At 52.7% G+C, this 57,671-nt stretch carries 49 protein-coding genes, 1 tRNA gene and 1 pseudogene (2 of these 51 running past the window's edge); 24 read left to right on the top strand and 27 right to left on the bottom strand.

Annotated elements, in window-relative coordinates; all coding sequences use genetic code 11:
* A protein-coding gene (gene trpS, locus KRAC_RS07340) for a tryptophan--tRNA ligase (RefSeq protein WP_007905679.1) crosses the window boundary here: on the bottom strand, positions 1–347 show its 5' portion. It extends 691 nt beyond the left edge of the window; the window shows 347 of its 1,038 coding nt (coding positions 1–347); the start codon lies at positions 345–347; the stop codon falls past the left edge of the window.
* 508 nt (positions 348–855) lie between these two features.
* Complete coding sequence (locus tag KRAC_RS61025) at positions 856–1,599, bottom strand: lytic transglycosylase (protein WP_007905677.1); 744 nt, start codon at positions 1,597–1,599, stop codon at positions 856–858.
* Positions 1,600–1,886: 287 nt separating this feature from the next.
* Between KRAC_RS61025 and KRAC_RS07330 the strand changes: the two genes are divergently transcribed.
* The 3 genes from KRAC_RS07330 (at position 1,887) to KRAC_RS07320 (ending at position 4,895) form a co-directional block, all read left to right on the top strand.
* A complete protein-coding gene (locus tag KRAC_RS07330) occupies positions 1,887–2,606 on the top strand; it encodes a metal-dependent transcriptional regulator (RefSeq protein ID WP_007905676.1) in 720 nt (239 codons plus the stop codon).
* Positions 2,607–2,907: 301 nt separating this feature from the next.
* Complete coding sequence (locus KRAC_RS07325) at positions 2,908–4,482, top strand: O-antigen ligase family protein (protein WP_040442084.1); 1,575 nt, start codon at positions 2,908–2,910, stop codon at positions 4,480–4,482.
* Between the two features lie 98 nt (positions 4,483–4,580).
* Positions 4,581–4,895 (top strand): DUF3307 domain-containing protein, encoded by a 315-nt coding sequence (locus tag KRAC_RS07320; RefSeq protein ID WP_007905674.1) that lies wholly within the window; start codon positions 4,581–4,583, stop codon positions 4,893–4,895.
* A 93-nt stretch (positions 4,896–4,988) separates the two neighbouring features.
* Here the strand turns inward: KRAC_RS07320 and KRAC_RS61020 are convergent, their stop codons facing one another.
* A complete protein-coding gene (locus KRAC_RS61020; protein WP_007905673.1) occupies positions 4,989–5,840 on the bottom strand; it encodes a PadR family transcriptional regulator in 852 nt (283 codons plus the stop codon).
* 326 nt (positions 5,841–6,166) lie between these two features.
* On the opposite strand from KRAC_RS61020, the gene KRAC_RS07310 reads away from it, so the two are divergent.
* Positions 6,167–7,438 carry a serine/threonine protein kinase gene (locus KRAC_RS07310; protein ID WP_007905672.1) on the top strand — a complete coding sequence of 424 codons (1,272 nt, stop codon included), beginning with the start codon at positions 6,167–6,169 and terminating at the stop codon, positions 7,436–7,438.
* Between the two features lie 95 nt (positions 7,439–7,533).
* Here KRAC_RS07310 and KRAC_RS07305 read toward each other — a convergent pair whose 3' ends face one another.
* From KRAC_RS07305 to iscB, 4 genes are all read right to left on the bottom strand, one after another.
* The gene (locus KRAC_RS07305) at positions 7,534–7,947 is read right to left on the bottom strand and encodes a gluconate 2-dehydrogenase subunit 3 family protein (protein ID WP_007905670.1); all 414 of its coding nucleotides are present in this window, start codon (positions 7,945–7,947) and stop codon (positions 7,534–7,536) included.
* A 214-nt stretch (positions 7,948–8,161) separates the two neighbouring features.
* Positions 8,162–9,637 (bottom strand): serine hydrolase, encoded by a 1,476-nt coding sequence (locus tag KRAC_RS07300; protein WP_040442081.1) that lies wholly within the window; start codon positions 9,635–9,637, stop codon positions 8,162–8,164.
* A 78-nt stretch (positions 9,638–9,715) separates the two neighbouring features.
* Positions 9,716–10,579, bottom strand: coding sequence for a formyltetrahydrofolate deformylase (gene purU, locus KRAC_RS07295; RefSeq protein WP_007905666.1), 864 nt, complete (start codon positions 10,577–10,579; stop codon positions 9,716–9,718).
* 79 nt (positions 10,580–10,658) lie between these two features.
* Positions 10,659–11,894: an RNA-guided endonuclease IscB gene (gene iscB, locus KRAC_RS61015; protein WP_007905664.1), complete on the bottom strand. Its 1,236-nt coding sequence runs from the start codon at positions 11,892–11,894 to the stop codon at positions 10,659–10,661.
* 452 nt (positions 11,895–12,346) lie between these two features.
* Here iscB and KRAC_RS07285 point away from each other — a divergent pair, with 452 nt between their 5' ends.
* A complete protein-coding gene (locus KRAC_RS07285; RefSeq protein ID WP_007905660.1) occupies positions 12,347–13,426 on the top strand; it encodes an L-threonylcarbamoyladenylate synthase in 1,080 nt (359 codons plus the stop codon).
* A gap of 20 nt (positions 13,427–13,446) precedes the next feature.
* On the opposite strand, the gene KRAC_RS07280 is transcribed toward KRAC_RS07285, so the two are convergent.
* From KRAC_RS07280 to KRAC_RS07250, 7 genes are all read right to left on the bottom strand, one after another.
* On the bottom strand, positions 13,447–15,060 hold the full coding sequence (locus KRAC_RS07280; protein ID WP_007905658.1) for a helix-turn-helix domain-containing protein: 1,614 nt from the start codon (positions 15,058–15,060) through the stop codon (positions 13,447–13,449).
* Positions 15,061–15,154: 94 nt separating this feature from the next.
* Complete coding sequence (locus KRAC_RS07275; protein ID WP_007905656.1) at positions 15,155–15,973, bottom strand: tetratricopeptide repeat protein; 819 nt, start codon at positions 15,971–15,973, stop codon at positions 15,155–15,157.
* Positions 15,974–16,034: 61 nt separating this feature from the next.
* Entirely contained in the window at positions 16,035–17,543 is a 1,509-nt protein-coding gene (locus KRAC_RS07270; protein WP_007905655.1) for a MiaB/RimO family radical SAM methylthiotransferase, read from the bottom strand.
* A 536-nt stretch (positions 17,544–18,079) separates the two neighbouring features.
* Entirely contained in the window at positions 18,080–18,340 is a 261-nt protein-coding gene (locus tag KRAC_RS07265; RefSeq protein WP_040442077.1) for an MFS transporter, read from the bottom strand.
* 33 nt (positions 18,341–18,373) lie between these two features.
* A complete protein-coding gene (locus KRAC_RS07260) occupies positions 18,374–19,747 on the bottom strand; it encodes a serine hydrolase domain-containing protein (RefSeq protein ID WP_007905653.1) in 1,374 nt (457 codons plus the stop codon).
* Between the two features lie 203 nt (positions 19,748–19,950).
* Positions 19,951–22,629, bottom strand: a complete 2,679-nt coding sequence (locus KRAC_RS79005; RefSeq protein ID WP_007905652.1) for a winged helix-turn-helix domain-containing protein — start codon at positions 22,627–22,629, stop codon at positions 19,951–19,953.
* A gap of 221 nt (positions 22,630–22,850) precedes the next feature.
* Positions 22,851–23,699 carry a hypothetical protein gene (locus KRAC_RS07250; protein WP_007905651.1) on the bottom strand — a complete coding sequence of 283 codons (849 nt, stop codon included), beginning with the start codon at positions 23,697–23,699 and terminating at the stop codon, positions 22,851–22,853.
* Positions 23,700–23,985: 286 nt separating this feature from the next.
* On the opposite strand from KRAC_RS07250, the gene KRAC_RS07245 reads away from it, so the two are divergent.
* Entirely contained in the window at positions 23,986–25,248 is a 1,263-nt protein-coding gene (locus KRAC_RS07245; protein ID WP_169460868.1) for a sensor histidine kinase, read from the top strand.
* A gap of 149 nt (positions 25,249–25,397) precedes the next feature.
* Here KRAC_RS07245 and KRAC_RS07240 read toward each other — a convergent pair whose 3' ends face one another.
* Positions 25,398–26,930 carry a zinc ribbon domain-containing protein gene (locus KRAC_RS07240; RefSeq protein WP_007905648.1) on the bottom strand — a complete coding sequence of 511 codons (1,533 nt, stop codon included), beginning with the start codon at positions 26,928–26,930 and terminating at the stop codon, positions 25,398–25,400.
* Positions 26,931–27,080: 150 nt separating this feature from the next.
* Here KRAC_RS07240 and KRAC_RS07235 point away from each other — a divergent pair, with 150 nt between their 5' ends.
* Positions 27,081–27,674: a response regulator transcription factor gene (locus tag KRAC_RS07235; protein WP_007905647.1), complete on the top strand. Its 594-nt coding sequence runs from the start codon at positions 27,081–27,083 to the stop codon at positions 27,672–27,674.
* A 424-nt stretch (positions 27,675–28,098) separates the two neighbouring features.
* On the top strand, positions 28,099–28,524 hold the full coding sequence (locus tag KRAC_RS07230) for an SRPBCC family protein (RefSeq protein WP_007905646.1): 426 nt from the start codon (positions 28,099–28,101) through the stop codon (positions 28,522–28,524).
* Between the two features lie 243 nt (positions 28,525–28,767).
* On the opposite strand, the gene KRAC_RS70900 is transcribed toward KRAC_RS07230, so the two are convergent.
* The 3 genes from KRAC_RS70900 to KRAC_RS07220 form a co-directional block, all read right to left on the bottom strand.
* Positions 28,768–28,938: a hypothetical protein gene (locus tag KRAC_RS70900; RefSeq protein ID WP_157506339.1), complete on the bottom strand. Its 171-nt coding sequence runs from the start codon at positions 28,936–28,938 to the stop codon at positions 28,768–28,770.
* Between the two features lie 149 nt (positions 28,939–29,087).
* Entirely contained in the window at positions 29,088–30,449 is a 1,362-nt protein-coding gene (locus KRAC_RS07225) for a phenylacetate--CoA ligase family protein (protein WP_007905643.1), read from the bottom strand.
* 222 nt (positions 30,450–30,671) lie between these two features.
* Positions 30,672–32,081, bottom strand: coding sequence for an ISKra4-like element ISKra2 family transposase (locus tag KRAC_RS07220; RefSeq protein ID WP_007905642.1), 1,410 nt, complete (start codon positions 32,079–32,081; stop codon positions 30,672–30,674).
* 461 nt (positions 32,082–32,542) lie between these two features.
* On the opposite strand from KRAC_RS07220, the gene KRAC_RS07210 reads away from it, so the two are divergent.
* Both KRAC_RS07210 and KRAC_RS70895 read left to right on the top strand, forming a co-directional pair.
* Positions 32,543–33,199, top strand: a complete 657-nt coding sequence (locus KRAC_RS07210) for an HAD family hydrolase (protein WP_007905641.1) — start codon at positions 32,543–32,545, stop codon at positions 33,197–33,199.
* Between the two features lie 44 nt (positions 33,200–33,243).
* Positions 33,244–33,339, top strand: a tRNA-Sec gene (locus tag KRAC_RS70895).
* A 331-nt stretch (positions 33,340–33,670) separates the two neighbouring features.
* On the opposite strand, the gene KRAC_RS70890 is transcribed toward KRAC_RS70895, so the two are convergent.
* The 3 genes from KRAC_RS70890 to KRAC_RS07200 all read right to left on the bottom strand — a co-directional run bounded on the left by KRAC_RS70890 (position 33,671) and on the right by KRAC_RS07200 (position 38,285).
* Positions 33,671–34,648, bottom strand: coding sequence for a hypothetical protein (locus KRAC_RS70890; RefSeq protein ID WP_157506338.1), 978 nt, complete (start codon positions 34,646–34,648; stop codon positions 33,671–33,673).
* A gap of 320 nt (positions 34,649–34,968) precedes the next feature.
* On the bottom strand, positions 34,969–36,861 hold the full coding sequence (locus tag KRAC_RS07205) for a sensor histidine kinase (RefSeq protein WP_007905639.1): 1,893 nt from the start codon (positions 36,859–36,861) through the stop codon (positions 34,969–34,971).
* 200 nt (positions 36,862–37,061) lie between these two features.
* Entirely contained in the window at positions 37,062–38,285 is a 1,224-nt protein-coding gene (locus KRAC_RS07200; RefSeq protein WP_007905638.1) for a hypothetical protein, read from the bottom strand.
* 244 nt (positions 38,286–38,529) lie between these two features.
* On the opposite strand from KRAC_RS07200, the pseudogene KRAC_RS07195 reads away from it, so the two are divergent.
* Positions 38,530–38,703 (top strand): annotated as a pseudogene (locus KRAC_RS07195) (type I restriction-modification system subunit M N-terminal domain-containing protein); the annotation flags it as partial.
* 64 nt (positions 38,704–38,767) lie between these two features.
* Here the strand turns inward: KRAC_RS07195 and KRAC_RS07190 are convergent.
* Together KRAC_RS07190 and KRAC_RS07185 are read right to left on the bottom strand one after the other, a co-directional pair.
* A complete protein-coding gene (locus KRAC_RS07190) occupies positions 38,768–39,205 on the bottom strand; it encodes a hypothetical protein (RefSeq protein WP_007905637.1) in 438 nt (145 codons plus the stop codon).
* Positions 39,206–39,241: 36 nt separating this feature from the next.
* The gene (locus KRAC_RS07185) at positions 39,242–39,484 is read right to left on the bottom strand and encodes a hypothetical protein (protein ID WP_007905636.1); all 243 of its coding nucleotides are present in this window, start codon (positions 39,482–39,484) and stop codon (positions 39,242–39,244) included.
* Between the two features lie 371 nt (positions 39,485–39,855).
* Here KRAC_RS07185 and KRAC_RS61010 point away from each other — a divergent pair, with 371 nt between their 5' ends.
* The gene (locus KRAC_RS61010) at positions 39,856–40,986 is read left to right on the top strand and encodes a hypothetical protein (RefSeq protein WP_007905635.1); all 1,131 of its coding nucleotides are present in this window, start codon (positions 39,856–39,858) and stop codon (positions 40,984–40,986) included.
* Positions 40,987–41,265, top strand: a complete 279-nt coding sequence (locus KRAC_RS07175; RefSeq protein ID WP_040442062.1) for a hypothetical protein — start codon at positions 40,987–40,989, stop codon at positions 41,263–41,265.
* Here the strand turns inward: KRAC_RS07175 and KRAC_RS07170 are convergent.
* Positions 41,257–41,571 (bottom strand): DUF1841 family protein, encoded by a 315-nt coding sequence (locus KRAC_RS07170; protein ID WP_007905634.1) that lies wholly within the window; start codon positions 41,569–41,571, stop codon positions 41,257–41,259. The two genes, KRAC_RS07175 and KRAC_RS07170, sit on opposite strands and share 9 nt — an antisense overlap.
* Before the next feature lie 488 nt (positions 41,572–42,059).
* On the opposite strand from KRAC_RS07170, the gene KRAC_RS07165 reads away from it, so the two are divergent.
* The 9 genes from KRAC_RS07165 to KRAC_RS07130 all read left to right on the top strand — a co-directional run bounded on the left by KRAC_RS07165 (position 42,060) and on the right by KRAC_RS07130 (position 50,954).
* Positions 42,060–43,691: a hypothetical protein gene (locus tag KRAC_RS07165; protein ID WP_007905633.1), complete on the top strand. Its 1,632-nt coding sequence runs from the start codon at positions 42,060–42,062 to the stop codon at positions 43,689–43,691.
* Positions 43,692–43,753: 62 nt separating this feature from the next.
* Positions 43,754–44,212, top strand: a complete 459-nt coding sequence (locus KRAC_RS07160; protein WP_007905632.1) for a hypothetical protein — start codon at positions 43,754–43,756, stop codon at positions 44,210–44,212.
* The gene (locus tag KRAC_RS07155; protein WP_040442069.1) at positions 44,199–44,399 is read left to right on the top strand and encodes a hypothetical protein; all 201 of its coding nucleotides are present in this window, start codon (positions 44,199–44,201) and stop codon (positions 44,397–44,399) included. Before KRAC_RS07160 ends, KRAC_RS07155 begins: the two co-directional genes overlap by 14 nt.
* Positions 44,377–44,676 carry a hypothetical protein gene (locus KRAC_RS74450; RefSeq protein WP_007905625.1) on the top strand — a complete coding sequence of 100 codons (300 nt, stop codon included), beginning with the start codon at positions 44,377–44,379 and terminating at the stop codon, positions 44,674–44,676. The genes KRAC_RS07155 and KRAC_RS74450 overlap by 23 nt, the downstream gene beginning before the upstream one ends.
* Positions 44,677–44,943: 267 nt before the next feature.
* On the top strand, positions 44,944–46,734 hold the full coding sequence (locus KRAC_RS07150; protein WP_007905623.1) for an SWIM zinc finger family protein: 1,791 nt from the start codon (positions 44,944–44,946) through the stop codon (positions 46,732–46,734).
* Positions 46,735–46,824: 90 nt separating this feature from the next.
* Entirely contained in the window at positions 46,825–47,133 is a 309-nt protein-coding gene (locus KRAC_RS07145; protein WP_007905622.1) for a hypothetical protein, read from the top strand.
* Between the two features lie 174 nt (positions 47,134–47,307).
* Positions 47,308–47,997 (top strand): hypothetical protein, encoded by a 690-nt coding sequence (locus KRAC_RS07140; protein WP_007905621.1) that lies wholly within the window; start codon positions 47,308–47,310, stop codon positions 47,995–47,997.
* Between the two features lie 7 nt (positions 47,998–48,004).
* Positions 48,005–49,738 (top strand): VOC family protein, encoded by a 1,734-nt coding sequence (locus KRAC_RS07135; RefSeq protein WP_007905620.1) that lies wholly within the window; start codon positions 48,005–48,007, stop codon positions 49,736–49,738.
* Between the two features lie 832 nt (positions 49,739–50,570).
* Positions 50,571–50,954, top strand: a complete 384-nt coding sequence (locus KRAC_RS07130) for a DUF7715 family protein (protein ID WP_007905619.1) — start codon at positions 50,571–50,573, stop codon at positions 50,952–50,954.
* Positions 50,955–51,323: 369 nt separating this feature from the next.
* On the opposite strand, the gene KRAC_RS07125 is transcribed toward KRAC_RS07130, so the two are convergent.
* The 3 genes from KRAC_RS07125 to tnpC all read right to left on the bottom strand — a co-directional run bounded on the left by KRAC_RS07125 (position 51,324) and on the right by tnpC (position 54,844).
* Positions 51,324–51,656: a hypothetical protein gene (locus KRAC_RS07125; RefSeq protein WP_007905618.1), complete on the bottom strand. Its 333-nt coding sequence runs from the start codon at positions 51,654–51,656 to the stop codon at positions 51,324–51,326.
* 237 nt (positions 51,657–51,893) lie between these two features.
* Positions 51,894–52,106, bottom strand: a complete 213-nt coding sequence (locus KRAC_RS07120; RefSeq protein ID WP_007905616.1) for a hypothetical protein — start codon at positions 52,104–52,106, stop codon at positions 51,894–51,896.
* Positions 52,107–52,114: 8 nt separating this feature from the next.
* Positions 52,115–54,844 carry an IS66 family transposase gene (tnpC, locus tag KRAC_RS07115; protein ID WP_007905614.1) on the bottom strand — a complete coding sequence of 910 codons (2,730 nt, stop codon included), beginning with the start codon at positions 54,842–54,844 and terminating at the stop codon, positions 52,115–52,117.
* Positions 54,845–55,786: 942 nt separating this feature from the next.
* On the opposite strand from tnpC, the gene KRAC_RS07110 reads away from it, so the two are divergent.
* Together KRAC_RS07110 and KRAC_RS07105 are read left to right on the top strand one after the other, a co-directional pair.
* Positions 55,787–57,415 carry a beta-N-acetylhexosaminidase gene (locus KRAC_RS07110; protein WP_007905612.1) on the top strand — a complete coding sequence of 543 codons (1,629 nt, stop codon included), beginning with the start codon at positions 55,787–55,789 and terminating at the stop codon, positions 57,413–57,415.
* Between the two features lie 83 nt (positions 57,416–57,498).
* Positions 57,499–57,671, top strand: partial view of a hypothetical protein gene (locus KRAC_RS07105; RefSeq protein ID WP_007905610.1) — the 5' end (the start) only. Its footprint extends 226 nt past the window's final position; only the first 173 of its 399 coding nucleotides appear in the window; the start codon lies at positions 57,499–57,501; its stop codon lies off the right edge, out of view.

Here is a 57,671-nt window from a genome sequence, read left to right as displayed (position 1 = left end):
GGAGTGAAGCAATTGAGAATCCAGGTCAGCTCGGCGTGTTCCTGGACGTGCGACTGGACAAACAGTTTGCAGTGTTCCAGGTCCAGTCCCACCGCCAGGTAGAGCGCCGCCAGCTTGCGTGTATTCTCGTGCAGCTCTCTGGCGTCGATGGGCAGGGTAATCGCGTGCAGGTCAACGATACAAAAGATGTTTTCGTACTGTGCCTGTCCCACGACCCAGTTGCGGATGGCTCCCAGGTAGTTGCCCAGGTGAATATTGCCAGTCGGTTGCACACCCGAAAAGGTGCGTTTCTTCACGGGAGGCTTGCCAGTTCCCGCCGCTAGCTGCTCAGTGGCTTTCGCATTCATCTCAATCGTCATTGCTCCATCTCCCAAGAAAACATGTATTTACAGAAAACAAAAAACGCCTCTCACCCCCCTACAGGGACGAGAAGCGTGTCGCTTTCGTGGTACCACCCTTGTTCAGATTATCCGCCAGTATCATATTGTCATGCTGCGTAACTTGCTTTTCTGGGTTGCGGATAATCCCTCTTTGCCGGATACGGCCTCGTCAGAGCGCTCAATCTTTTTCTCTACTTCTGGCTCTGTCCTGGTGACATATCCTGTCCTCGATAACGGGGGACGTTCCGAAAGAGTACTACTAATTCTATCGGCGTAGAACGTTCGCTCTTTAGCTTGCAGGCCCATTCCATAGCTGTGCTGATATCGGTTTCCACCATCCCCGACTCTCTGGCATCGTCGACAGGCTATGTACTTTTCCTGTTCATCGCGTTCGGTATTTCTTTGTGCGTATGAAAAAAGTATAGTAACAAATTTGTGTTCTGTCAAGTGCTATATGCGCGCATTTTCGCTTTATTCATTCATATTTTTCCATCAGGGCCTTTACACTTTTGACATATGTATGATTGAAGATGCCGTAGTGATCCAGGTTCCAGGAGCCTTCGTTATAGGCGCTGACCACCTTGTCCAGGTCGCCATCATAGCGCTCCCACAACTTGTAGAGGTAATATGTTCCCAGGCGGATGTTATCCTCAAGCTTATAGGGATCACGCCTCGTACTAATGGTACTGTTGAGCGCCTTCGCCGTATAGGGCATAAGTTGCATGACGCCAATGCCGCCATCCTTGGCGATGACGTGCTGCTTCCAGCCGCTTTCCTGCCAGGCAATTGCCAGCACAAGGTCTGCTGGAAGACCATAGTCGTTCGCGTATTGGCGTAGCATATCTTCCACCTGGGTCTTTGAGGAGCTTTCCAGGGCTGTGTAGGCATACCAGCGCACGCTGCCATCTTCTAATATTCCAGCTTCCTGTATAGTCTGAGGTAGACAGAGCCGCTGACCATAGAGAATCAGGTTCATATTCAGCAGGTAATTAGCCTGGGCGATATCTGCTAACGAGACTCCAGATTGTTGCACGATATGATTGAGGTTATCTCCCACCTGGACCGTATACCACTTGCACTCCTTGCCCGCTCCTGGATCGGCTGCGAAGGTCTGGAAGTGGAGAAAACTCATCGTAAACAGGAAGAGGAACAAGACACATAATAGTGGTGAGGGCAGCATCCCTCTGCCCCTTCTCTGCTGCAAAAAGCGTTTTCTCATCTTGCACTACCTCCTCCCCTTACGACTTTCTGCCTGCAACACATCTTTACTATAGACCCCTCTTGTATAAACACATACCAACTCTTTAATGCTTCTAAAGGATGACTAGCAGCCCCACGCTTCTTACCTTCTATTGGGTAAAGGATGGAGGAGGCGTTTTGCGCGCGTCAGCGCGCAAAACGCCTCCTCCATCCCCCTAATCTTGACGGCCTTTTTTTCGCATGTTACAGTGAAGGAAATATTTGTACTTGTGGCTGGCTAGCAAGTTTGGAGAAACGGGGCCAAGAATGATGAAAGCAGGCGAAGCGCTGAGCGCGACGGTCGAAGAATATCTGGAAAGCATCTATAACATGAGCGTTGAAGGCGAACTCGTGATTGGCGCGCGTCTGGCCGAGAAGTTTGGGGTCTCCGCGCCTACCGTGACGGAGATGCTGAAACGCCTGGTGAAATCTGGATACATTGAGATGGACAGCAAGCGTCATATCACCCTTACTGAGGCTGGTTATGAGGCGGCGGAGGCCGTTCTACGCCGTCATCGGCTGACCGAGCGTTTTCTGGTGGATATGCTGGGGATGCAGTGGCACCAGGTGCATGAAGAGGCCTGCCGCCTCGAGCACTTTATCTCTGGCGCGGTCGAGTCGCGTGTGATTGCTAGCCTCGATCTGCCTCAGACCTGCCCCCATGGCAACCCTATCCCCGGTATCGTTCCCAATGCTCGCACCTATCTCAAGGATAATCATGCCCTGCGCCTCTCCAGTGTTTCCGAGGGGCAGCAAGTCACTGTGCTCTGTATCTCTGAAGTCGTTGAGGATGAAGAGGCGCTGATCCTCTACCTGCACCAGAAAGGCATTACCCCTCGTATGCATGTGACCGTGCTTTCGCAGGAGCATGTGGAGCCTGATGTCGATCCTACTGCTCGTGGTGAGCAATTCTTGCTACAAGTGGATGGGCGCCAGGTCGCGATTAGCAAGGCTTCTGCCGCTAAAATCTGGGTCGTTGCCGACTAATGTCCATTCCCTCTTGCTAACGTGCCTTCTCATCTTATGCGCATTGCTAGGACCAGCCAGCCTCACAGGCTGGTCTTTTCGTCTCATTCTTGGACGAGATCGACGCATATTTGCTATACTGCCTAAAAATAAGGATGTTGGCCTCGTTCTCTTCTTTAAGGTGAGAACAAGCATATTTGTGTGTTCAAATACTTAGCGAGATTGTAGAAATGTTATGAATGACGAGCATGGATCTTCTCAATTGACACCTTCCCAGAATGCAGAGCGGCAGAAGGCGTCAGCACCAAACAGGCATATAGGCGTGCCTCTGTCTGAGGCGTCAGTTGCAGCCAATACACAGGCTGAACGTTCGCCTGGGGACTGGCTCATTGGGACGGGCATGGTGCTCTCCTTTATGCTCTACTATCTGCTGGGAAATACTAATCTCCCTTTCGGGATCTTGAATGATCCCCATGTTGTGCCAGCCTCGCTCCTGCCCTTCCTGGGCCTGCCTTTTCTCCTTATATTTCTGATACTGGCCTGGATGCGCCTCCCTCTGGCCCTGGCGCTCTTCCCATTGACGCTGCCCTATTTTCAGGCGCAATATCCCAAGACCGTCTATAAGAGTCTGCATTTTAGCCTGGCCGAGATCGCCATCTTTGCCCTGCTTGTGCTGGCGCTGGGACAGCTTGTCTTGAAGAAGGAGGTGCGCGCCTACTTCTCCTGGCAGGCACTGCGTGAGCGCCTCGGCCCTTTCCTGCTCCCGGCTGCGATCTTTCTGCTCGCGGCCTGCGTCTCGGTCGTCATTGCCTATTCACGTAGCAATGCCCAGGTGGCCCTGCGCAAAGAAGTGCTTCTGCCGCTACTCTATGTCGTGCTGGTCCTGGGCTATATCCGCACGCCGCGCCAGGTGACAAATCTGCTCAAGGGACTCATTGGCGCGGGTCTGATGATCGGCCTCTTTGGCGTGATTCAGTATTTCTTCATGAAGAATACCCTGACTCAAGAGGCTGGTGGCGTGCGCATTCATACCGTCTACGGCAATGCGAATAATATCGGTCTCTTTATCGATTATGGGCTTCCCATTGCCCTGGCCTGGCTGGTGGCGCTCAAGCTCTCCTGGCGTCAGCGCCTCCTGGTGCTTGTGCTCTGCCTCCCCATGCTGATCTCGATCTTCCTGACGCAGTCGCTCGGGGCCTGGCTGGCCCTGGGAGCCGCGCTCCTCTTCATCGGAGCGCTCTCCTTGCCCAATCGCAAAGTCCTGCTGATCGCGACGGTTGTCTTGCTGGTCGTCGCAGGTGCCGTCTTGGCGCTCTATCATGACCGCATTCTCAGCTATGTCTTTGAACGCCACGCCGGCCATGGCGTGGGTACAGCAGAGAAGCGTATTTACCTCTGGCAGACTGCCTGGCACATGATTCAGGATCATCCCTGGTTTGGTGTCGGTCTGGATAACTGGCTCTGCCACTATAGCCCCAATAAAGTGTGCCGTACCTCGCTACCTCACTACTGGATTACCAATGATCCCGTCACGGGCGCCTGGACGGGGATGAGTGATGAGCCAACGCTCTCACATCCACATAACATCTTCTTGCATGTGTGGGTCAGCATTGGAATCTTTGGTCTGCTGGCCTTTATAGGAGTGTTGATACTCTTCTTCTGGACCTTCTCTCGCATCCTGTTGCGTCTTCGTACAGCCCCACTGGCTGAGCGGACTGCCTATCGCTGGCTGGTGGTAGGTGTCGGTGCCTCTATGGTGGCAGCCCTGGTGCAGGGCCAGATCGATAGTGCCTTCCTGGAACAGGATCTCGCCTACTGTTTCTGGTTGCTGTGTGCCGCGTTGCTCATTCTGCGCCAGCTCACACAGACCTCCTGGTGGCGAGAAAAAGCCAGGTAATTTGTGAGCGGCCTCACAGTGGAATTGCGAGGCCGCTCATAGCTATCTTCTCTCTCTCCCTGTTACACTACAGGGAGAGTTTTTTCGGGAGAAGATATATGCTGTTAGACATCCCCGTGATGACACTGCTCATCTGGTGCGCCTGTCACTTTGTGGGCGACTTCGCCTTTCAAAGCACCTGGATGAGTCTGGAAAAAGGTAAAAGTTGGGAAGTCAATTTTTACCACTGCGCGACCTATACCGCTGTCTTTGTGCTCTTTGCCCATCCCTCCTGGCTGGCAACGCTGCTTCTTTTTGTGACCCACTTTATTGTTGACCCACTGAAGGCGCGTTATAAACTTATCGGTCCCATCTGGCTTGATCAGCTCCTCCACATCTTAACCATTGTCCTTATTCTCGCGTTCAAATTTTAATGTCTGTATCCGAAGGAAAAAGAGCGGTGCAGGAGGGAAACCCTCCTGCACCGCTCTTTTTCCTTCGGATACAGACACTTTTTATAGTATACGCTAGCTTTGTTCAACCTGGGGGCCGTTCTCGCCCTCTGGACCACTCGGCTTCTCACCCTTGCCATAGATGAACGTGGAGAGATCACTGCGTGTCTCCTCCAGGATTTTGTGGAGCTGCGTTAGACGCTGAGCCTCTCCACCTGTGCTGCGCGCCGCGATAACGAAGAGGCGTGCGACCTCGGCAGCCTCGCTGCGCAGTGCCTGTACCTCTGGCGCATCCCAACGCTCAACGCGTCCCGCGAAGCGCTCCCACCAGGGGTTGTGTCCAGGTGCGCCCCCTGCGGGATTTGTCTCCTCCGCCTTGCGCTCGCTTAGGAAGGCGCGCCCGGCGTCGGTAATGTGATAGATCTTTTTGCCCTCTTCTACGGTCACGGTGACCAGGCCGCGATCTTCAAGCATTTGTAATGTTGGATAAATCGAACCTGCGCTAGGGGCATACAGGCCGTTCGATTTCTGCTCCAGGGCCTTCATCATCTCATAGCCATGCATAGGGCGCTCTTGTAGAAGCTCTAGCAGGGCATACTTCATATCACCGCGCCCAAAGAAGCGCTTCTTAAAGCCTTCAGGACCAAAGGGACCCTCAGGACCAAAAGGACCCTCGGCTCCAAAGGGGCCATGCTGACCAAAGGGGCCATGCTGACCAAAGGGGCCATGCTGACCAAAGGGACCTCCAGGGCCAAACCCGCCGCGACGGCGCATCCATATCCCAAAGCCTCTTGGCCCATGATGTTCGTGGTGCCCATGATGTCCATGGCGACCATGGCGCCTCTCAGATTCCCAGGGGGGCGTCCATCCCTCCCAGTCTCCGCCGGAGCCCTCAAATGCAAAATCTCTTCCAAATCTGCGTGGCATTGCTGTCCACTCCTTTCAAGATGGTGTTGTACTTGCTGTTCTCATTGTCGTTTGCTTAATACGATATATCGTTATTGATAATATAAACGATATATCGTATTGTTGTCAAGACCCAAATGTAGCAATATCTCGCCTGGTGAAAAACTGCCTTGCCGATTGCAGCTTTCTGCTGTCTCATGAATTACTTGCGCTCGCCTAAAATATCTTCGAAAAGTGTTCCAACTCGCGTTTAGTTCGGTAAAGTCAGTTCTTAGCAATGTCCTCTATGCAAAGATACGTGCCAAACGGCTCTAAGGTTTGCTGTAAAGGTGCAGAAAGGAAGAGGTATGAAGGATGTGACAGGAACGACACTCAATGGTTATTACCTCTTCAGACGGCTGGCTGTGGGGCAGGTGGCCGATGTCTACTGCGCGCGGTCGGCCCACTTGGAGGAGGGAGTGGTCGCGGTAAAGGTCTTTCGACCTGGATACGCCTTGCACTCGCTTGCACGCCGCTATTTTCTCTCTGAGTCGCGCAAGATCATGCGTTTTCAGCAGGAGCATATCCTACCGTTGCTGGCGTATGGTGAGGAGCATGGCTTGCTCTATATGGTGACCCCTTTTATTGTGACGGGGACATTAGACGATTTGCTAGGTAAGGTTGGGGGACGCTTTTCAACGATCCAGGCTCTGTCTACCATACAGCAAGTATGTCGCGCCGTGCAGTACGCGCATGAGCACGAGGTGCTTCATGGAAATTTGAAGCCTTCGAATATCTTTGTCTCTGCGGACGGGCGGATGCTGCTAGCAGATTTTGGCATCGCCTGTGGCTATGATGAGCGCCAGCAGTCGCTGACATGTGTAGGCTGGGGATCGGCTGCCTATGCCGCCCCTGAACAATCACTCGGCGTTTTGCGCCGCTCAAGCGATATCTATGCGCTTGGCGTCTTGCTTTTTCGCCTGTTGACGGGCCACCTGCCGTTTGTGGGTGAGACCCCATCCGATGTATTACTCAAACAGGTACGGGAGGCGCCTCCTGCCCTGCGCAGTTTCGATCCCACGATCTCTTCATCGGTAGAGCAGGTGGTTTTGCGCGCGTTACGGAAGCGAGCAGAGGAGCGTTTCGCCTCGGCACATGAACTCAGCCTGGCTTTTCAGCAGGCCGTGATGTCTGAACGTGTTGTCCTGCCGCTTTCTCCGCTTCTGGAGCCTGCGCCGTCCCAGCCGCAGGAGCGTTGCGGACATAGGCCATTCATGGCACCCGGTACGCTTTCACAGCCTGTGACCGGCTTCCAGTGTGAAGAGCAGTCAGTCGAACCAGCTCCCATACTACGTAAGCACGAGGCAACTGGCCTGCTGACCATGGCTAAACCTGTGCAGGAATCTACTTCCCCTGTTGCATCCCCTCAAGACATCCTGACAGCGACTCCTGCGGAAAACCGGGTTCTCGCCAGCGCCCAGGCCTTGCCAGCGCCGCAGCCTCCAGACCCTGCCGAAGACATGCAGGCTCGCTTCCTGGGCCTCCTCTGGCGCCAGTGGCTGGCGTTGCTGGTCGTCGTCTTGCTTTTACTTGGCCTGGTGGGCGCCTTGCTCTCATCTTTCTATTTTCCGAATGGCTAAGGAGAGCAGTTGCCAAATTGTAGGGTCCATGCTTGCATGGATTCCGAGCGTAGCGATATCTCCATGCAGGCATGGCCTCTAGATCAAAAATAGTTTTAGGTTAAAATAGTTTCGCGTTTGTCTGACCTGGCCAGGCGCGTGTAATAACTATGCGTTGCCAGCGTCCAGAGTTCCTGGAAAAAGGCTGGATCGCGTCTCTCAAGCTGCTGAAGCAAATAATTTTGTTGCTCAAGACTCACACTACAAAAATTTCCTCCTGCGGCCTGGTTGAGGTCCTGCAGTACCACGTGTAGGCGTTTAATGTTGACCATACGTGGAACTTTGTTGCTGGAACTGGGGAGGACATAAAAGAGGAACTCATCAATAAGTTGAAGGCTCGATGGCGAAGGAAAATCGTCATCTGATGGAATAAGTAAATCTATGATCGAATTTAACTGTGTCCGTTCCTCATAGGTGAGGGCTAGCGCACACATCTGCGAGGTCGGCGTCTGCCTGAGCATCTCTCTCATTGGGGGAGTCCTTTTATAGTTGAGCTTATCAACCGTTACTACCTTACCTAATAGTATCATATCCATCAGGTTTTTATCAACCAAAGTTCAGCTTGTATATTTTGCGCTGTTGTGGCTGTTGTAGTTGAATAATAGTCAAAAACACACTATCTTACTGCTCTACGTATAACGTATATCGAATTGCTACTACAAAGTAGTGACGCTGCCCCTTTTTTTACCGGGTAGGAGCTTGCTCCGCCTGTCTCCGTACGAATGAAAAAGCTGGTAGGCTTTCTTCAAGTGGTAGGAGGCAGCTTGAGATCTCTCCCCGTGCATCGGTGACAAAGGAGCAGATGAGATTTACATTTGGATCGTAGTTGGTGCTACGTAGCTCGAAGCTATCATAGTGATAGTGCTGGAGCTCAAAGTCTAGTTCGTTGTAGTGCAGGCGCAACCTCGTGTCTTCCTGCGTGATGGAGATGCATCCATACCCTGGATGCTCAAATACCCCGGTGTATGCCTCTAACCCATGAGAGAGGTGGGTCTCTGCGATATGTGCCGCTTTGTGCGCTGTGCGACGCTGCTCTTTCTCTGTCGCGCTCAGGCGATATTCTTGCTCAAAACGTGTGTGCCAGTCTACTGTGTCCAGTTCTAGCAGGCAATCCAGAGCATAATAGGCGACGAGACTCTGGACGGGTCCGCTATTATGGTTGGTCAGGACTACGAGGCCAAGCTGTTTCTCTGGCATGAACGCGGTCAGCGAGCTGAAGCCATCGATATTGCCCCCATGCCGCACCAGGGTCTCTCCCCGGTATGTATTTACCGACCAGCCAAGGGCGTAGCTATCATAAAAAAGCTCTTGGTATTTGTGCTCTTCGGGTTTTAAAACCTGTGGGGTGTGCATCTCCTGCATTTGTTTCTGTGAGATCAAGCGCTGTCTATCATAGACTCCTTGCTGCAGGTGAAAAAGAACCCATTTGCTCATATCGATGATGTTGGTATGGATACTGCCGGCTGGCCCAAGTGTCTGCCAGTTGCTATACCATTGCATCTCCTCCAGGTCTTCGCCTACCTGGCGATAGGGAGACGCGTAGTTCCCTGTTGCGCGCGCCGATTCGGCATCAAAAACGCTATCCGTCATTCCCAGCGGGGCGAAGAGGCGTTGTTGCACAAAGCTCTCCCAGCTCTGACCCGCGACGACCTCTACCAGGTGCCCCGCCGCGACATACATCAGGTTCTGGTATTGCCATCCCTGGCGAAAACTTTTATTGGGTGGCAGGTATTGCAGGCGCTTGACGAGCTCTTCTCGTGAGAGTGCCGAGGTATACCAGAGCAATTCATGACGTGGTAAGCCTGTACGATGCGTGACCAGGTCGCGGGGCGTGACGTGTTCGCTGGCATAGGAATCATGGAGCTTGAAATAGGGCAGATACTCCTTTACCGGCCGATCCCAGTCCAGTTTCCCTTCATCCACGAGTAGCGCCATCGCGCTGGTGGTAAAGGCCTTGGTGCAGGACCCAATTGCGAAGCGCGTTTCAGGCGTCACATCGAGCTGCTGGTCCAGGTTTCGCTTGCCGAAGCCCTGCGTATAGAGCACCTCTCCCTCTTTTATGATGGCGATTGCCAGCCCTGGCGTGCGCCAGCGCTCCATATGTGTTGTGATAAAGTTTTCGAGCGTATGCAGGCTCTCTCTCTTACCGGATTGAGTCATGTATTTCTTTTCTTTACTGTCCTGGCTAAGCGCATGATGGGTGTCTGTCAGAGAATCGTGACTACTATACATGCTTGTCTAGTCAAAGGTCAATGTCTTGTTCTCGTAAATGAGTACGCGGTTCTCAGTATGTAATCTCACAGCCTCCGCTAAAACCCTGCGCTCCACATCGCTTCCCTTGCGGACCAGGTCTTCGGTATTGTCACGGTGATCACAGTGGATGACATCCTGGGCAATAATGGGTCCTTCGTCGAGATTGTCGGTCACATAATGGGCGGTGGCTCCGATGAGCTTGACGCCACGCTCAAATGCTCGCTGATAGGGATTGGCCCCTACGAAAGCTGGGAGGAAGCTATGGTGGATGTTAATAATCCGGTGGGGATAGGCGGCAACGAAAAAGGGTTCGAGGATCTGCATATAGCGGGCCAGAATCAAAAAGTCTACCTTGCCATCAAGGAACTCCAGTATGCGTTTTTCATCTGCTGTACGCGTCTCTTTAGCAACGGGAAAGTGATAGAAGGGAACATCATACATCTTTGCCAGTGGCTCTAGCAGATGATGGTTGCTGATGATAAAGGGGATATCCATCTGCAACTCGCCGTGCTTCCAGCGCCAGAGCAGGTCTATCAGGCAGTGATCTAGCTTGCTGACGAAAATGCCCACGCGTTTGCGCTGCTCCGAATAGGCGACGCTCCACTGCATCTGGAATTTTTCTGCCAGTGGCGCGAAGGCCGCGCGTAACTCCGTGGGCGAGAGCTTGAAGCCCTCCGCGGCAAAGCTCACACGCATAAAAAAGCGGCACTCCTGCTGGTTGCTTGAATGCTGTGCCGACTCGACGATATTTCCCTGGTGCTCAAAGATGAAGTTTGAGACTGTGGCAACGATGCCAGGACGATCTGGACATGAGATCAACAGAGTAATCGTTGGCTTCGTGATAGACATCAAATGCCCTCCCACCGTACGCAATAGAGTATCAAAACTAGTGACTGAGAATATGGCGTTTTCTTGATTTTCTGGCGTTTTATGACGCTTTTTCCCACAGAATCGTTCGCTCGCGTTCCAGTAACTGACAATCCCGTGGAAGAGCCTTGTTTGGTTCTCCTTTTACCCGTGCAAAGGCCACATATCCGTTGGAGTAGATCGAGTTGATCTGCTTGATGTATCTTCCTTTCACACGCACGATATACCCTTTGCGCAAGCCTCCCAGCTCATCATTCACCTGATACCTGACGCGCCCCTGCCCTTTGCGCGGCAGGGTATGATACCGCCGCCGCGTTCGCCGAGGACGAAATGAGACCTTATAGAAATGCTCGCGGTCATACGGGACTAGTTTGCCTGTCTCGTAGGTCGCCAGGCAAAGGGCATCCGCATCATGCGCTTTGGGCAGTTCCCTGGCTTTGCGCAAGGTGGCCGTCTGGTAGCCAAAGAGGGTCGAGAGAGAGGTGGATGCGCCCAGGGTGGCATACAAATAGCTCTTACCCTGCATGGTGCGTTGGGCGACTTGATCCAGATGCCCGCTGACTCCCGCGACCTTGAGCTGGATCTTGCCTTGATGCAGCTTCTTATGACATGCCTCGCACAGCGTCAGCAGATTCGTCAGCGTATCCTTGCCGCCCTCTCCTTTGAAGATGAGGTGGTGGGCCTCCAGACGTACCTTTTGCTTGCCGCAGTGCTGACAGGCGTACCCATCGCGCATCAAACAGGCAATGCGCAGGTTCTCATCCAGCCGCGTCGGGTCTTGATAGTGAGAGCCTTGTACCGTTGGATTGCCCAGAAGGGCAATATCGACTTGCACATCTTCGATGATAATGGCGTTGATGGGAAGCGGCAGGTGCTTCACCACACGAATCACCTCTTCGATATTCGTCTTGATGGACAGGGGCAACCGCCCACTCCGCTTGCTCGATGCCCGATTGAGAAACCTCGCAGGTCGATACCACTTGCGCTTTCGGCGATGGCGTCGATTGTTCCGGCGCTCCTGCATTTTGTCCTTGACATCCAGGCGATGCTGGATCTCGCCAGACAAAAGGATCTGCCCGTTGCCAATGCAGGAGAAGCCTGTGACATGGCTGCCCTTATCCAGACCGAGAACCACCTCCTGGACATGCTCTTCGCACTCCCAGCCCAATTGGATCGTGAAGGGCGAACGCCGCATGACGGTCGCTCGCCCTTCGCGCAAGAGCTTGCGCGCTTTTGCTGGCTGACAGGGCATCAAGGGATGCCCATTGTGATTGACGACAAAGACATGGTTTGACATTTTGGCTTTAAGCCCTCCTTTCGGAGTAAGGTGCCCCTCGTGACTGTTGAAATAGCTTGTTGTGGAATGCACACCTTCACGTTTCCGCTACCCTTAATGCATCCGACAGTGGCACGAGACTGGAGCAACATCTCGTGGTGTCCTGACCATCCCAACTGCTGCCGTAGCTCGCTGTTAGCTCCATCAACCCGGCGCAATACAACGCTAGATTTTTAGGAACTATTCCGTTCCCCGCCTCTCAATAGGGCAGTATGCCTTGTTGCAGTCTCTATCATAGGCATCTTTTCTCGCTTTGTCAATGCATGTTATCCTATTTGGGCTATCCTTTTGCCGCTCATCCCTCTGTGATTTAGCTTGAGGAGTAGCCCTATTCTATTCACCTTCAACCATAACATGCTATAATCTCTCTCAATATATGTCGAAGCTATGTCGGGAGAGAGAGTTTCATTGTGATGCACACCATGCAAACCGAAATTATACCTATCAATGCCAGGCAACCAGAAGAGCATGTTCTGGCACACGCGGTCACCCTCCTGCGTGCGGGCGAGCTTGTCGTGTTCCCTACGGAGACCGTGTATGGCCTGGGGGCTGCGGCTCTGCAACCAGCCGCTGTTGAGAAGATATTCGCGGCCAAAGAGCGCCCCTATAGCGATCCCTTGATTGTGCATATTGCCTCCGAGGCCGATATAGAGCACCTCGTGCGCGATATCTCCGAACAGGCCCGGCAGGTGATGCGCCACTTCTGGCCTGGCCCTCTCACCCTCGTTCTCCCTGCTCATCCACGTGTGCCTCGTCTCGTAACCTCGGGGCTGGATACCGTCGCTATCCGTATGCCCTCTCACCCAGTCGCGCTTGGCCTCATTCGCGCCCTTGGAGCACCTGTTGCCGCGCCCAGCGCCAATCGCTTTATGCATGTAAGCCCTACGACCGCGCAGCATGTCGAGGCCGATCTCAAGGGACGTGTCCCTTTGATTCTCGATGGTGGAGCCAGTACTGTCGGGGTCGAGTCTACGATTCTCGATATGAGTTCAGAGCTGCCAACGATCCTTCGACCGGGCGGTGTGAGCCTGGAGGCATTGCGCGTCCTTCTTCCCCAGGTGCAGCCGCCACGCGCTCGCTCGCTCGCTAATCCTGATCTCGCACATGAGGTCGAGGCGCAGAAATCGCCCGGGCAGATGTTGATTCACTATGCGCCTCGTGTGCCCGCCTTCCTCTTTGAAGGCGCATCCATGTCCATGCGCCACGCCATGCTGCTGGAGCTTCAGCGTCTTCAGCGCCAGGGCAAGACCGTGGGCGTCTTGATCGCCGATGAAGATGTGGCGTATTTTCAATCCAGTGGCGCCTCGATGTATGTTCTTGGGAGTGAAGAGGATTCCACAAAGGTTGCTTCGCGCCTCTTCGCCGGCCTGCGCACCCTTGAAGACGCCGGGGTCGATGTGATCCTCTGTCGCGCCTTCCCTGAAACGGGCCTTGGTCTCGCCATTCGCGACCGCCTGCTCAAAGCCACCGGCGGCAAACTCATCCCTTGCTAACCTCGTCGCCCCGTGGCAGGCTACTTACGCAAGTGGTGAATCTTGAGGGCGATCTGGAGCGAGAGGCGCAGTTCCGCGTCCTCCAAAGAGTGCCCGAGCAGTTCCTCGATACGCCCGAGGCGATAGAGCAGTGAGTTGCGGTGCAGGTGCATGGTGCGTGCGGTCTCGCTCAGATTGCCATTGCAGCGGAAGAAGCATTCTAGCGTTTCGAGTAGCGTACCATCGTTGCGGCTATCTGAGTTGAGCAGGGGACCAAGCGTTTCCTGGTAGAAGGTATTGAGTTCGTTATGCCCATCCAGGTGGAAGAGCAGGCGGTAGACACCTAGCCGCGAGAAGGAGTGTAGCTTGCCTTCACCGAAGAGGCGGCTGCCAATCTCCAGAGCCTGTTGCGCCTCGCGGTACGACTGTGGAATGCCCTGAAGCTGCTGCGAGGTTCGCCCAATACCGCAGGAGCATTGTGTGTGTCCCTCGATGCGCAGACGTGTCTCCACGCGCTGGAGGCGCTCATAGATCTCACCTTCGCCTGCGCCGCTACTCTTCTCTCCTGGTGTGCTCAGTGGCAGCAACGCCACCAGGCGCCGCGTCTCTGTAAGCACCCAGCAGCCAGGCCAGACGCGTTGTAGCTCATCTCGCACACGCCTGCTCCACTGGGGGAGGGTTGAGTTATGTGTGGAGGGTGCCGCCTCTGTGGAAGCAATCTCAAAAACGGCGACCACCTGGGGAACGGCCAGGTCATAGCCTAAAATACGTGCCCTTGCTAGCACCTCTTCCGGCTGCTGATAACGCCCCTGTAAGATATTGGTAAACGCCTCGACATGGTAGCGATTCTCTACCTCATTACGCTCTCGCTCACGGGCAACCTCCATGGCGAGAATAGGGGCTACCTGGCGTAGGATGATGCGTTCCAGGTAGTCAAAGTTATTCTCTTCCCCAATCAGGGAGATATAGCCAACCGCCTCATGGCGAATCATAATCGGCTCGGCCACGCGTGTCAGCCCCTGTTGCCTGAGCGCCTGGTCATTGAGGTGTATGGTCAGAGGTAATGACTGGCGTTCGGGAGGAACGCCCTGGTTACGGATCTCATGTTCGGCGTCTTCTACGACAACCCATTTCTGCCGGTGCTGGGCCAGATAGTCACAGATGCCCTGGGCACCTACTCCCTGGACGCTCAGTTGCATCAGGTGATGGGCTATCTCGGTTGCCTGGCGCTCGATCTCGCCGCGAAAGCTGACCACAAAGTAGATAATCTCGCGGGCAATCTCTTCTATCTGAGCATTGGCCGGGAGGAGAATGAGCGGCAAGTTATGCTGATCAGCAAAGGCGAGCGACTCCTCGCCCAGGGCCTCGCTGGAGGCTGCGCCTACCGCTACGGCGGATACGCCCGCTTGGTGAAGGCTATTTAGGAGATGGGGAAGGGTTTCGTTCAAGCGGCGGAGCTGTGAGAGGGTCAGGAGGGCAATTTCGCCACCCTGCACACTCTCAAATGCAGGGAGACGCACGCGCATAGGACTCGCCCAGGTGACGCGACGCTCCTGTCCTCCTGCTCCCGCTACTAAATGAGCATCCCGTGAGTCGAGCAGGGTCAGAATATTTCGGACTGAGGCCGATGAAGCTGATGGTAAGAGACTGCTCATGTTACTCACGGGACTCAACTTTTCTCAATAGGGACGCGCTTACATGCTTCTAGACTATGAAAAAACTCTACGCATCTATGGCGCGCGGTCGTATTTATTCTTCAGAGTCGAGGTTGCCGTCGAACTCCACGTCTTCGGTCTCCTCGCTCTCATCACCGCTATCGTAGTACTCGTCCTCGTTCGAGAAATCTTCATCGTCATCACGGTCGAGGCGCAGCATCGAGTCTTTAATGTACGCGCGGATCGTGTCGCCACTGCCCTGCGAGGGGAAGCTCACCTTACCAAACATGTTGGGATGCTGGTACACCTCGCGGATAATAATGCGTACATGCCTGTTTTCCACTGCCTGGATGCCAGCGACATAGCGGTTGCCACCCTGTGTAAACTCAATAATGCGGTTGGCCAGGCGTGGCTCGACCTGCCCAATAATCTCCTCCTCCGAGTTGCGTACCTGAAGGGTATGGCCATTGATGTGCAGTTGCGCGACATCGCCAACTCCAACTTTCGCCAGGATGGAGCCTGCGGCGATATTGACCAGCTCGGTTACCACGGTCTTGCCCCTCTCCTCCACAAAGAGGCGCGGATCAATCCGCTCTCTCCCACGGGCAGAGACCGGCCCTTCCTGCTCAATCAGCAGAGCCAGGCGGTCAACATTCTTCCTGGCAATGGCATTAGCCGGGCTATACTTTAAGGTCTGCGAGTAGGCATCATGTGCGTTCTGGTACTGCCCCAGCTCGCTGTAAGCCTTACCCAGACGATTATAGGCGTCAGGCTCTGTGGGGAAAATATTCAAAACGTTTTTATTGGTCTGAACAGCTTCGTCCCACAAACCCTCCTGGGCCTGTTTTATCGCCTGATCAGTCCACTGTTTTTTGAGTCGGATCTTCTCTTCCGATGATAGTGTTTGCGTCATCGAACGACACCTCCACCTGTGAATTTGCTATTTAATCTGCTCATTGTCTATAGCTCGCTAATTATACCTCAACAGCGCAACCTTGAAGGGACCAGGGTGTGGTCCGTTCAATGCGCACATTGACGAGATCGCCAATCTGGATGGGCTGCTGCCCCTCCTCGGGTTGCGGGAAGAAGACGAGCTTGTTGGCCCGGTTGCGTCCCTTCCACTGCTGGCGTCCATGGGTCTCATTGCTTTCTTCGACCAGTACCTCTTCGATCTTGTCCAGGTACTGCCGATTGATCGCCAGGGCGATTTTGCTCTGGACCTCTTCCACCGCGTGCAGGCGGCGCTTCTTCTCCACCAGGGGAATATCATCCTCCCAGCGTGCCGCGACTGTTCCCGGGCGTACTGAGTAGGCGGCGACGTGTACAACATCGAAGCGCACGCGCTCAATCATGTCCAGGGTTGTCTGAAACTCTTCATCGGTCTCGCCGCAGAAGCCAACAATGACATCTGTCGAGAGGGAGATATTCGGCCAGAGCTCACGGACACGGTCGATCTTCTCGTAGTATTCCTCGATGCTATAGCCGCGTTTCATGCGCTTCAGCGTATCGTTATGGCCCGCCTGGACTGGAATATTGAGGTGTTCGCAGACCTTGGGCAGGCTGGCCATACGCTCGATCATGCTATCCGTCATATAGCGCGGATAGGAGGTCATAAAGCGAATGCGGTCCAGGCCATCGATCTCGCTCAAGCTCGTCATCAGGTCCGCCAGGTTTGGCTGATTCGCCAGATCCAGGCCATAGGATTCAATGGTCTGCCCCAGCAGCGTGACCTCTTTTGCCCCCTTCTCCACCAGCAAGCGAGCCTCTATCATCAACTCATCTATGGGACGGCTGCGCTCGCGTCCACGGCGGTACGGTACTATACAGTAGGTACACACCTTGTTACAGCCCAGCACGATAGGCAACCATGCGGTCGGGCTGGCCTTCTTCGGCTCAATCTTCGTGGGATAGTGTGCGATGCGCTCGCCGGGCTTGGGCGTAATCGCCATCGGTAGCACGGTACGTTTCCCCGAGCGTGAAAAAGAGGTGGCGAAGGTCGGCGTCTGTGGCTCATTTGGCAGTGTGGTGAGACGCTGCGCCTGCTCAGAGAGCGCCTCCTCATTTGGCATGAACTCAATATCGAGGCAGCCAGCGCCAGAGATCGGGGTCCAGCGCTCCTCCAGGAAGCGTGGCAGAATGTCAGCCTGCTCAACCTTCATGAAAAGGTCAATATGTGGATAACGCTTGCTCAGTTCATCAATGGTCTTCTGATTGCCAATCATGCAGCCCATGAGCGCTACCAGCAAATCGTCGCGCTTCTCCTTGGCGTATTTGAGCAGCGCGAGCTGATTGTGGGCCTTCTCCTCGGGAGCCTTACGTACGCTACAAGTATTGAGGACCACGAGATTCGCCTGATCCATATTTGCCTCTTCCCAGCCCATCCCCTCCAGCATCGTCTGAATACGCTGCGAGTCGGCCTGATTCATCTGACAGCCAACCGTCCAAATGTGATATTTCCCGCGTGGGATAGTTGTCGTGGTCATCTAACATGCCTCTCTTCGAGCGTGATTGCTAGTCATTGATCATATTGATCACAAAAATACTCTTGCACACCCTTCTCTAGAGACGGTATTATACAGCGTTGCTGAAGCTTTGTCTAGCAAGCTTGTTTTGTGCCCGTAGCCGTCCGTGAAAGCCTCTTTTTATCGCCAACGTTCATCGCATTAGATGTCAATTGGATGTCAATTGTACAGAGTACCGAGCGCTGCTCTCAGCAGCGCTCGGTACTCTTTTATGGGCAAGGATCGTCTCAAAAGAATGCCTTTACACTCGATCGAGTGTCGTACTCTCCGACTGTCTGATAGTCTCCTCTCTTGTCCCATACTGCTTGCCTGGGTAAATGCGGCTCAATCCAGAACATCATCAGGCTGCCAATAAGAGCGATACTGGCTACGGCTAACCAGGGCAAACCAGGGTGTATGGGAAAAAGGAATGCAAATAAGCTCGGGCCCACGATGTTTGCGAGAAAAAAGCATATTGAAAGATTGCCATGTAGCGGCCACGGAGTGCTTCGGGACTGCTACCAGCTACAAGGGCCATAGAGGTAGGAGCATGAATCATCTCGGCGATTCCAGCGATCGACAAAGACGCCAGCAAATGAACTGAGCAGGACCGCGGGCACAGTCTCCGCGATGACGGCGATACCCGTCTGCAAGACCGATCCGGTGAGCTGGTAGACGTAGTAGGGCACCGCGATGATTAGCAGCGCGTCACCGCACATGGAAACGAGTTGTCCAAGCCACAACAAGGCAAAATTGCGCTTTTTTAAGGCAGCAAACATGGAGCATTCCTTTCTGTTCCTCGCAGACTCAGACTATTGGACTCGACTGAATAAGCGGCCAGCGAGGTCTACTCCCACGACCACGCCACTCGTGCCTCGGGTGAAAAAGCCGCGTTGCCCCTTGAGAGCGCCGTCGGTGATGATGTACTCATCTTTGTCGCCAGGCAGCAGACCGAAAGCGAATGGCGCGTAGTCCTGGGGCAGTTCCTGGTCGGCTGCCGCACGGATCTCCGGTTTTATCAACACCTCGAGCCTGAGTCCAGCCCCAACCGTGTCAATGGTAAACGTCATCATCTCGTTCTCGTAGTTGCCGACAATCTCTTGGGCTCGCGCCGCATCAAACGAGATTGGCTCCGGGTCGCGGTCGATGATCCCCAGGTAGTTCTCAAGCGCCCAGCGGACGACTTCCTGATTGAAAGGGATGCCATCCGGGCCAGCGTTGGTTAGCGATATGACCGCGAAGTTGCGCTCAGGGACGATAAGCAGTTCGGAGAACTGGCCGTTTGCCGACCCGCCGTGTCCGGCGGTGCGCACGCCGTCTACGTCGCGCAGGAACCAGCAGAGACCAATGGCGTCGCCAAGGGTACTCGCTCGCAACTCAGCCGTGGAATCCTTCATCTGATGCAGCACATGTGTGGGGAGCACTCGGATGCCGCTTTCTGCGTGGCCGTCACCAAGATGGAACCGGCCCCAGCGCAGCAGGTCTGCCGTCGAGGATGCGATGCCCCCACCAGGGTTGTCGCCGCGCGAATGCCGCCACGGACGCGCAATGGACAGAGTTCCGTCCTGGCTGCGGTCGTGTCCGACCGCGAACCGCCGGGTCATGATGTCATCGCGCGCGAAGAAACTGTGCGACAGTCCCAGCGGCTCGAAGACGAGCGAAGCAACGGCCCGATCGAACGTCTGGCCCGTGACCTTCTCGATGATGCGTCCGAGCAGGTTGTACCCCGCCTGACTGTAGGAGACCCGGCTACCAAGCGGCGCGATCAGATCAACCTCAGCCATCTTCGCCACATAGCGCTCCAGGGCGTCGTCCCCTTCGCCGGTGTCGGCGTTGACCCTCCAGTCTAGCCCGGAGGTGTGGTTGAGCAGGTTCAGCACCGTGACTTTGTCTGCGGCCTGTGTATCCTTCAGCTGAAGCTCTGGGATATAGCGGCGTACCGGCGCGTTCAGCTCGACCTTCCCCTCTGCGACCAGACGCATGAGCGTGGTTGCCGTAAAGGACTTCGTGATCGAACCCAGAGCAAACAAGGTGTTCTGATCGATGGGGAGTGGATTATCGACGCTTGTCACTCCGTAGCAGGCATAGATCTCCTTCCCGTCCAACCACACCCCAACGGCAACGCCTGGGATGTTGAACGTCTTGAATGTTGTCTCGACAAAATCGGTTAATGTGATATGCGACATTTCTCTTTCCTTTTCCTGGCACACTTAAAGTTGACACTAAAGATGAATGAATGGTATTTCGTTGGAGTCACGAAATGACCGCAGAAAAAGCAGATGCTAAAGCTTATCCTACTGCTTCGATGCTGCTGCATTGGGATGGTCAGTATCCCGCACAGACTGTTCTTGCGCCTCCGCAGCCTCATCTGTCTCCAGAGAGAGCAAGGTCAAACCCACACTGTTGATCTTGAGCAGAACCCGATAGAGTGCCGCTTGATCGAGCAGCGATCCGCAGAGCACTGTTTTGTCAAATGCTTCTGGGATAATCTCAAGATCCTCAAACCATTCTTGCCAGGACAGGTCGAGATGTCCTTTGATGGTGATGCGGTATCGCATCTATGGAGCATTCCTCCTTCGTTCAAGATGATTGAAGTATAAAGCGCCAGCGGGCGAGTTGTGATCGCCCGATAGGGTGGTTGTGAGAGGGTGAGAGGAGAAGTGTGCATCTCCCATTGCGAGAGCGTATCCAGAGCCTGGACGGTCTCTCCAGAAGCGTGTAGCAGGCGGGCCTGGATAAACGCCCCTGATGCCTGAATGTGAACCGCCTCTTCCGGCTTTTCTCTCAAAGCCAGTGCTTGCGACAGATAACTCTGTGCGTCTGCCATCTCATTGCGTTCATAGGCCAGACGCGCAAGGTTATGATAGGTCGATGAAGGAAAGAAAGGCTCTGGCTCCCCTGTTTCTAAGAGCAAATGCTGGCGGGAAAACTCCTGGTCTTCATCAACGTAGGTAAGGCCCTGCTGATAGTAGTATGCGGCCTTGCGCACCTCGCCTTTTTCCAGGCACACCTCACCCAGGAAGAGGGAGGCAGCGAAGGCTGAGGAATGATCGCCGAGGTTTTTCGTCCTCCTATATCCTTCGAGAAAGCACTGCCAGGCCATCTGTACCTCGCCTGCAAGCAAGGCCGCTAACCCCCTGACCAGAAGGTTATCATGATACATGAGACTGTGCCCGGTCAGGAGTGATTGGGCCTGATGGGCAAAGGCAAACAGACGTACCAGATCGTCTTGAAAGAAGGCCAGGTTGGCACGATGTTGCAGGGTTTCCCCCAGGTGTTCCCACCGTTCTTGCCTTGCAAAGCCCTGCTCTGCCCACTCAAGCAAGGACTCAACGCGTGCCCACAAGGTCGATGAACGCCGATCTATGGTAAACATCATGGCCACTGCGTACAGAAAACTGAGGTCCGGTTGAGCTTGTAGCACCTCGTCTGGTATGCGTCTCAGCCAGGAGCAAATCAAATGGTAGGGATTGCGAAAGCTGTGGGGAGCTACAAACTGCCCAATCAGGGTCGCCGCACGGGGAAATGCTTCACCCGTCAGGGCCGCTTCGATGGCTTCTGGCAAGAGCCGCTGGTGCTCATACCACAGACTTGCATTGTTACTGAGCATACGCACGGTAGGTGCTCCCAGACGACGTTGTGCTTCGTGCTGCATTGCCTGCGCCCACAACGCATGATAGCGATACCACCGTCGGCTCTCATCGAGGGGTTGGAGAAAGAGATTGGCGCGCATGATCTGTTCCAGCAGGAGCTCACTGTCATTTCTCCCCGTGACCGCATCACAGAGCGAGGCGCTCAAGCGGCTTAGCCCACTGGTCTGGAGCAAGAAGTCTTGCAGGTGTGACGGCAATCTCGCGAGAATCTCTTCACGCATGTAATCGAGCAGGAAATGCTGGATGCCGCTCAGCGTTTGTACACCAGCAGAGGGATCAGCGTGTTTCTGGAGAAAGATCGCTGCCAGTTGCAGGCTGGCAATCCAACCCTCCGTGCGGGCTTCCATCAGCTCGACATTAGCCTCCGAGAGCGCAATTCCCATGCTCTGCTTGAGAAAGTGGCGTGTTTCATCTAGCGTAAAGCGCAAATCAGTATCTCGAATTTCACCCAGGTGGCCGCGTGCCCGAAAGCGGTAGAGGGGAAGATCCGGGTCCACGCGACTGGCCAGTACCAGATGCACATGAGACGGCAGGTGCTCTATCCAGAAGGTCAGGGACGCGTGAATGGTTGACTCGTTGATCACATGATAATCATCCAGGATCAGCAAAATGGGCGAGGTTTCTCCATGCATGTCAGCCATCTCATTGAGGAGCGTCGTCAAGCCAGGAGAAAGAGATCCAGGAGCTTGCAGCAAGGCGAGCGCGCGCGCTCCAATCTCAGGCCAACATCTGCGCAGAGCCGCGATCAGTGAGACCCAAAAGCGCGTCAGGTCGTTGTCCAATGCCTCCAGAGAGAGCCAGGCGACGGCCTCGTGATGCCTGTGCGCCCACGCGGAGAGCAGGGTGGTCTTGCCCCAGCCTGCGGAAGCGGAGAGCAAGGTCAGCGGGCGGGACAGAGCCGTATCCAGGGCCAAGAGGAGACGCTCCCGGACGACAAGGGTGGCAGGCAGGTGGGGAGGAGAGAGCCTGGTCATCACCATCGTCGCCCCAGGCTCTAGGCCCGTTTGCGAAAAGATCTTGTTATTGGCCTGTGCGGCCTGCAAGGAAGGAAGAGGGTCAGACACAGGCGGGGATTCGGGTGAAAGCTCCTGATTGAATGCCTGAAGATCCTGTGCTGCCTCCTCTAAACGAGCGAAAGTCACGGTCTCACTCCGCCCCAAGTAGCGCTTCCTGGTCTGAACGGAACTCGTGTGGTAGGCATACCAGTAGCCTGCTCCGCGTTTGCGTGCTTCTTTGTAGACACTGAGACGACCGTATTGGCCCTGGAAAGAGAAAGCAGTATGTGTCGTTAACCAGAAGAACCACGACTCCACGATTCCTGATAGGAACTGCACGGGATGGCAAGCAGGGGCATGAAGTTCATAAATGCTGCCCTCAGGAGACCAAATGAGGACATGACCGGGTAATTTTGGCATACGCTCCGCTCCTTTGCTCGATTCTTCCCAACTTCCCAACTTCCCAACACGGATGAGTGTAACAGAAACTAGCACAGCAAACAAGCTGTGTTCTCATATTGGTGGAACCACATCACAGGCGCATCCATTTATCTCTTCACATCTGCTGTCTTGATTTGTATGCGAAAGGATCTTTTGGATCAGACAGAAAAGGAACAGCGCTGATATATGACAGAACCCTTTTACCTCGGCAAGCCCGGTCCCAGCACGACAAAGTAGACCAGCAGGGCGAATGCGCCCAGGACCAGCCAGGGCAGACTGCGCGTAGGGGTGAGTGGTGTGGCGGGTGTGGCGGGTGAGCTTTTGCCAATGAAGACGTTCAGAAAGACCAGGAAGCAGGTGCCGCCAAAAGAGGCTGCGGCGGCTGAGATCAGGATGAGTTGCGGGCTGGTGGGATTAAACATCCCGGCGAGTGTGCTGATGATGCTGCCAGCCAGATAGGCGATGGTGGCTAATTGATTGGCGCGGCGGTGACGGTTGCGTACACCCTGGCCAAGAAAGGGATCGATGGCGCGCACAGACCACCAGAGCGCGAGGATCAGCACGCCGCAACCAAGGACAATCAGGCCGATGCGCCAGAGCGCGAGCGGCTCCAAACCTTTGGTGAAGGAGATCCAGTCACCAAAGCCAAGGAGTGTAGGGAAAACCAGGTAGCCTCCGACGATAAAGAGATTGATGGTAGCCAGCAGCCAGAGGAAATAGCGAGCATTGGTATTCGCGTGACGCAAGGTGCGGAGCAAACCCATGGCGATGAGCGCGCCTACGAGATTACCCGCACAGCCAGCGGCATCCACGGCGCGCGCGCGCCAGGGGTCGGCTCCGGTAAAAGAAACTTCCAGATCGACTGAGGTCACGCGGGTGGGATGCAAGCCCAGAATCAGAGCGGCCAGGCCATGACCAAGAACCTCATGAATGATGGTACCCAGCAAATAGCTACAAATGGCAATGGCGATCACGGTCAGGAGATTGATACGCGCGAAGCTGCCTGGCGTGTCAGCAATTGTCGCCGACTGGATGGTCGTCTTGTTCATGTTTTTTCCTTTCAAGTCAGGTTTTGCGTTCTCTCAATCAAACCATAGCAACGATACTTCTGTGATCCACCAGGCGAAGGGATGGAGATTCAGTCTTCTGGTTGAATCCCTTTCCACTGAATGATGGTTTGCGCCCCAGGGCCGCTCTGCCATACTAAGACCAGGCTGCGTGATATACTGGGAGTACTCTTTGGGGAAGAGGAAAAGGCCCACTGGGGAAGGCGCGCGGCTGGATGAGCAGGGAGGCCCGGCACATTTTTCGTAGAACAGGAGATCAATGCATCGCATGCAGCTTCCTGATTTCGTCCCTTCTGGCGCAGCGCGGGAGAAAAACGCCGCGTCGCAACGCCCGATCTGGTTGCGCTGGCTACCGTTCTGGCATGGCTTCGCATCTCTTTTTCTCGTGACCGTGATTGGATTAGCATTTTTCCACACAAGCAACGGGCAAACGCGCGCGCTGCTGATCCTGCTGGCGTTCCTCTGGCTGGGCTGGTATAGCGTATGCGTGGTTAGCAACCCGCTATCGTGGCACGGACATCCCTGGCGAACCTGCGGCTATCTGATAATTGGCTGGGCGCTCTGGGTGGGCTTGATTTCCCTCGATTTTTCCTGTTTTGTCCTGTTGCTTGTTTTATACACGCAGGTCTTTCTCTTCCCGCCCATGCCCTGGAAGGTGCTCCTGGCGCTTGCCCTGACGGGACTTTACCTCTGGTGCGAAGTCGTTTCTACGGGGAGCTGGGATAGTCTGATTTTCTTTGAGCTGAGTATTACCGTGCTCTGCATTATTATCGCCGTCTTTGTGGATGCGGTGGTCAGGCAGAGTCACATACGCCAGCGCTTGTTTAGTGAACTGGAGGCCACCAGGCAAGAATTGGCACAGATCGAGCGGCAAGCGGGCATTACAGAGGAGCGGCAACGTCTGGCCCATGAGATCCATGACACGCTGGCGCAGGGCTTTATCGGGATTGTCATGCACCTTGAAACCGCTGACGCGGTTTTGCAGGGCGAAACGGAAACGGCACGCCAGCATCTGGACCAGGCGCGGTTCATCGCGCGCGAGAACCTGGTCGAGGCGCGACGGCTGATGTGGGCGTTGCAACCGGAGGCCCTGGACCGCGCGCCTTTGAGCGAGGTTTTGGGAAGTTTTGTGGCGTGTTGGTCGCAAGAAAGCGGCATTTCCGCGACCACGTTGGTCACGGGCCAGGCGCGTGGGCAGCGTCCCGAACGCGAACTGGCACTCTTACGTGCCGCCCAGGAGGCTCTGACCAATGTTCGCAAGCACGCTCACGCCTCGCGAGTTACCGTAACGCTCTCTTATATGGAGGATATGGTCACACTGGATGTGCAGGACAACGGCATAGGTTTCGAGCAAAACGAGCGGTACAAGTCGTTCCCCCAGGAGCACGCGAGCGGCTTTGGCTTAAAGGGACTGAGAGAGCGCGTCAAGAAATTACAGGGTACTCTGGCCATCGAGAGTATGCCCGGCGAAGGTACCACGCTCGCGGTGGCCCTGCCGGAAGAATCCTGCGCACACGAAAGGGAAAGATGAGCAAACAGCGTTTAGTGATTGCCGACGATCACCCGGTCGTTCGCGCGGGTTTAGAGGGCATGCTGGTTAGTGACACTCCGCATCGGCTAAAGCCGAGCAGCTTCTGACACTGTGCCGTAGTCGGGTTCGTGAGACAGGTGGCGTAGCCACTACTCAAAGTGAACCCGTAGTTGGGACGCAATATCTGGGAAAGACGCGCCCATCCGGCGCCTTCTCCCCTGGGCGGTGCCATGCCCGTTGGCATGATCTCCACGCCTGGCCGCAGGGATGGATGGTCCCATCTGGCGTTTGGCATCCTGGGAGATCCCAACACCTGAGTCTTTCGACTCCCTCTTCGCACGTTGCGAACGAGCATGAGGCTTTTCCTTCAACGGTTCTTGCGTCCGCTCGATCAAGCGCTGTCCGACACGGATACTGGCATTGCGGTCGGCATGATCGCGCATCTGGCATTGTGGGCACAGACAGAGTGCGGCACCGGAGGTATAGCCTTCCACAGGGTGTCCCTGATTATAGCGAATGACAGCAGCGTGACAGCGATGGCATTCTCTGCTCGTATTGCGCGGATTCACACGGCAGGTGATGATGCCGCCTGCATGCCAGGCTTTGTACGTTGCATAGCGGAACAGGCGCCCCTTCATCCAGTAGGCGCGTTTGCTATTGCTCCGGCGCGAATACGTGCCCTTCTCCGGTTGCAGGTTGCCCAGATGTTCAAAAACCAGGATGCTCGCCTTGTGCTCGCTGGCGAACTGGACAATGCGAGCGCTCACCAGGTGCGCGATCTGCTCGTCCACGTGCCTGATCTTCGCCCAGAGGTCGGCATTGTCCTGTTCGTTCTCGGCGATGAGACCAGTCTGTGATCGGTTGCGTGCAATACGTCCAAGCAGTTGTTTCCTACAGCCCGATACCGCTGTGCCATTTCCGATGAAGGAAGTAGCCAGGATGGTGCCGTCAACTGTCTGGACACTGCACACAGCGAGATGCTTGTCGAGATTGAGATCCACCGCACAGAGACGTGTCTGGGCGGTGGTGAGTTGCTCTCCGCTCTTTGCGGGAGTCTCGAAGGTCTTCTCAATGGGAGTATGCAGCCACCAGCGATCCCCCTTGCGAACAAGCTGTGGACTGCCCATCGCGTACCCATCGGGGAGATCGCGACCGAGGATGTGGACTTTGAGCCAGGACCAGCACGAGCCGGTCCAGACTTTGAGCACGATACCATGCCTATGACGCTCACGCCAAAGGCTTGCGTAGAAGGGAACCGACTTCTTCCATGATCGGGGTGGGACTGGTGGCTGCTCCCGAAACGGCCTCTTCTTGCGCTTTTTCGTGTGTTTGGCTTCGTGTTTCTGCTTCCGTGCTCGCCATGTTTTGAGGGAGGAGAAAAATGCGCGGGCCGAACCAAGGGCCGCATTGATGGCGGCGCGTCTGAACATCGCCGGGATATCTGGCGCGAGATCGGTGAGCGGCATGATCGGATGGGGGCTAGACTCCGTTGCATGCGTGAGTTTCTCCAGGGCCGTGAGGGCCTGCTTGTTTTTGAGGGAAAGGAGACCCTCGTGCGCCTGAATACAGTCGAAATAAAAGGCCACGACACGATTGAAGAGGGCCTGATTTGCCGCGAAGTAGGCAGCATACTGCGGCGGATAGTGCAACGCCTGCCTGATGGTTTTCGTGGCTTTTGCCATTTTCAGGACCTCCTCTCACAAAATAGATGGTATCTCTCGTAGAGAATACTCTGCTGATGTGAAATTGTCAAACATGTGTTCTATGAGTACTAGGTTTGATAAGGGCTCAAGCCCAATAACACGCCTCACCACGGTCGAAAGAACCGTGGCTTGCGGCGGGCTAAAGCCCTATCCTGTCAAGCCGATTTTGAGGTAGTGGGCGAGGCCACGCACGGCCAGGAGGCGATCGAATTGATCACACGTCTCAAACCAGATGTGATCATTATGGATCTGCGGATGGCGAAGATGGGTGGGGCAGAGGCCATTACCGGATTGCGCCAGTTGGGCATAACGATTCCCATTCTGGTCCTGACCACCTATGACAGCAACGCCGATATCCTCCACGCGGTCAAAGCCGGGGCCACGGGCTACATTCTTAAAGACGCGCCCCGCGAACAACTCTTCGCCGCCATTCGGACGGTTGCGCAGGGCAAATCCGTCTTCGCTCCTGAAGTTGTCACACGCCTGCTGCGCCATATGCAAACTCCTCCCAGTTCAGTGCTCAGCGAGCGTGAACTCGAAGTCCTGGCGCTCGTTGGACGCGGAGCTAGCAACAAGGAGGCCGCGCGCAGCCTGTTTATCAGTGAAGCTACCATCAAATCGCACCTCCTGCGCATCTTTGGCAAACTGGGCGTCGAGGACCGCACTGCGGCAGTGACGGTTGCCCTGGAGAAGGGTATGTTGCATCTGAACGAGGAGAAATAAGCACTTTCCTGATGAAACATTCCTTTGCTTTTCTGCTCCAAACTCTTTTAAGAAGCGATGAAAGAATGAGTGTGCTTCAGGCTTCCTGAGGAAGAGAAAAGGGTGATATTCTGGCTCAACTCTCTTTGAGCAGGAGATACCAGGTCTGTCTGAGGTAATCTGGGAAATACCTCGTAGCAAGTGATATTGTGATCAACCAGGCGAATGGATGGAGATTCAGTCTTCTGGTTGAATCTCTTTTCCATCGTCTGGTGGTTTACGGATCGAGGCCGCCCGGCGATACTGAGGATGAGGCCGCGTGAGAGAGTGGGAACGGCCTGACACGGCAATTTTGACCAGCGAAGCCATCGCCTGAACAGGTATGGCACGTTTCCTTTGAGAAGCTTCTGCTAAGCATAGTGAGAAAGAGGATGGAGTTCCGTTTATGTGGACTATTTCTGCAACAGCACACACCCGCGCCACTGCTTCGCGCGTTTGGGCGATCTATTGTGATGTCGCCAATTGGCCTCGGTGGGACTATGGCCTTGACAAGTATCAGCCTGATGGCCCTTTCGTTACGGGTACTTCTGGCACCTTGCAACCCACGGGGGGACCAGAGTTACCCTTTACACTTGTCCTCGTCGAGGAAGGGCAGCGCTTTATTGATCGTACACCCATTGGACCAGACCACGCGATCATTGGCCGCCATGAGTTGACCCTTTCGGCTTCAGGCACTCAGATTACTCACACCGTCGAAATCGAAGGCCCCGATGCCGAGCATCTCGCTCAAGAGATGGGCTTTAAGCAAGAAGAATTAGCAGAAACTGTCTCCAACCTGGCTCGATATGCGGATTCGGATCACCAGGGCTGAGACCAATTCGAGTGCCTTTAGAGGCCGTAAGAGAAACTCCGCTCAGGCTAGTTGAGCGGAGTTTCTTGTACCAAGTCGAACTCAGGTGCGCGCTAATTGAGGTTATTCGCCAAAAGATGAAGGATATCGACAGGAAAAAAGCAGAATTGGACCAGACTCAGACATATCTTGCACATATGCTGGCACTCAAGTTGGCGTGGAGCGAGGCCGAAGAGAATGGAACTGCTCATGGTAATCCCTGCGTCATTCCTGGGCATTGATCAGAAGCGCCTGCGTCTTTAAGAAGCCAGAAGCCTCATGACCCATGCGTGCCTTAGTGCGTGCCTGAACTTGCTCTTTGATAGAGCAGGAGGCAACAAACGACGTGAGCAATGCCAGGCAAAGCAAACAAATAATCCCTTTTTTCCACATCATAAGCCTCCTCGAAGTATTGAATATAAGGCTATGCTATAGGGCCCCTCTTTTACTAACTGTATGCCTCCAACAATAGTTCTTGTTCTATGCTAAAGAGAAGGGGCGGACCCGCTGATTAGCGGGTCCGCCCCTTCTCTTTACTCTTCGCCTTACTTCTGTTCGACCGCTTGCAGGTTGCGCCGATCCTCGACGCGCGCACTGGCGGTCTTGGACTCGCCACCCGTGGCGCGTGGCAGACTATCGACTGGTACCAGGTGAACATGCGGCGTGTTGCCCGTGACCGACTTGACCGCCTCGGCCATCTGCTTCTGGAGCTGCTTCACGAACTCTTCGCTCTCCAGCATGGCGTTCTCTTTGACCTCCACCTTCAGATCGAAGGTATCCAGGCCGTTACGCTTGTCGACGATGATGCGGAAGTTCGCGCCCGTCTCGGGGAAGCGCAGCAGCGCTGCCTCGATCTGGCTGGGGAAGACGATCAGGCCGCGAATGGGCACGGCGTCATCCGTGCGCCCCTTAATGGCTGCGATCTTTGGATGTGTGCGTCCACAGGCGCAGCGCTCCTCCCACCAGATGCGTGAGAGGTCGCGGCTACGATAGCGCAGCATCGCCGTACCATCGGCGTTGAGCCAGGTCCAGACCAGTTCGCCCTCTTCGCCCTCGCCCACAGGCTCGCCCGTCTCGGGATTGATGCATTCCACCAGGAAGGCGTCCGCCCAGGCGTGCATGCCATCGCGTGTCTCGCATTCACAGGTCATGCCCGGCCCCAGAAACTCAGTCATGCCAAACTCATCATAGGCCGTAATACCGAAATACTCTTCCAACTTGAGGCGTGTCTCCCAGGGCCATGGCTCCGCGCCAAAGAGACCAACTTTCAGCTTGCTCTTCTTGAAGTCAACCCCCATCTCGCGCGCCTTATTGCCGACGTAGAGTCCAACGGAGGGCGTCATACACATGCCAGCCACGCCAAAGTCGAAAATAAAATCGATGAAGCGCTCGTACTGGCGCGCATCCGAACCCATGGGGATGACCATCACGCCCATCTTCATCGCGCCATAATGGAAGCCAAAGCCGCCCGTGGGCAACCCATAGCCATAACTATTCATAAAGACATCGCCTGGCCGCAGACCCGTCATCCATAGCTCGCGTGCGTTCAAGTCCGCCCAGTTCTCAATATCCTTCATCGTCGCGAAGACCGGCACACTCTTGCCCGTTGTACCACTGGTTGCATGAACCTCTACCGCGCCATTCTCGCCGCCAATGGGAGCTAGCGCCATCCCATAGGGGTAGGCCCCGCGCACGCTCTTCTTCTCCAGGAATGGCAGCTTGCGAATATCTTCCAATGACTGAATATCCGAAGGCTTGACCCCCACTTCATCATAGAGCTTGCGGTAGAAAGAATTCTGGTGGTAGACGCGCTCTACCATTGCCTGCAAACGCTGTAGCTGTAGTGCCTTCAGCTTCTCTTTAGGAAGGGTCTCTATCTCTTCTTGAAAGAATCTACGAAAACTCATCAATAATTCCTCCAGGTCACATATTATCTATTTCAACGCGATAGCTTTCTTTATGGTAGAAATAGCTTAGCATAGGAGCCCAAATGTTCCCCTTCTACCTCGCCCGCACCGTTGAGATATTGAGATAGAAGCTGGAAAAATTTTTTTCCTTCTATAATATGCCATTTATTCTAGCATGACGCAGTGGGATACGTCTATTTCTCGGTACCCTCCGGGTGAGCGTCATCTTTTTGCAATGGATTTGGGACGACAAGCCAACACTCGTTTCCATGGATGATGGGTTGAAGGGCGTGAGGAACCAGGTAAGGTGGCAGCAGGTGCCATTGGACGAGGGGGAGGGGGAAGTGGCTTGGGAGTAGGGGAACGAAAGCGAAGGAGCGAGAGCATCAAGGAAGAGACCATCTGCTCAAGACGAGGTGTCGCTCGCTCGTTGCGACGCTGCTCCCGGTGACGGAGTTGCTCCCGCTCAATCTCTTGCCAGCAGAGATCCCATCGCTCATTACAGACGGCGTTGCGTAAGGTGAGCATGGGATTGACATGACTGGGCTCCCAATGCATACCTGCTCCTTTGAGGCGGGCTTGCACCACCACTTTATTGGCGCTTTCCACCATCCCTGACCCAATCGGCCAGCCTGCGGCTTGAAACTGGGGATACTGCATCAAGGCTTCGCGTTTGAGAAAATAGCCGACCTGTTCACGCACCCCTTCCTGTTGGGCGATCTGAGCTGGTAAACGAGCAAGCAGCCAGATGAGCAAACGGGGACCTCGATGTTTGAGTCGATGGCAGGCACGCTCCAGCAGGTCGTCAGGCAGAACGAGGCCGGCTTGTTGGAGCGCTTGGATGAGCAGATGGAGATGCTCTGCTGCATGAGGAAAATCCAAGATGCGCAACGCTTGGGGACAGTGGAGATCGAGGAAGCCCTGCAACCACTCGGCACCATCAGTGACTGCTCCGATTTCTTGAGCCTGCCGGACCCCTCGCTCTCGCATCTCCACATCAGCCAAGGTCGCAAAGGTCTGAGCATCACACATGCGAGAAAAATAGGAGAGATGACTGACCGTGACCTCTTGTGCTCCAGCCGGACTGGTGGAGGGTTCGACTTCTCCAAAAGCCACCGTTCGAACCTCTGCCCACTGCCCTTTGAGCAAAGGCACATAGGCCCCATCGGCGCTGATGGCCAGGCGCTTGGTAGGCTTGCTCACAGATGGTGACGAGGCGAAAGGTTCCGAGGCCAGAACCGTTTGCACCGCCAGGGCCAAGGCACCTGCCTGCTCACTCTGTCGACGCGCGCTCGCTTCACTGACCTGAACCCCGAGCAGACGTTGCATCATCTCAGCAGCTCGCGCAAAAGGCATCCAGCTCGAAAGATGGACCAGATGCTCGTGTTGCAACGATGTCAAGTTCCTCCCTCTTGGGAGAGCTAACTCCTCATCGAGGGGGAAAAAGCCCTGTCCCACACGTGGGGCAAGTTCCGTACGTTCTGCTGAGCGTGATCTCTTGTCCTCCTGCTCCTTGCAGACGGCGGGGTCGTTTCCCACGGGCTTGCAGTGGGGTGCCACACACGGGACAGGTGGGGCGCTCTTGGGCTGAGGTACCACTCCAGTCACGTTGCGCACTTGCTTGAGCTGCATCTTGAATCACTTGGGCTTCCAGTCGACTCAGGCGCTGATGCACTTCCTGTTCAATCTCACGTAAGGTCACCTTGGGATGGTCTCGCCGCCAGGCTTTGATATCGGTGAGAATCTGTGCGCTGAGTTGTTGCCAGCCTTGATCAGTCTCTTCGCTCATGTTTTTCCCTTCCCCTCTTGAGAATGAACACATCTTCGCAGAAGAGGGGGCTTTTGTCTAGCCCAATTGCAAAAACATGACGCTCACCCGTACCCTCCCTTCGCGGAGAGTCTTCGCGCCAGCGGCGCTCGGGGGAAGGGGATGTGGATGGTAACAGCTTCGCCGTTGCCATCCACATCCCCTTCCCCCGAGGCGAGCGTAGCGAGCCGAGGCAAGAACTGGAAACCCCTGACTCATATGGTATGATGAAGAAAAGCTCATTTATTCTTCAGCTAAAACATCCATTACTGGAGCACACATTTCTATGACAGAAGCAATCGTCCGTGCCGTAATCTGGGATCTTGACGGCGTAATCATTGATAGCGCCGACTCCCATCGCAAAGCCTGGTATCGCCTGGCGCAGGACTTGAACATCCCCTATAGCGATGAGCAATTCTGGTCCACCTTCGGCTGGCGCAACGACGCCATCATCCCCACCATGGTCGGCGAGGCCACCCCTGAGCGCATCAAAGAACTGGCCGACCGTAAAGAGGCCTACTTCCGCGACTATGCCCGCCACACCATCGCCTTCCTCCCTGGCTCGGAAGAACTGCTAGCCGCTCTCCACAAGGCGGGCTATCCCCAGGCCCTCGCCTCCTCCACACCCCGCGAAAATATCGCCCTGATCAGTGAGGTCCTTGGCCTTGAGCGTTATCTCAACGCCCTGGTCTCTGGCGAAGAGGTTGCGCGCGGTAAGCCTGCCCCCGACGTTTTCCTCAAGGCCGCCGATTCTCTAGGTGTTGCCCCCACGCGCTGCCTGGTCATCGAGGATGCCGTCGCCGGAATTGAGGCCGCACGCGCCGGCGGTATGCGCTCCATCGCCGTGGCTGGTGAGCGTGACCTCCCCGGACTACGCGCCGCCAATCTCGTCGTCAAAGACCTCACCGAAGTCTCCCTCCAGCGTATCCGCGCCCTGGCTTGACAGGCACCTTGTCGAGTGGCACAATAGCACATGTCCACCGACGAGGAGGCGTAGGGGCCCCGGTGGGTCTCACCGTCTTCAAAACGGCTGGGGGGTCGCTCGGCGCGGTCCCCGGTGAGTTCGACTCTCATACGCCTCTGCCTTTTTGAGTGAAATGCATGCTGTGCGCCGTGTCATTGGACCTGTAATTTAACCCATAGGTTTTGCAGAATCTGCAAAACTATGCTTCCATTTTTCTCTGCAAAACTATGCTTCCAATTTTGTTATTACACATTCCTAGTGACGGATGAGCTTTTCAGTGCAATGTGAACCTTCCTTTGAGCGTAAAAAGCAGTCTTTCTTCGCGACCAACCGGACCTTTTTACCAAGAATTGTATAAGAATCCTTATTTTACCTTAAATATCAAGTAAAATATAGTTCGATTACCTTTTAATATATTCCTGCCCAATTTCTCTGAGATAGTTATATTCTCTACAAGTACGTCGAATATCCTAAATCTTTCATTATAGAACGCCACATTTCTTGTGCTTCCCTTTCTACTAATAAAAAGGGATCTCCTGTTAATTGGGCTATCTGTCTGGCACTGGGATAAACGCCTTGGGAATGGAGTAATAAAGCTGCTTGAGTAATACTATAACAAATGTTATCCAGCCGTCTCTTATGTTGCTCTTCTCTTTCTAAGCGACGCTTTAAAGAAATTTGCTTACATAATTCGGGAAAGTGCCACCAGAGGAAGCTATCATTGTGACCAATAGATACAGCTATTTCTTTAATTGAAGGTATGTTTTCTCTCTGATCAAGGCAATCTTCCAATTTTTTTTGAATGAAGTCACGGTCATATCTCTCATAATATCGCGTGACAACTGCGGAACAAAGATCTGGAAAATATTTACGTAATGTCTCTGGGGCGCAACCTACTTGTCTGGCAACAAATGACAATGGTACTCGCTTCTCAGAGACGAGCGCGCTTTCTAAAGTTCGCATGAGGCAAACTTTAGCATTATCATTGGCCCATTGCTTTCGATAACGCTTGTTGACTTCTTTACATAGATCGGGACAATACTTTAAGAGTGTAGAAGGATGGCAACCAATATCATTAGCAATTTTCTTTAAACTTGGAAATGGATATATTTCCTTCTGTAGTAAATCTGCCAATGATTGCTGCATAAGTTTTATATCGCTTTCAGCTATTCGTTTCCATTTATCACTAAATACACATTTTATTTCATATTTATCAGATGGAAACCTTGTTTGCAGCAGACGAGGGCTTTCTGTTAGAAATTCTAAAGGTGAAATTGATAGTAAATAACATACGCGTAACAGTATATGGAAATGCGGCAGATGCCGTTCGTTAATATATGCCCATAAGACTTGTACGTCTAATTGTAGTATACGTGCTAATGCACTCAAATTCCCATCGGCGTGTGTATCTAAAAGCAACTTTATCATACTCGGAATTTGCTCTTTAGATGGCGGGTTAGAAGTGTTAGAGTTACTTGCGAGTAATTCACCTATGGAAAGGTTTATCCAACACTGCCGATTAAAATCTGTTGCATTGGAGAGCATCAATTCAGTATTGCCACTATCCTTCCCTAACCAACACGAACAGAATGGGCAATGCCCAACTCTGCTACGCTGAGCTAGATGTGGCAGAACCTTATGGCATAGAGGACAATGAGTCTCAAGTGAGAGGTGATGAACTGGACACAGCTTGATAGAATCTAGAGCAGTGTTCACAGAGCTTGAGCCAGACGGCAAGGGAACGTGTCTCACTTTCCCAGAGATGGGGTGATGGGCACTGTCAACCAGAACGTGGCTCCCTGGCCAGGAGCACTCTGGACCCCAATGCTCCCCCCATGCCGTTCAATGAACACCCGGCACAAATACAGGGGCAATCCACAGCTCAGATCCAGTCTATGTTGGACCGCGCTGCCTTTGGCGCGATAGAAGCGGTCCCAAATATGATCAAGATCTTCTCTCGCAATGCCTGCTCCCTCGTTGTGGATGGAGACATGTGCGAGCGCTTCCTCCACCCATAAGTGCACCTCGACCGGCCGTCCTGGAGGAGAAGAGGTACGTGCATTCGTCAGGTAGGTGGTGAGCACGTACGTGATCCGCCCGGCATCGGCGAGGATGGGCACACCTTGTTCCAAAGGCGGAACATCCAGCACGATGGGACTCTCTGGCGCGGCGTGTTGCTGCCTGGCCACCACCTCTCGGAGCAGGGTGCCCAAATCCTCTTGGTGCAAGGACAAGGTGAGCGTATTGGTCTGGATCCGCGCATCATCGATCAAGTCATTGATCATCCGCTGCTGAAGCTGGGCACTCTGTGACGCTGAGACTAAGGGTTGCTGAACATGGGCAAGGGGCTCGCGTATCTGAGCTGACGGAGGAGCGAGCTGATCCTTTAAGGTCTGCAAGCGGCGCTGTGCTAATTGCAGATTGCCCAGGATCCCCGTCAGTGGGGTGCGCAGTTCATGCGTGGCCAGGATCAGAAAGTCGCCCGCCAGGCGATGCACTTCGCGCTGGATGAGTGCTCTGTTCTTTTTCCCTTCCTGTGCAGAGAAACCGTGAATGCCCTCAAGGAGCAGCATGGTCTGCGCGGTGACGGCTCTCACCAGCGCAATCTCCTCTAGCGTGTGCGCCCCCTTCGAACTTGCTTTGATGATGGCCAACACCCCAACCCACTGCTGCTCCAAAAACAGCGGAAGGAACAGGAAAGTCTCGGAGCTAGGAGACACGGGGTGAAGATGCGCCGGAAAAGGCAGTTGTTTCCCGAGACGTTCAATGGTGTGCAACTGATCATACGCCAGCACGACCTCCTGGTTGGCGCCCAGGCGAGCGCGTGCCGCGTCGTCAAGCACTTCTGAGAGATGGAAGAATCCCCCAATGTCTCGCCAGTACTGTTCTTGTTCAGCGGTATAGCCACTGCCTGCGACAAAATACAGATGGCCTGTTCGACGACCGAACGCGAGCATGCCCACCCAGAGACCATCCAGGACAGACCGGACGACATCCACCACCTGCTGGGCCACGAAGAGCACCGAAGGCGAGAGGAGGAAGGTTTCTTCTGGCAAGACGTGATCCATTTGTTCAGGAATCTGCGCGATCGCGGCAATCAACTTCAACATCGCCTCATGGGTACGTTGGAGGTGGGAGACTTCCTGACGGCAATGTGTGAACTCCTGGATGACAGAGACGGTTTCTTCCACGTCGCGCTCTTGATCACTCGCGGAAAAGGAACGAACCGTCACCGAGATCGTGCGCCCCGAAGGGAGATGCAGCAGCAGCGCCTGTGCTGGCGAACAAGCTCCTGTTATCCCGACAAGAGCGAGGTTCATCAGCCATTGCTCTGAGGGAGCGCATGGTGGCTGCTCATCAGAGCGGATGTAAGATGTGAGAAATTGCTGGTAGTCTCTTCCTTGACATTGGGCTTCGGAACCCACTTCAAAGAGCTTGCAAGCAGCAGCATTGATCCGTATAATCTTCTGGTTGCGATCACACGCAATGAGACCCTCCGGGAAAGACTCCCAGAGGGCTTCCACTTGGTTGAGTCGCTTGTGTGTTCCCCTCAAAGGGCGAGCGTGAGGAACCGGCTTTCCTCTAGACATCCCACCCCGTCTCTGTTTGCGCTGTGTGACATGTTGTAAGCTTTTCCCCACCTGAGAGCTCCTTTCAGAAAGGCTCAATCGTGTTGCAAGCTGAGAAAAAGAGCACCCACATACGGTTATTATATGAGTCGTGGAGAAGATATGACAACCTCATCACACAGAGATTACCAGGGCGAGCCCTCTGGTTTGAAAGAAAGGCCGAAGAACGAGGTGGCTCGATCTTTGTGAACGCCGCTATAACACTAAGCAAACTACCAAAGCAAGTGTTGTTGCGGACCAGAATCGGTGTCTGGAGAAAGGAGTTCCAATCCTCCTTGGTTACGCATACCAATACCAAAATATGATCCATCGGGAAGCAGGCTTTCTGCAATATTGTCTTGTATCGCTCTTTGAGTGTCGGGATGATAGGAATATGTTTCTGGGAAAACGTCATAACTGAGAATTTTCTCCAAAGTTAATTGGTCTGCCGCCTGATAAAACCAAACATCGTCGTTTCCCATAGGAAGATCACTTGGTTGCCATCTAATACCCACAAGGGTTCTGTCTCTATACGACCATATCATCCGCTTATCAAAATGATAATTTAGTAATTGAGGTCTTCGATGTGACCCAGCTATAAGGGCTTCCGCTCGTAAGGCGAATTCTTTCGCGATCTGTGGCAAACCTGAAAATAACGCGACTCCAGCATAGTGCCAATATTTTCCAGCTTTAAAATAATTTTCTGATAATTGGCTTATCTGGCTATTTGGTTCGGGATCAATGATCTCAATTAACCCTTGGCTGTGCGTCCTTTTGCTGGAATTAGTAGGTGATGATCTTTTGCGTTGAGCAGCCTGTACAATGATGCCTAGCTTAATAACCTGGCTATGTGTGAGTGTTGTTTCTGACTGCAATTGCACTGTATTGCCACTGGCTTGCTTCTTTTTAACTATATCCCGTCTTGCCTGGCTACGACTTCCATCACTTGTGACTCCTTTGGCCTCTACTTGCAACAAACCTGCGTTATTTGGGAGCAGAGTTGCGTAGTCTAGGGCTTTTTGCCCTCGCACTTTCACGGGATTGAATTCATCAATGCAAATATTAAACATTTCTGAGGTTATTAACAGAGTAAGCCCTACCCCAATGTCGTGACTGAAACCCGAGGCAAAGTCACCCATAATTTCACGCATCTCCAGGTCTCTATGCCGTGGATTTAAAGCCAGATATAAGGCTCCAGTAACAAGCATGCTTTTCTTAAGAAGACGAGGAGCATTTACTGGATAACCAAGCTTTTTTACTGCCGTAGCATGCAATAAGGCAATGAGTGGAAAAGGATAGCCATTTGCTGAGTAGTTCCGATGAAAAGTTTGTACTGATGGATAAGCTGGATTCGCGAAAGAGATTTTATAGGGCGGTTTATCATTCAGACACAATTGGATATACCGCAACCTTTGTAACGCATTTATATCAAAGGTAAACGCAATTTGAGCTTTCATCTCTAACCTCTTAATGTATATTGATTGTTTTCTATTATACATTTAAACTCTTGTATCATCAAATGCTCATAATCTTATTCTCCTGCGATGAACGAGGTGGATGGAGGACGTTGTAAAGGCTTTATTCCGTCATTAGATGCGTGTATAATACTCTCACCTCTACAAATATGTTGCACAGAAGAACGGTAGGAGACGGACCTTGGCACGTAAGAAAAATGGAAGTGGAAGCTACCAGGCAGGAAACATGGCGGCAAGCCAATCAGCATTACCCCTCACAATTCAGTCTGACAATCACCTGACTATTTCTGAGCTTGAGACCTGGCTGTGGGATGCGGCCTGTGTGATCCGTGGCACGGCTGATGCACCAAAATATAAAGACTTTATTTTGCCACTGATCTTTTATAAGCGCCTTTCAGATTAAAAAATGCCTATAGTGATAACTTTGGCCCATTATGTGCGCCTCTTTTAGGTAGATCAGCGCCCTATCTTCTCCACCCGCCCATGGGCTTGAATATAACCACCTCTTTAAAGTCGTGCAGCGCCTCAATCGAATCCTGGACAGGAAGTTTCTGCTGATCTATACGCTTCCAGTCAGTTCGATCCAATGTTCCAATCACCAGATACTGATTACCAACGATTTCCGGGTCGAGGACGGTGAAGACCCTCGTGATAATCTCATCTAACTCATTCTGGTGAGCGATCAACAGATCACAGTGGGGACAGTAGCGGCAGGTCTTATTCAGTAGGAGTGGTTGCTTTGGGTTGATATGGATGAACAGCGGTAGTTTCCGCTGCCCCGTCTTGTTTGCGCATTGCGGGCACTTGCTAAACCGCGCGTCCCGGTAAGGATTGAGAAAAAAGCGGTAGCGCAGAGCTTGTTTTCCAAGCCTTGGAATCGTCTTCTCATCTTTCTTTCCCATTATCACCTCGTTCCTCTGCGAGAAAAAAACGGCCTCTCAGCGAATATCCTGAGCCATATATCGAATGGGTACGCCCAGATCATTGATCCACTCGATCCACGCAACAGGCTGTATCCATTCGTCGCGGGATGCTGTTCTGACTTCCAGAACGCCCTTTCGCCTGCGGGCTCGCGTAATTTTGCGTCTCCTGGTTAGGCCCTCAATCTGGGCGTAAGTCTTGTAATACTGACAGATCAGGTTGATATCTCGAACGTTCACCAATGCGTGTGCTTTTTCCATGCTCTGCCTCCTTCGTTGCTCACATATAACATATCACGCATGTGCTCCTTGGGAGCAATTATCTGGATCAGTTGAGCCTAACCTTCAATCAATGCGACAAACCTGGCAAACAGCTTTGACATCATGCCAGGATGTTCAATATTCTTGTTCCACGCTTATTGTTTTGTAGCGTACTTTTTCTACGTTGACCGCAGAGTTATTCTACGGTTATGGTGACCTTTTTCGCTGCTCGATGCTCATTCTTTTTCATGTTTACAATGGATCACACAGACCAAATTTCAAAATTTTAACATATAAGGGAAGTAGTTGAGCAACGAGTAGATGAAGTTCTATAAGTACTAGCCGTGGCCTCATAGAGAGGATAAGTCGAGATGAGCGAATACCAACGATACGAATTCATGACCAGCGATCGACCTCTGACACGGGCACAACTCGATGCAGTCAATGCCCTTTCCAGTCATATCGAGGCATCTTCCACCCATGCCCTCATTGAATATCAGTGGGGGAACTTCAAGCACGACCCCATCAAAGTGCTCTACACCTTTTTTGATGGCTTTCTGTATTGGGCCAACTGGGGCTCGCCCGAACTGGCTTTGCGTTTCCCGCATGGAATCTTGCCAGCCGAACTCATCAATGGTTATGATCTCGATGAGTTCGTCACGTTCACCCGGCACCCAGATTATGATATCCTTGATATCCACTTTGGTGAGATGGAGAGTCCTGATGAGTGGATTGACTATGAACTGGGATCACTTATCAGCATTCGCGACGAATTGATGGATGGCGACCTGCGATCGCTCTATGTTGTCTGGTTGGCCAGTCAGCGCATGATGGGAAACGGCGATGAAGAGGACGATGAAATCAATGTACCACCTGTTCCGCCCGCCTTTAGCAAGTTAACAGCAGCGCAGCAAGCATTGGCGGAATTGTTACAGGTGCCGCAAGAACTCCTTGCTGCTGCGGCTCAACATAGCCAAGCAACCGCACCATCGACTGACGATGATGTTGCCGCCTGGGTCAAGTTGCTGCCCCCAGATCGCTGTAGCGATTATCTGATTCGATTAGCACACAATGAGCCGCGTCTGAGCCGCCTGCTTGTCAAGGAGTTACGCGAACTGAACCCTCGCAAAGCCAGCCCAATTTTTCCAAGAGGTGAGCGTGTTCCTTATGCTACCCTCTTCGCCGAAAGTAGGACCATAAAGGCTCGGCAGGAACGCGAGGAGCGTGAACGGCAGCAGGAGATCCATCAGCAGCACCTCCAAGATATTCACGATCACCAGGATAACTACTGGCACCAGGTCGATCAGGCGGTGACACGTGGTTCAGGCGCAGGTTACGACGAAGCTGTTCGCGTCTTGATCGAATTGCGTGAGACCGCCAGCCACTTCCAGAAAAACCAGGAGTTTCAAGAGCGTTTCTCGGCCTGGGTCCAGCCACACCTGCGTCGTCCCGCCTTTGTCAAACGCTTGCAAGACCGCGCGTTTGCGTTGCCAGAAAGGTAAATGTTGGTCCATGCCGATACAGAAGAAAGCGGCGAAACGTTTTTCTGCCCAGATGCAATGGCTCTTTCCCCTCTCTCATCATTTTGTTCATCGGTGGCTGCCAGTCTGAAAAAAGAGAAGAAAGGACTTGGTGAAATTCTGAACCTCGCAAAAACGTGGAAAGAGCTTTTTCTACAATCAGTGCGGATGCTGATACTCTTTCTCAGGCGAGAAAACGGTTCTTCACCTTCTGTGCTCATTCTATTCCAAAAATTGTTCAGGACAGCACATTTAGCCTAGTTGCTCAAGAAATGCGGCAAAACGTGCTCGATCAAACGGTTTGTGGTCATGCATTACAGCCCAGATCTCTTCTACCACTGCAGATCCAATCATCTCTATGGCTTGCTTACGCGAATACCCTTTCCCCAGAAGTCGCTCAAGTGCCTGTCGCGTTTCAGGAGGATCATTGTGACGAACCTGATTTTCGACCACCTCCAGGATGGCTGCTTTCAGGTAAGGATTGAATGGGGTCTCCTCATCATATGCTTGATCGACCCCTCGGTTTTTGCTGCTTGACCTCTGGTGCTTCTTTCGCTTTTCTCTCATCTGCTTTATTCCTCCTTCTGGCAACTTCCCCCTCTGTATACTATATCTCTCTGGCGTTCTGAACAGCTACTTTACAGCAGTCGCTGGCGCCTGGAAATGTGCCTCCAGGGAAAAGGAGTAAGCCTTTGCCTCCAATCTAAACGCCCAGGAGCCAGAAAGCATCACTCTGTGAAAAGAGATCAAGGCGCTCACATTCCCAGATTCAGGAATACCACTTGGGGGAGCACCCTTTGAATCGTGCGATGTACCGAGGAATACTGTTCATCTTTTCCGAAAAAGTCCGTTGCCGACTGCCTCAACGACGGTCTCTTCCGTCTGCGCAGATGTTGTCTCGTGAGAAGATTCGAGGTATAACATGATCGGGACCGTCGTACAGGAAGAAAAACAGGTCCCAGGTAAAAGGGATCTAAAAGCGGCCAGGCCACGCGGTCAGTGAACGTGAAACCACTTTGAGATGCTGGCAGAGAAAGGGAACGGAGGAAACCTCGATGGCAAAAATCCACCGTGGAGCGAATGGGAAAGATCAGCCGGGACTCATGGGGCGGCTCGGCGAAAAGAGCCGCGAAGAACTCCTGGCTTTACTAGAACAACTGGTGCAACGACAGCCTGAGATAGAACCCTTACTAGAATTGCTGGCGGAGCTGCCGCTGACGGCAACGACCCAACAGAAGAAGCGGCCAGGCAAGGGGCGAGAGCGGACGCTTGATCCCTCCGCTATTCGAAGTCAGGTGGACTCGGCTTTCTATCACGCGGGAGAAGGATGGGATGCGGCCAGCCGCGTTGCAGGTGATTTAGAGCACCTCTCCGACATTGGCAAGGACTTTGCCGAGGCGGGCGAGTGGGCCAACGCTCAGACGGTGTACGCAGCTCTTGCAGAAGAAACGATGATCCACTATGAGGGATTACACGATGAGGGCCAGGTCAGTTGGGTTCTGGGTGAATGCGCTGCTGGCCTGGTCGCCTGTCTGAACGCTCAGCCCACGCTCCCACAACATGAACGATTGGGTCCTTCAGCACGCGAGGAGCTGTTAACAGCGCTGTTCGACCTCTGGAAATTTGGCTACAATTATGGTGGAATTGGGGAAGATGTCGCTGAGGCGCTGGCGGAGCACGCAACAGCACAGGAACGGAAGAGCATTGAAGCATGGATACGTGAGGAGCTGAGACCCGGGCAGGACTTCTCAAGCAAGTGGCACAACCGCCACCTCATCGACTTTCTGGCGACGCTCAAACAGGCAGAGCACTTCAGCGAGGAAGATGTCCTTGAAGAATATCGCAAAGTCGGCCTGTACAAAGAAATGGCAGAGAAATGCTTGCAGCTTGGCCGTCAACAGGAAGCACTGTCCATCGCCCAGGCCAACGTCACCGAACCGATGGACGTGACCTGGTTTGCAGAGCAGTTGTTGAAATCAGGTGAGGTGTGGCAAGAGCAGGCCCTGGCATTTGTAGAAATGAGGCTGGGAGAGGTCAAACCTGCCCTCCCGGGCAAGTCACAGGACTTCACAAGTGCACAGGCCGTCGAGACGTATCGGCGCTGGCTGGGCGAAAAGTACCTGTTGTACGGCCAGGCAAAGCAAGCGACGGACATGGAGCTCGCGCGTTTCCAGGCGAACCCGGACCATACCACCTATCGCTCCGTTCGATCGGCGGCCCTGGCAACTGGTCAGCCGGGAGATCTCTGGCCTGGCCTGCGACCACAGCTGATCCAGACGTTAGAACAGCAAGGCCGTTGGGGGGCGCTCGTCACTCTCTACCTGGATGAGAAAGAGATCGGCCAGGCGCTTGCAGCCCTGGCGGAGATGGAGCATACACCAGGAGCGATATCCATAGGATATCGCTTTGAGGGTCCTGCGAGCCGCTACCAAGCGCAAGTGGCAGAAGCTGCCGAGGAGTCTTACCCGAATGAAGCGCTTCGGCTGTACAAGCCTGTGGTCCAAAGACTCATTGATGGGCGTGGACGCGAAAATTACCAGCAAGCGACAGGCTACTTGACCCGGATCAAACGCTTGTACCAGAAGCAGGAGCAGGAAGCGGAATGGGAGAGGTATATTACCACCCTGCGGAACAGCAACAAGAGCTTACGAGCGTTGAAAGAAGAATTGGACAAAAGAGGTCTCTAGTGGGGGCAGCGAAGCCACGTGGCTTCGCTGCGCGTGACCAGGGAAAGTGAGGAGAACGAACGATGGCGAAAAAAGCACATACATCGAAAAAGAAAAACCGCATCATCACCAACGTCTCACCAGTTGATAAACAGCTCGACCTCATTGGGTCCCAGATCGTGCAAAGAAACTATGTTGAGGCAGTGGCTACCTGCGAGCGCCTGTTGAACTATCTCCCACAGCATGCGCCGCAGCGCGCTGATGTGCTGGCACAACTGGGAACTGCCCAGGGCATGCTTCAGCACTTCCCGCAAAGCTATGACGCGTTTACCCAGGCGCGTACTCTCGAACCGAAGAACGCCGAACTCTGGTACAACCGAAGTATGGCAAATCGCTTTACCATGCGCTTTGGTCAAGCGTTACGCGACATTGAGCGGGCCATCGAACTGAACACAAGAAGTGAACTGACTGAGCAGTTCGATGAAGCGTTGCAGTTCAGTCGTCAGCTCACGGAAAAGTCCCATCACATTGCGCGGACCTGACTTTATGGTGGATCAATTGATCGAGCAAGAAACCCTTTTCCAGCAGGGCCTGCTCCTCATGGAAAGCGGGAAGAAAGAGGAGGCCGGGCAGGCATTTCAAACATCAATTGCCATGGGAGACTGCTTACCGCAGGCAGCCCTGGGGGAATCTGGGAATCTGCCTGATGATGCAGGAACGCTACGATGAAGCCGAAGCGGCTTTGAAGCGCGCACTTGAGATCGATCCTGACTATGCAATCGCCAAAAGCAATCTTGTCGTGCTCCGTACATCTCGACGAACAGGTCCACCTGTTCGGGTTGAACTCAATGAGCCGTTAAGGGCAGCAAGCTCAACCAATCAATCACTTTTATTAAGGAGTAGCAACTTATCGATGGCCAATCGAAAAAAGAAAGCCACAACACAGCTTGGCAAACAGCCTCCGCGCTACCGCTTCTTTCTCAATCCGTACCAAGGTATGCGGTGAAGGTAACCCCTGGTGGCTAGGTAAGCCACCTTAGAGGTTTTCAGAGAAACCATCAAACAGGGGCAAGCTCAGTTCAGTTGTGGTAGAATAGTTGGGGAAATCAGGCAGGAAGGTACCTAGTACTCACATTCTACACTCATTGATGCAGGAACGAGAAGTCATCGTCAGTTGGGTACAAGACGCTCCTTCCGCTAGCCAAGAGACGAAATTGGGAGCGACTTCCATTCGCCAGCGCTACGAGAACTTGCTTGTAAAGGGAACCCGGAAATGAAGAGCATCCTCGCACTGACTGAGCACGATATCCGTCGCTTTGTCGGCAAGCAAAACTTCTCGAAGGGTCAGCAGTCTGTCCGTAATGGTGCCATTGTTGGCCCAGTACGGCAAGGCATGATTCTCAAAGCCTATTGCTACGGCTCGCTTCCCGAACCGTATCGTGTACAGGTCGCATTTGACGATACCAGTATCACGACGACTCTTTGCTCCTGTTCAGGAGATACTTCAATAGATGGGAAGTGCGCATGCGAGCATGTTGCGGCATTGCTCCTCACCTGGCACATGCGGCCAGGAGCGTTCACCCAGATGGACGATATCGATACCATCCTGGAGCGACAGAGCAAAGCCCAGTTACTCACACTCATCAAGCAGTTATTCCAGAAACAACCAGAGGTGGAATGGCAACTCACTATGCCACCTCCGCCCGGTCATAAACGTGTGCCGGTCGATACCGATGAGTATCGCCGTCAGGTCGATGCTGCTTTTCAACATGCCAGCCGCGAGTGGGATGCCGTCTATGGTATCTCATCTGATCTCTCTACAATTACTGCTACTGCCGTTCACTTCGCTCAACAACGGAACTATGCCAACTCGGCAGCGATCTATGAAGTGGTGGCAAGAGAAACTCTCAGCTATTACTCTTCCTATCATGATGAGGATGGAGCTCTGGGTCGCATTGTGCAAGAGTGTGTCGAGGGTCTGGGTGCCTGCCTGGAGAACGAGCCAGATGATGAGCTACTCCGCAAGCAGATTCTCACGGCCATTTTTGAGGTGTACCGTTTTGATGTCGATCATGGTGGATTTGGTCTGACGAAAGATATTCCATCCGAATTCCTCCAATCTACTACGCCTGAAGAAAAACACCAGATTGCACAATGGGTTCACGCTGCCCTTGCCGAACTTCAACAAAACAAGCAGGAGAGCGAGTGGCGTTGGCAGCACTATGGTAGCCTGCTGTTAGCTTTGGAGGCAGACAGACTGAGCGATGAGGAATTCCTGCGGATCGGTCGTGAGACAAAGAGTGTCCAGGAAGTCGTCGCCCGACTGCTGGAGCTGAGTCGGGTGGATGAAGCTGTTCAGGATGCGAGCCAGGTTGATGGTTGGCAGGTGGTGAAGCTTGCAGACCTCTTTGTTCAGTATGGGCAGGACGTCGCGATTGAACGTATGATGTATGAAAAGGCTCAGCAGGAAAGGCATACCATTGCGGCGGAATGGCTGAAAAACCACCACCTGGCGAAGAATCATCTTGCAGCAGCACTTGAGATGGCCGAACTCATTTTCCGTAAGCGACCATGGCTTGCGGAGTACCAGAAAATACGCGAACTCGCGATCCAACTTGGAACCTGGGAAGCGGCGCGGCAAGCAACCCATACGTTTCTGAAAACCATGCATAACACCTCTACCCTGGTAGAAATTGCACTCGATGAAGGCGATAGTGAGCAAGCACTCCATTTACTAGAAGCGGCAAGGCCCCATGGTCATGAGGGGTATCAATGGAAGTACGACTATGCTCGTACTCCTGACGTAGCGCTAAAAGCCGCTGAACGCACAGAAGAGGCCTATCCTCACGCTTCGATAGACCTCTACCAGCAACACGTTGAGCATCTCATCACTGAGCGTGGACGCGGCAACTATCAAGTTGCGTGTCGATACCTGGTAAAAATTCGGTCCCTGTATGAGAAGTTGGATGAACCTGAGCAGCGGACAAACTACATCGCCTCGTTACGCAAGCTGCATAGTCGACTCTCCACTTTGAAGGAAGAACTGGCCGTAGCTGGTTTGTAAGGAAAAATGTGATGACCGATCGTCTCAAGCAAGAGGAATACGTTCCTGCTCAGCTCTTTCATGAGGTGAGGCAAGGCACTGGAGGATTTAATGAGTAACCAACCACTGTTTCAAGTCACCAATCATCATGGAGAAGCTTGTGGTATACCGCCGCAAATTGATGCGCAAACCTTTTCCGGCGTTTATCGCAGTTACTTCGAGAACCAGAATGGTGAGCAGGCTGTCTTCCTGTATGACTATGAGCAGGAACACGGCATACTCTATATGGGTGATGCAGGATGGGAACATCCGTATGCTGTCGTAGATGGGAAGATACCAGATCTCATGCTTAACCACCCAGAGCAACTATGGTTTATCCGCTTGTTGGGAAGCCAGCGGCGCGTTGAAATCGGTGCGTGAGCAAATACGCGAAGAGCGTAGGAGAAAGCAAAAGTAGACGGAAAAACTTGTGTAGCCGTCCTGGATGATTTATCGATCATGAGAAAGAGAACCAAAGGTCTCCGCTGCTCTCCCTATACATCCATGATAAGATCGTACTGTACGATACATACCACTTCTTTAGAGGAACAAGTGATGAAAGCGCTACAGAAAAAGCTCGAACAGCGTGAGAAAACCGAACTCATTGCCATTATTCAACAGATGCTGCGTCAGGAGCCAGATGTGCAATGGCTGCTCACGACGCCGCTCCCCACATCTGGAGCACAAGAGGTCTCACTTGACCCGGAAGTATATCGGCAACAGGTTCTGGCTGCTATGGCAGCGGGAGATCAGCCACGCCAGCGTAAACGCCACGAAGTCGAACGACGGCTCACCGCGATCAAGGCTATTGCTGATGGGTTTGTGAAGCAGCAGCAATACGCCGCAGCACTCACGATCTATGAAGTGCTCATCACTGAGATCATTACACACTATAATGACTATCAAGACGAATATATTGCCTTTAGCCTCATGCTTCAGAGCAGTATTGATGGGTTGGACTCGTGTTTTGCTGGCGAGGAAGACAACCAGCAGATACGACTGCGTGTCTTACAGGCACTCTTTGCCATCTATCGCTTCTATACTGATAGTGGCATGGATCTGGATGAAGACATTCCTGCGCTTCTGATAGGCAACACCACAGCGGAGGAACGAGAGATCATTACAACGTGGGTCCGTGATGTACTTGCTCCCATCAAGCCAACCAGAGAGAGCAGATGGGGCAGTGGGGCCAGTCGCCTGTCATACGAGACATTGATCGCAGGATTAGCAAAGGGCGAAAGGTAAGTGAATCATGACCAGAACAAGTTGGGTGGAGCTATGTGTGAGTGATTTAGAGCAATCTATCAGGTGGTTCGAGCACGTCCTGGGCTTTCGTGTCATCGCTCTCGAAACAAACGGATTTGTTGAATTGTCATCTGGCGAGACCTCCATACTCCTGGCCCCTGATGACGCCCCCTACTGGGCATCCGAACGCCCGCACCTTCTCCCGTCGGGGCAGCGCGGTAGCGGCGTTGAGATTATACTCCTTGTAGAGAACATAGATGCTGTCTATCGCCAGGCTCAACAAGCCGGGGCCGATATTCTACGTGAGCTGGCAGATTTTCCCTGGCACCTGCGACAATTCTGGGTGCGCCACCCCGACGGCTACCTCATCCGCCCGGCGCAAAAGATCCTCTCCGTCAACCCGGCAACCTACCATCACCAGATCGCCACTGTATTTCAACGTAATGTACCACGCATTGCCGAGGAATTGGCAAAAGTAAAGCAGGAGGCTGATCGGCTATTGCTGCAACAAGATTACCTCGGTGCTGTTACGATCTATGAAATGCTGGTAACAGAGATCTTCGAGAAATCTCATCTCTACTTTGAGGAAGAAGAGGCGTATGATGATTACTCCGAAGAAGAAGCGTACTATCCAGAAGAGGAAGAGTTAGAGGAGTTTATCGGGGAGTGTATTGAAGCATTGGGTCACTGTCTGGCTGACGAGCGGACTGATCGGGTGGCGCGTGAGAAGTGTAGAGAAGTGTTATTTGACATCTATAGACAAGATGTATATGAGAGTCACGGTTTTACGACCAGCACAGCGGACCAACTCGTGAGATACACAACATCGCTGGAACGAGACAGACTTGCGGAGCAGATTCGTACGCTCCTGACAAAGGCCGGCGGCTCCGTACGTCAGAGCTATGGCAAGTTCTTGCTGGACCTGCAAAAAGAGACTCTGGAGGATGAAGCTTACCTGCATATCTGTCGTGAGGCCGGACTCACCTCCTACCTGATTGATCGGCTCTTAACGCTTGGGCATATTGACGAGGCAGCGCGAGAAACGCAGTCGATAGATAATGATGATCAATTCCTGGGACTTGCTGACCTCTTCATTCCTCACCAACAGGATGCTGTGGCCGAGCGTCTGGTGAAAGCACGCAGCAAAGAGAAACCAGCCGTGCGCGTCTTGGAATGGCTGCAAACATATTATCAGGCCAGGGAGAACTACACTGCCACGTTGGAAATAACCGAAACGTTGTTCCGTACACAGCCTTTGCTCAAACACTACCAGAGGCTACGTGACCTTGCCAGACAACTTGACTGCTGGCAGACGCTTCGGCCAGCATTGCTTGCTTTCTTGGTAGCGTCGAAAACCACCAGACCCTTGATTGAGATCGCGTTGGACGAAGGCGAGATTGACAAAGCCTTATTGCAACTGAAGGAGTTAGCGAAGAAGGATCGCTATGGTACGACCTACGAAGGTGACTACGGATATGGCATTGATCTGAGGGTTGCTCAAGCTGCCGAAGAGACCGATCCACATGAGGCCATCACACTGTATCAGCAGCGTGCCGAACGACTGATTGCCCAACGTGATCGTAAGCAGTACCACGAGGCATGTACATTTCTGGCAAAGGTGCGCTCCGTGTATGAGAAGATTGGTGAGCGTGGAGCATGGGCCAGTTACATGGCGACGCTCCGTCAGCAAAACCGCAACCTGCCTGCGTTGAAAGATGAACTGGCGAAAGCAAAGCTGTAGATACGCAGATATCACCTACCCAACAACGGATGTGCAAGTTTTTCAGGGGTTATCAGTGACGGCCCCTGTTGTCTGTCACTCTCGCCTCCACCCATTCGTCACGAGATGCGGTTCTGACTTCTAGAATGCCCTTTCGCCTACGAGCTCGCGTAATTTTGCGCCTCCTGGCCATACCTTCAATTAAAGAAACGAATTCAGCAGTAAAGAGACTGGCCACCCAAAGCCAGGCACGGCTCGCTCTTAAGCGTGCCAGAAAATTTGCCCTGGTTTCTACTATTCGTGAAGTTTTTCTGCAAAATCATGCTTCCTCATCAAGACGGCCAGTTACACAAAAATCCAGAATCGTAGTTAGCCGCTTTTCTCCTCAAGCTCAGACAGCTATCACGCTCTGCAAAACTATGGTCTTATCAATCTGCAAAACCCTGGGAATAATGACAGTGCCGTCCGCGCTAATTTTAGAAAAATCAAAAAATTCGGGATAACTTTAGAAAAATCCTTAGAAAGCTTTAAAATGTCTGCCTTAATTTTAGAACCCACATTCCGCAGAAATCTTGACGAGAAAAGGGATTTTCGGTAAGGTAAGGAAAAAGCGGGTGGGATCTCTATCAAAAAATTCTCTGTCTGCTTAGTGTTACCTATTGTGAATCATATTTTCTCTCACCGTAAACTGCGGAATGTGGGTATATTGCTAGATTAAAGGTTACTAGAATAACAGGTGCATCAGCAAGTGATGAGCAAACTTCTTAACTATCACTAAGTGGGTCAGCTAGCAATTGAATACCCCTTGATAACCGCAGCGCCTGACCCACCTAATGACGAAGAGGAGGCATGTATGAGTACACCGATTCCCATCTTCGTTGCAACAAGGCAAACCCAAGGACAACGCGACAACGATTTCTGCTTCGTGCCCGAAGGGGAGATTGTCACCTTCCCTGTCTTCACTTGTACGGGCGAAGAGGCTGATGGAGCGTGTGGGTGTCGTCGCTCCTTATGCGGAGTACACTCCTCAACAGGCACGACGACGATGAAAGTCGCTCTGCTCGAAGGTGGACGTCCTGCATTAGAGCAAGCGATCCGTTCTTCCCTCAGAAGGGGAGGATGGCCGCAAGTCAAGGTTGAGAAGACGATTGCAAAGATCGTTACTGCTGCCTCACAGTTTCCCGTCGGGACGGTTGTGGAATGGCGCGATGACATATTTACCGCTCGTAAGAGCTAAGAGACGCTTATCCTTGTACTGGCTGCCTGGCACGCCTGTTCGCAAAATTGCATCTTCGCCTTCTTCTCCTCTTTATTTGCTTGGTGCGTGAAACTCGAGAGAGGGAAAAGCAAGGACGTTCTTCTCACTCTTCCCGAGAAAAAGCCTCACACATACAAGAAAGACAGACGCTTGCTTAGAAAATATGCTGTGGCACATTCGAAAAATAAATTGATCGCGACGTAGTAATCCCGACCAAGCACGACGCCGCACTCAAAGCGGACAAAGACCCGCTCACTCTATGCTAAGCGAGCCACTTCTGCACATCAGCAGAAGAAACGCACTGCTTACTGTTCAGGTCCAGTTCGGTTTTGATGCCCCTTTTGACCTTCATGGCTCAAGCAGCCCCTCCGAGTATTTCCACTTCAGGTCCTCCAGAGCTTGTGCCTGCTCTTCGGCAAGGTAGGCTTCATGCTCCTCTGGTGTCATCTGCTCTATCGTGTTCACAAGCTTGCTTCCGTCCCAACTCGAGTCGAGGAGAAAGCCATTTCGTTGTGCTTCCTGCTGAAGCTCCTTCAATTCGACGTCAACGCTCGAAAAGAACTCGTAGTCCCCTCGGGCGACTCTGCGCTTGACATCAGGGAGTTGATCGAACTCAGCATGTCTCCTCTCCCACAGTTCGATATAGCGACTAAGCGCCTGCTCTTTGTTAAATTCAGTCATCAGACCTCTTATCTCCCCTCGGTTGCATGACATGCCCAACGCACTGTTTGATTTTTTCGGCTCGCTCTTTAGAGCGACGTCTATAGATGCGACTTGCCATACTCGTGATTACAGCAACAAAGTCGTTTACCAAATCATGGCTGTGTCTGCTGCAAACATACCCTCCAGATGGTGTCCTTACAGTTTATTGCACCTGAAGTTTTTCTGCAAAACTATGCTTCCCCGAAAAGACACAATTCACATGAAAGCAGAAAAACGCAGTTCGGCCTGCTTTGCCATTGAGCTTAGCAAACTGCGTCTTCCTGCAAAACTATGCTTCCCATAGCTTGTCAATAAACAATGGGTTTCACTATTACAAAATTTTACTTGGATTTCAATCGCCACTTTTGCATAGTATCTGTCACGGCTATTATCCTCTTGTTCGAGGCTTTTGAAGAAAGCGAGTGGCATTGCCTCCTTCACAGAACCTTCCCGTTCTTGAACTGATCAATATCTACCTCTCGCGAAAGAAGGAACTGAAAAAATGATTTGTTTCGAAAGCGGCACGTCTGCTTAATTCCAAGCAAACGGAGATACTGGTGGGTAGTAGCCTCGTGGAAATTCATTGATATTTGTTGTTGCTTGACAATATGTCTTAATGCTCGCTCCGCAGTGTTATTATGCCAAGGGATTCCATCGTACTCCAGAAAGGTAAAGAGGCTGTCTCGATAGCGGACAAAGCGTTTTTGGTAGGTGACGACCAGTTCGGATGTGTACTGCTTTCCGGTAATTGTCTGGGTGTAAAATGCGCTGACCTGCTGCCTGAATTTAGAGAGGTGTCGTTTTTTCAGGCCATATTTCTGGACTGCTTCCATAATCGGGATGATCAGGTTTCTGACTGCGGACACAAAGGTTTCGTATTCGCTATCAAACGGGCATTTCCAGAGGTCGTCGTTCAGGTCACGGATGAGGTGTACCCAACATTTTTGCTGTCTGCAGGCGATGGCGTCGTAACTGGAGTAGAAATCGGTGATGAGGATACCGTCATAGTTCTTTAAAAACTCATGAGCGGTGGTTGCTTCTCTGGTTTTGCTTAATTGAAAGATGACGTATTTGTCAGTTGTGAAGGTCCACACGTATTGTGTCGTACCTTTGATCGTGATAGGGGTCTCGTCGGCGTGAAGAAAGGGAGATTCAAGCAGATGCTGGATGATACCTTTTTCAGTCTCCGCATACGCGAAACTCAGATTCTCTATAGCATGGACAACGTAAGCTGGGGGCATTGTTTCATGAAACTGCTCTGCCACCATTTCCGCAATACTTTCATAGGTCATGCGCAGAGCAACTCGTTGGTAAACGAGCCAGGCTTGAAATTGATATCCATAGATTTGATTTGAGCTGTATTTCCTGATCCCGGGCGGTGAATAGTATCTGTGACACTTGGTGCAGTATCCCTGGGTTCCCACATATTCCGTGATTGTTTTTCGCATCCCGTTTTTTGCGACAATGAGATCGATAATGACTCTTTTAGACAGCCGTTCTGTTGACCGAAGGGGCACGTCATGATGCGGGCAGACTTCACCAGCTGGCACATGGATGACCTTTGTGGCTTTGAGCCGGACTTTTCTCTGCCCCTGATAGCCTTTTTTCGAGTCCCTTTTTCGCTTCGCCTGAGCAGGCTTTTGATCTTCTTCGTTCGGACGGAATCGTATCTTCTTCTTGTCGTAGTTAGCATGAGCAAATTCGAGCAGTGTTTCAAATTGACTGTGAACTTCTTCGCCCGATGATGTCGTCTGTCGTTTCGGTTGATCGATGAAATCAACATGGGAGAGCGTTTGGGCCGATTCTTTGATGTGAGTGAGTTCATCTACGAGCACCTTGAGTGCCAGACAATCCTCCTGATTATAGGTGATCAACAAACCTTGATACTGCATATCACGGGTTTGGTCCCAATAGTACCGCCACACAAGGCTCTGCAATCCAGAAGCATTCGCTGCGGTCCATCTCGCTCCAAGGAATTTGCCGATCTCCTTCAAACTGTTTGACTTCACAGGAAAGTACACTTTTCCGTAGAGGGAGGTGTTGATGTTGATGAGGCGTTTTTCAAGGCCCGCAATACCAGTCCCATACCGCTTCGATAATGTCATCATTGCCTTCGGGTCATAACTTCCATAATGGTAGAGGGGGGCGTTAGGATACTGGCTGACCGTTTCAAGAAAGGCGCTCCACATGCGCCCTTCGTCTTGGGCTGTGTCAGCCCAAAAAGCGCGATACGAGCTGGTATTGTCCCTACATATCAATACGCCAATGAGGTAGTAGCGTTTCTGATCGGGTATTCCCTCTACATCGAAAAATAATTCGACATTCTGCCGCGAGAATGTCGGGATCTGTTGCAGGTAGATTTTGCCAGTTCTTATGGCTAACGCTTGTAATTCCGGCCGGTGTGCTGCTCGAAGGTTCTTTGCCTGCTTACTTGGCCTTCTCGGCTTGTACACATATGAGAGTTGTTTGACCGTAAAAATCCCCTTTTTTCCATAGTACTGCACATCTTTTGACTTGATTGCCGCAAGCAAACTCAGATTGTCCTCGTTCTCAGCTCTGGTTTGGCAGAGATCACGAAATTGACAAGAGGGGCAATGCTTGTTCAATACAAGAGGGGGTGGTTGGGGAGACAGAGCTGTGGCCCATTTTTGCAAGGGCTGGAGCAATGGAAGAAGGATGTCTGCGCTCTCTTGTAACTTCACTTTGTGGGAGATGCTGTCCGCGCTGATCATCTTCCCGTGTTGGGGAAATTTCCCCTGGATTTTCCCCAACACGTATCCAGCAAAAAGTAGCTCCAGCTTTTGTTCTTTGTTGATGCTATGTGTCCCCACAACCATCACGGGTTCGTAACTATAGTCACCCAGCGATGAGGGTTGCACGACTTTGGTTAACATACTGCATACTGCTTCAAGTCCTTCGGCCAGGAGAGTTGCCTTGATAAGGACGTCACATGCGCTTGTGAGGGCAGCAGGAGTATAGGAGCGAATATCAAGACTCGCTTGTACGAGGGTTGTGAACAAGTGATTCTGCGCCGTACATTGCTGTTGTTGCAATATCTGCTCATACTCGTGAAAGGTTCCTCTCTCCTCGGTACACAGCAGGAGAAATGCCTTTTGCGGGCATAGCGAATAGGCAGCAAGCACTTCAGATGTGATGATTTTGCTCATGCTAGTGTGAAGGCACTCCTAAAAGTTAGAGTATAGTCTGACCTACCATTTTTTTGACAAAATGCGCATGCGCTCTGACTTCCAGAACGCCTTTTCGCCCGCGGGCTCGTGTAATTTTGCGTCTTCTGGTCAGGCCCTCAATCTAGGCGTAGGTTTTGTAGTACCGGCAGATTAGGTTGATGTTCCGAACGGTCTCCAGTGCACGCGCTTTTTCCATGCTCAGCCTCTTTATCGCTTCTACACCGTATATTGTGCTGGTCCCTTCTGCAAGCCACAATCTCAACAAATATTTGCGATATAGACACATTATCACATAAAACAGGTGCCTACTTTTTTCGGACTTAGCATGGAATATTTCGGAGTTTCAATTCAGCTTTTTGATCACTTCGTGCTCATTTCATTTCGGAGTTACGGTGGAATTCCCACTTGTTGGTGATGTGCGATCTCTCGGAAGAGTGGAATAATGACGGAGACAATTTGTAAGCGTGGAAAAAGTGCGCATATGGGTGAAAGTTTGTCTCTTGTAATCGTAGAATACTAAGCGTGTTTCATTCTCTGACCTTGACCCATCAATTCTAGGCAAGGTCATTACTTTCCCCGTAAGGCTTTCGACCTTTTATTTGCCAGAGCCTCCACCCCCGCAATCATTCACAGACCCTGGATTGTTGACAGAAAACAGTCAGATATTCTACAATCTCATCAGTGCCCATTCCACATACGGATGCTGCAATGAGCTTGAATGCACTGGTTCAAGATCTCTCTGTGAATAGTCGCTGACGATCAAGCCTGATTATTGACAGTGGTTCTTGTCGAGTACTCTGTGATGATATCCTCTTGATGATCGTGCTTGCTAGTTCTCGCGCACATACGGCACACAGGTCTCTCATCGGCCTGTACGAGAATGCGTGGGCAATCTCTTTTTCTTTGAAGGAGCAATGTTAAATGCATGTACGCGTTCCTCTCAATCGCCCCGAACTGTCTATTCTACCCCAACCTGCCAGTATCGTGCGCGAAGAAGGATATTTTCAGCTGACCCAGGACACCGTGATCGTTACAGACCAGGAGACACAGGCTATCGGCACGCTGCTCGCCAACATGCTGGCACCTGCACTCGGCTTCTTGCTCAGTGTGCTTACAGATGAGCATACTCATCTCCCCACTATTTCGCTGGGCATTGATTCCCAACTGGCACACCTGGGCCAGGAAGGGTATATGCTCAAAGTCACTGCGGGCCAAGCCACGCTGCGAGCAGCTCATCCCGCTGGAGTGTTTTACGCCACTCAGACGCTCAGACAACTGCTCCCAGTCGAGATCTTCTCTTCAACGCCAGTCAGCCGGACGTGGACTATTCCGGCTGTCAGTATCGAGGATTTCCCTCGCTTCTCGTGGCGCGGGTGTATGCTCGATAGCGCGCGTCACTTTATTCCAATGCAGGAAGTGGTCAAGCTGATTGATGTGCTGGCTTTCCATAAAATAAATGTACTACATCTACACTTGACAGATGATCAAGGGTGGAGGATCGAGATCAAAAAATATCCCAAGCTGACCGAGATAGGTGCGTATCGCAGGGAAACAGTGATCGGGCACGCAAGGAGGCCACAGGGATATGACAGCACACCACATGGCGGCTTCTATAGCCAAGATGATCTACGCGAGATCGTCGCTTACGCGGCAGATCGCTTTATGACGGTTGTTCCTGAAATCGATATGCCTGGGCATGCCCAATCGGCTATTGCGGCCTATCCTGAGTTGGGCGTTTTAAAAGCACCGGTCGAAGTGGCGACAACCTGGGGCATCCACCCCTATCTGTACAATCCGACCGAGGCGGTATTTCAATTTCTCAAGGATGTCCTGAGCGAAGTGATGGCTATTTTCCCCAGCACTTTCATTCACATTGGTGGCGATGAAGCCATCAAGGATCAATGGCAAGACAGCCAGCAGGTGCAGGCACTCATCAAAGCGCTGAAATTGAAAGATGAGGACGAGCTTCAGAGTTGGTTCCTCTCACAGATTAGGACGTTCCTCGCACACAATAATCGCCGACTCCTGGGATGGGATGAGATTCTCGATGGTGGCCTACCATCTGGAGCCACAGTGATGTCGTGGCGAGGGATGGATGGGGGGATCATGGCTGCACAATCACACCATGATGTGGTCATGACTCCCACTTCGTCTGTCTATCTCGATTACTACCAGTCCAACGATCCTGCAGAACCGCTAGCTATTGGCGGCTACCTTCCTGTGGACAAGGTGTATGCCTTCGATCCCACCCCAACCGTACTCACACCAGAGCAGGCACAACATATTCTCGGTGCTCAATGTAATCTCTGGAGCGAGTATGTTCAGACCACAGAGCATCTGGAGTATCTGCTGTTTCCACGTGCCATCGCACTCTCCGAGGTCGTCTGGACGCCAAAGGAGCGCCTCGAGTTCTCCGACTTCCGAGGGCGATTAGCAGTGCATGAAGCTCGACTCGCCTCCCTGAACGTCAATTTCCGACCAGTGGAGAAGTTGGACCAGGAGCAGATGTTCCCAGCGCGAGCAGATTTGGTCGTTCCTGGTGGTTTTTAAGGGGGAGTGGAAACAAAACCTGGTGCGGCAAAACTCGACAGAGGGACACTGGGTTGGACTCCGAAACGAGAAATCTGTTTGTAATGCTGACACAGCAACACGCACTTTTTCCATCACGTCTCTTCCCTCATTTTCATCCAATGTCGCTTTTGACCACTTACACAAAATATTTTACACCCTCTAATGGCAACGCTGCTCAGGCTGCAAATATGGAAAACGCCTTAGACACTTTAACGCCGTTGCTTTCGGTTGAAAC

Origin of the sequence: Ktedonobacter racemifer DSM 44963, assembly GCF_000178855.1 — a bacterium.
GTDB classification, from domain to species: Bacteria; Chloroflexota; Ktedonobacteria; order Ktedonobacterales; family Ktedonobacteraceae; genus Ktedonobacter; species Ktedonobacter racemifer.
The sequence above is the reverse complement of the archived record's forward strand: the minus strand, read 5'-3'. Positions and strand labels throughout refer to the sequence as shown.

Coding starts and splice junctions, on each gene's coding strand:
- KRAC_RS61025 (WP_007905677.1), bottom strand. CDS start 1,599: ATGAGAAAACGCTTTTTGCAGCAGAGAAGGGGCAGAGGGATGCTGCCC.
- KRAC_RS07330 (WP_007905676.1), top strand. CDS start 1,887: ATGATGAAAGCAGGCGAAGCGCTGAGCGCGACGGTCGAAGAATATCTG.
- KRAC_RS07320 (WP_007905674.1), top strand. CDS start 4,581: ATGCTGTTAGACATCCCCGTGATGACACTGCTCATCTGGTGCGCCTGT.
- KRAC_RS61020 (WP_007905673.1), bottom strand. CDS start 5,840: ATGCCACGCAGATTTGGAAGAGATTTTGCATTTGAGGGCTCCGGCGGA.
- KRAC_RS07310 (WP_007905672.1), top strand. CDS start 6,167: ATGAAGGATGTGACAGGAACGACACTCAATGGTTATTACCTCTTCAGA.
- KRAC_RS07305 (WP_007905670.1), bottom strand. CDS start 7,947: ATGAGAGAGATGCTCAGGCAGACGCCGACCTCGCAGATGTGTGCGCTA.
- KRAC_RS07300 (WP_040442081.1), bottom strand. CDS start 9,637: ATGACTCAATCCGGTAAGAGAGAGAGCCTGCATACGCTCGAAAACTTT.
- purU (WP_007905666.1), bottom strand. CDS start 10,579: ATGTCTATCACGAAGCCAACGATTACTCTGTTGATCTCATGTCCAGAT.
- iscB (WP_007905664.1), bottom strand. CDS start 11,894: ATGTCAAACCATGTCTTTGTCGTCAATCACAATGGGCATCCCTTGATG.
- KRAC_RS07285 (WP_007905660.1), top strand. CDS start 12,347: ATGCACACCATGCAAACCGAAATTATACCTATCAATGCCAGGCAACCA.
- KRAC_RS07280 (WP_007905658.1), bottom strand. CDS start 15,060: ATGAGCAGTCTCTTACCATCAGCTTCATCGGCCTCAGTCCGAAATATT.
- KRAC_RS07275 (WP_007905656.1), bottom strand. CDS start 15,973: ATGACGCAAACACTATCATCGGAAGAGAAGATCCGACTCAAAAAACAG.
- KRAC_RS07270 (WP_007905655.1), bottom strand. CDS start 17,543: ATGACCACGACAACTATCCCACGCGGGAAATATCACATTTGGACGGTT.
- KRAC_RS07265 (WP_040442077.1), bottom strand. CDS start 18,340: ATGTTTGCTGCCTTAAAAAAGCGCAATTTTGCCTTGTTGTGGCTTGGA.
- KRAC_RS07260 (WP_007905653.1), bottom strand. CDS start 19,747: ATGTCGCATATCACATTAACCGATTTTGTCGAGACAACATTCAAGACG.
- KRAC_RS79005 (WP_007905652.1), bottom strand. CDS start 22,629: ATGCCAAAATTACCCGGTCATGTCCTCATTTGGTCTCCTGAGGGCAGC.
- KRAC_RS07250 (WP_007905651.1), bottom strand. CDS start 23,699: ATGAACAAGACGACCATCCAGTCGGCGACAATTGCTGACACGCCAGGC.
- KRAC_RS07245 (WP_169460868.1), top strand. CDS start 23,986: ATGCAGCTTCCTGATTTCGTCCCTTCTGGCGCAGCGCGGGAGAAAAAC.
- KRAC_RS07240 (WP_007905648.1), bottom strand. CDS start 26,930: ATGGCAAAAGCCACGAAAACCATCAGGCAGGCGTTGCACTATCCGCCG.
- KRAC_RS07230 (WP_007905646.1), top strand. CDS start 28,099: ATGTGGACTATTTCTGCAACAGCACACACCCGCGCCACTGCTTCGCGC.
- KRAC_RS70900 (WP_157506339.1), bottom strand. CDS start 28,938: ATGATGTGGAAAAAAGGGATTATTTGTTTGCTTTGCCTGGCATTGCTC.
- KRAC_RS07225 (WP_007905643.1), bottom strand. CDS start 30,449: ATGAGTTTTCGTAGATTCTTTCAAGAAGAGATAGAGACCCTTCCTAAA.
- KRAC_RS07220 (WP_007905642.1), bottom strand. CDS start 32,081: ATGCAGCTCAAGCAAGTGCGCAACGTGACTGGAGTGGTACCTCAGCCC.
- KRAC_RS07210 (WP_007905641.1), top strand. CDS start 32,543: ATGACAGAAGCAATCGTCCGTGCCGTAATCTGGGATCTTGACGGCGTA.
- KRAC_RS70890 (WP_157506338.1), bottom strand. CDS start 34,648: ATGATAAAGTTGCTTTTAGATACACACGCCGATGGGAATTTGAGTGCA.
- KRAC_RS07200 (WP_007905638.1), bottom strand. CDS start 38,285: ATGAAAGCTCAAATTGCGTTTACCTTTGATATAAATGCGTTACAAAGG.
- KRAC_RS07190 (WP_007905637.1), bottom strand. CDS start 39,205: ATGGGAAAGAAAGATGAGAAGACGATTCCAAGGCTTGGAAAACAAGCT.
- KRAC_RS07185 (WP_007905636.1), bottom strand. CDS start 39,484: ATGGAAAAAGCACACGCATTGGTGAACGTTCGAGATATCAACCTGATC.
- KRAC_RS61010 (WP_007905635.1), top strand. CDS start 39,856: ATGAGCGAATACCAACGATACGAATTCATGACCAGCGATCGACCTCTG.
- KRAC_RS07175 (WP_040442062.1), top strand. CDS start 40,987: ATGTTGGTCCATGCCGATACAGAAGAAAGCGGCGAAACGTTTTTCTGC.
- KRAC_RS07170 (WP_007905634.1), bottom strand. CDS start 41,571: ATGAGAGAAAAGCGAAAGAAGCACCAGAGGTCAAGCAGCAAAAACCGA.
- KRAC_RS07165 (WP_007905633.1), top strand. CDS start 42,060: ATGGCAAAAATCCACCGTGGAGCGAATGGGAAAGATCAGCCGGGACTC.
- KRAC_RS07160 (WP_007905632.1), top strand. CDS start 43,754: ATGGCGAAAAAAGCACATACATCGAAAAAGAAAAACCGCATCATCACC.
- KRAC_RS74450 (WP_007905625.1), top strand. CDS start 44,377: ATGATGCAGGAACGCTACGATGAAGCCGAAGCGGCTTTGAAGCGCGCA.
- KRAC_RS07150 (WP_007905623.1), top strand. CDS start 44,944: ATGAAGAGCATCCTCGCACTGACTGAGCACGATATCCGTCGCTTTGTC.
- KRAC_RS07145 (WP_007905622.1), top strand. CDS start 46,825: ATGAGTAACCAACCACTGTTTCAAGTCACCAATCATCATGGAGAAGCT.
- KRAC_RS07140 (WP_007905621.1), top strand. CDS start 47,308: ATGAAAGCGCTACAGAAAAAGCTCGAACAGCGTGAGAAAACCGAACTC.
- KRAC_RS07135 (WP_007905620.1), top strand. CDS start 48,005: ATGACCAGAACAAGTTGGGTGGAGCTATGTGTGAGTGATTTAGAGCAA.
- KRAC_RS07130 (WP_007905619.1), top strand. CDS start 50,571: ATGAGTACACCGATTCCCATCTTCGTTGCAACAAGGCAAACCCAAGGA.
- KRAC_RS07125 (WP_007905618.1), bottom strand. CDS start 51,656: ATGACTGAATTTAACAAAGAGCAGGCGCTTAGTCGCTATATCGAACTG.
- KRAC_RS07120 (WP_007905616.1), bottom strand. CDS start 52,106: ATGCCACTCGCTTTCTTCAAAAGCCTCGAACAAGAGGATAATAGCCGT.
- tnpC (WP_007905614.1), bottom strand. CDS start 54,844: ATGAGCAAAATCATCACATCTGAAGTGCTTGCTGCCTATTCGCTATGC.
- KRAC_RS07110 (WP_007905612.1), top strand. CDS start 55,787: ATGCATGTACGCGTTCCTCTCAATCGCCCCGAACTGTCTATTCTACCC.